Annotated in this window: 52 protein-coding genes and 2 riboswitches (2 of these 54 cut by a window edge); of the genes, 37 read left to right on the top strand and 15 right to left on the bottom strand. The window is 69.4% G+C overall.

What is annotated here, in order from left to right; translation table 11 throughout:
- Positions 1-423: the 3' portion of a response regulator transcription factor gene (locus Pka01_RS33660; protein WP_203886998.1), read on the top strand. It extends 252 nt beyond the left edge of the window; only the last 423 of its 675 coding nucleotides appear in the window; its start codon lies beyond the left edge, outside the window; its stop codon occupies positions 421-423.
- A gap of 78 nt (positions 424-501) precedes the next feature.
- Positions 502-1,266 (top strand): cupredoxin domain-containing protein, encoded by a 765-nt coding sequence (locus tag Pka01_RS33655; RefSeq protein WP_203886997.1) that lies wholly within the window; start codon positions 502-504, stop codon positions 1,264-1,266.
- Positions 1,267-1,331: 65 nt separating this feature from the next.
- Here the strand turns inward: Pka01_RS33655 and Pka01_RS33650 are convergent, their stop codons facing one another.
- From Pka01_RS33650 to Pka01_RS33640, 3 genes are all read right to left on the bottom strand, one after another.
- Complete coding sequence (locus Pka01_RS33650) at positions 1,332-1,997, bottom strand: hypothetical protein (protein ID WP_203886996.1); 666 nt, start codon at positions 1,995-1,997, stop codon at positions 1,332-1,334.
- Between the two features lie 98 nt (positions 1,998-2,095).
- Entirely contained in the window at positions 2,096-2,917 is an 822-nt protein-coding gene (locus Pka01_RS33645; protein WP_203886995.1) for an N-formylglutamate amidohydrolase, read from the bottom strand.
- 112 nt (positions 2,918-3,029) lie between these two features.
- Complete coding sequence (locus tag Pka01_RS33640) at positions 3,030-3,953, bottom strand: LysR family transcriptional regulator (protein ID WP_203886994.1); 924 nt, start codon at positions 3,951-3,953, stop codon at positions 3,030-3,032.
- Positions 3,954-4,024: 71 nt separating this feature from the next.
- On the opposite strand from Pka01_RS33640, the gene Pka01_RS33635 reads away from it, so the two are divergent.
- On the top strand, positions 4,025-4,912 hold the full coding sequence (locus tag Pka01_RS33635; RefSeq protein ID WP_203886993.1) for an SDR family NAD(P)-dependent oxidoreductase: 888 nt from the start codon (positions 4,025-4,027) through the stop codon (positions 4,910-4,912).
- A gap of 48 nt (positions 4,913-4,960) precedes the next feature.
- On the opposite strand, the gene Pka01_RS33630 is transcribed toward Pka01_RS33635, so the two are convergent.
- A complete protein-coding gene (locus Pka01_RS33630; protein WP_203886992.1) occupies positions 4,961-5,965 on the bottom strand; it encodes a DUF2278 family protein in 1,005 nt (334 codons plus the stop codon).
- A gap of 229 nt (positions 5,966-6,194) precedes the next feature.
- On the opposite strand from Pka01_RS33630, the gene Pka01_RS33625 reads away from it, so the two are divergent.
- From Pka01_RS33625 to Pka01_RS33615, 3 genes are all read left to right on the top strand, one after another.
- Entirely contained in the window at positions 6,195-6,485 is a 291-nt protein-coding gene (locus tag Pka01_RS33625; RefSeq protein ID WP_203886991.1) for a YiaA/YiaB family inner membrane protein, read from the top strand.
- Between the two features lie 196 nt (positions 6,486-6,681).
- Complete coding sequence (locus Pka01_RS33620) at positions 6,682-7,644, top strand: hypothetical protein (RefSeq protein WP_203886990.1); 963 nt, start codon at positions 6,682-6,684, stop codon at positions 7,642-7,644.
- 139 nt (positions 7,645-7,783) lie between these two features.
- Positions 7,784-8,332 carry a DinB family protein gene (locus Pka01_RS33615; RefSeq protein ID WP_203886989.1) on the top strand — a complete coding sequence of 183 codons (549 nt, stop codon included), beginning with the start codon at positions 7,784-7,786 and terminating at the stop codon, positions 8,330-8,332.
- A 60-nt stretch (positions 8,333-8,392) separates the two neighbouring features.
- Here the strand turns inward: Pka01_RS33615 and Pka01_RS33610 are convergent, their stop codons facing one another.
- A complete protein-coding gene (locus Pka01_RS33610) occupies positions 8,393-9,226 on the bottom strand; it encodes a helix-turn-helix domain-containing protein (RefSeq protein ID WP_203886988.1) in 834 nt (277 codons plus the stop codon).
- Positions 9,227-9,371: 145 nt separating this feature from the next.
- Between Pka01_RS33610 and Pka01_RS33605 the strand changes: the two genes are divergently transcribed.
- The gene (locus Pka01_RS33605; protein ID WP_203886987.1) at positions 9,372-10,094 is read left to right on the top strand and encodes a GNAT family N-acetyltransferase; all 723 of its coding nucleotides are present in this window, start codon (positions 9,372-9,374) and stop codon (positions 10,092-10,094) included.
- Between the two features lie 18 nt (positions 10,095-10,112).
- On the opposite strand, the gene Pka01_RS33600 is transcribed toward Pka01_RS33605, so the two are convergent.
- The gene (locus Pka01_RS33600) at positions 10,113-11,228 is read right to left on the bottom strand and encodes an alpha/beta hydrolase family protein (RefSeq protein ID WP_203886986.1); all 1,116 of its coding nucleotides are present in this window, start codon (positions 11,226-11,228) and stop codon (positions 10,113-10,115) included.
- Between the two features lie 211 nt (positions 11,229-11,439).
- Between Pka01_RS33600 and Pka01_RS33595 the strand changes: the two genes are divergently transcribed.
- The 5 genes from Pka01_RS33595 (at position 11,440) to Pka01_RS33575 (ending at position 18,642) form a co-directional block, all read left to right on the top strand.
- Positions 11,440-13,077, top strand: coding sequence for an ABC-F family ATP-binding cassette domain-containing protein (locus Pka01_RS33595; RefSeq protein WP_239115784.1), 1,638 nt, complete (start codon positions 11,440-11,442; stop codon positions 13,075-13,077).
- Between the two features lie 211 nt (positions 13,078-13,288).
- Positions 13,289-14,080 (top strand): hypothetical protein, encoded by a 792-nt coding sequence (locus Pka01_RS33590; protein WP_203886984.1) that lies wholly within the window; start codon positions 13,289-13,291, stop codon positions 14,078-14,080.
- Positions 14,081-14,165: 85 nt separating this feature from the next.
- A complete protein-coding gene (locus Pka01_RS33585; protein WP_203886983.1) occupies positions 14,166-15,269 on the top strand; it encodes a saccharopine dehydrogenase NADP-binding domain-containing protein in 1,104 nt (367 codons plus the stop codon).
- Positions 15,270-15,468: 199 nt separating this feature from the next.
- Complete coding sequence (locus Pka01_RS33580) at positions 15,469-17,274, top strand: RNA polymerase sigma factor (RefSeq protein ID WP_203886982.1); 1,806 nt, start codon at positions 15,469-15,471, stop codon at positions 17,272-17,274.
- A 213-nt stretch (positions 17,275-17,487) separates the two neighbouring features.
- The gene (locus Pka01_RS33575; RefSeq protein WP_203886981.1) at positions 17,488-18,642 is read left to right on the top strand and encodes a C40 family peptidase; all 1,155 of its coding nucleotides are present in this window, start codon (positions 17,488-17,490) and stop codon (positions 18,640-18,642) included.
- 60 nt (positions 18,643-18,702) lie between these two features.
- On the opposite strand, the gene Pka01_RS33570 is transcribed toward Pka01_RS33575, so the two are convergent.
- On the bottom strand, positions 18,703-19,227 hold the full coding sequence (locus tag Pka01_RS33570) for an inorganic diphosphatase (protein WP_203886980.1): 525 nt from the start codon (positions 19,225-19,227) through the stop codon (positions 18,703-18,705).
- A gap of 89 nt (positions 19,228-19,316) precedes the next feature.
- Here Pka01_RS33570 and dacB point away from each other — a divergent pair, with 89 nt between their 5' ends.
- The 11 genes from dacB to Pka01_RS33515 all read left to right on the top strand — a co-directional run bounded on the left by dacB (position 19,317) and on the right by Pka01_RS33515 (position 29,272).
- Positions 19,317-20,708, top strand: a complete 1,392-nt coding sequence (gene dacB, locus Pka01_RS33565) for a D-alanyl-D-alanine carboxypeptidase/D-alanyl-D-alanine endopeptidase (RefSeq protein ID WP_203886979.1) — start codon at positions 19,317-19,319, stop codon at positions 20,706-20,708.
- Between the two features lie 76 nt (positions 20,709-20,784).
- Positions 20,785-21,855: an Rv3626c family coenzyme F420 biosynthesis-associated protein gene (locus tag Pka01_RS33560; protein WP_203886978.1), complete on the top strand. Its 1,071-nt coding sequence runs from the start codon at positions 20,785-20,787 to the stop codon at positions 21,853-21,855.
- Positions 21,856-22,068: 213 nt separating this feature from the next.
- Positions 22,069-23,049, top strand: a complete 981-nt coding sequence (gene tilS / locus Pka01_RS33555) for a tRNA lysidine(34) synthetase TilS (RefSeq protein WP_203886977.1) — start codon at positions 22,069-22,071, stop codon at positions 23,047-23,049.
- Positions 23,050-23,061: 12 nt separating this feature from the next.
- Complete coding sequence (hpt, locus tag Pka01_RS33550; protein ID WP_239115775.1) at positions 23,062-23,619, top strand: hypoxanthine phosphoribosyltransferase; 558 nt, start codon at positions 23,062-23,064, stop codon at positions 23,617-23,619.
- Positions 23,620-23,886: 267 nt separating this feature from the next.
- A complete protein-coding gene (gene ftsH, locus Pka01_RS33545; RefSeq protein ID WP_203886976.1) occupies positions 23,887-25,890 on the top strand; it encodes an ATP-dependent zinc metalloprotease FtsH in 2,004 nt (667 codons plus the stop codon).
- A 5-nt stretch (positions 25,891-25,895) separates the two neighbouring features.
- Positions 25,896-26,477, top strand: coding sequence for a GTP cyclohydrolase I FolE (folE, locus tag Pka01_RS33540; RefSeq protein WP_239115773.1), 582 nt, complete (start codon positions 25,896-25,898; stop codon positions 26,475-26,477).
- A gap of 154 nt (positions 26,478-26,631) precedes the next feature.
- Entirely contained in the window at positions 26,632-27,507 is an 876-nt protein-coding gene (gene folP / locus Pka01_RS33535) for a dihydropteroate synthase (protein WP_203886975.1), read from the top strand.
- Entirely contained in the window at positions 27,504-27,926 is a 423-nt protein-coding gene (locus Pka01_RS33530; protein ID WP_203886974.1) for a nuclear transport factor 2 family protein, read from the top strand. Before folP ends, Pka01_RS33530 begins: the two co-directional genes overlap by 4 nt.
- Positions 27,927-27,952: 26 nt before the next feature.
- A complete protein-coding gene (folB, locus tag Pka01_RS33525) occupies positions 27,953-28,312 on the top strand; it encodes a dihydroneopterin aldolase (RefSeq protein WP_203887014.1) in 360 nt (119 codons plus the stop codon).
- Positions 28,309-28,809, top strand: a complete 501-nt coding sequence (gene folK, locus Pka01_RS33520; RefSeq protein WP_203886973.1) for a 2-amino-4-hydroxy-6-hydroxymethyldihydropteridine diphosphokinase — start codon at positions 28,309-28,311, stop codon at positions 28,807-28,809. The genes folB and folK overlap by 4 nt, the downstream gene beginning before the upstream one ends.
- Before the next feature lie 13 nt (positions 28,810-28,822).
- Entirely contained in the window at positions 28,823-29,272 is a 450-nt protein-coding gene (locus Pka01_RS33515; RefSeq protein WP_203886972.1) for a DUF3180 domain-containing protein, read from the top strand.
- A gap of 7 nt (positions 29,273-29,279) precedes the next feature.
- Here Pka01_RS33515 and Pka01_RS33510 read toward each other — a convergent pair whose 3' ends face one another.
- Together Pka01_RS33510 and Pka01_RS33505 are read right to left on the bottom strand one after the other, a co-directional pair.
- Complete coding sequence (locus Pka01_RS33510) at positions 29,280-30,464, bottom strand: NADH-quinone oxidoreductase subunit D (protein WP_203886971.1); 1,185 nt, start codon at positions 30,462-30,464, stop codon at positions 29,280-29,282.
- 75 nt (positions 30,465-30,539) lie between these two features.
- Complete coding sequence (locus Pka01_RS33505; protein WP_239115771.1) at positions 30,540-31,826, bottom strand: aminotransferase class V-fold PLP-dependent enzyme; 1,287 nt, start codon at positions 31,824-31,826, stop codon at positions 30,540-30,542.
- 50 nt (positions 31,827-31,876) lie between these two features.
- A riboswitch (SAM riboswitch) is annotated at positions 31,877-31,992 on the bottom strand.
- Positions 31,993-32,113: 121 nt separating this feature from the next.
- Here Pka01_RS33505 and Pka01_RS33500 point away from each other — a divergent pair.
- The gene (locus Pka01_RS33500) at positions 32,114-33,313 is read left to right on the top strand and encodes a cytochrome P450 (RefSeq protein ID WP_203886969.1); all 1,200 of its coding nucleotides are present in this window, start codon (positions 32,114-32,116) and stop codon (positions 33,311-33,313) included.
- 3 nt (positions 33,314-33,316) lie between these two features.
- Here Pka01_RS33500 and Pka01_RS33495 read toward each other — a convergent pair whose 3' ends face one another.
- Positions 33,317-34,282 carry an SAM-dependent methyltransferase gene (locus Pka01_RS33495; RefSeq protein ID WP_203886968.1) on the bottom strand — a complete coding sequence of 322 codons (966 nt, stop codon included), beginning with the start codon at positions 34,280-34,282 and terminating at the stop codon, positions 33,317-33,319.
- Positions 34,283-34,429: 147 nt separating this feature from the next.
- Between Pka01_RS33495 and Pka01_RS33490 the strand changes: the two genes are divergently transcribed.
- From Pka01_RS33490 to Pka01_RS33465, 6 genes are all read left to right on the top strand, one after another.
- Complete coding sequence (locus Pka01_RS33490; RefSeq protein WP_203886967.1) at positions 34,430-35,320, top strand: Rossmann-like and DUF2520 domain-containing protein; 891 nt, start codon at positions 34,430-34,432, stop codon at positions 35,318-35,320.
- Positions 35,311-36,153 carry a pantoate--beta-alanine ligase gene (gene panC, locus Pka01_RS33485; protein ID WP_203886966.1) on the top strand — a complete coding sequence of 281 codons (843 nt, stop codon included), beginning with the start codon at positions 35,311-35,313 and terminating at the stop codon, positions 36,151-36,153. The genes Pka01_RS33490 and panC overlap by 10 nt, the downstream gene beginning before the upstream one ends.
- 648 nt (positions 36,154-36,801) lie before the next feature.
- Entirely contained in the window at positions 36,802-39,300 is a 2,499-nt protein-coding gene (locus Pka01_RS33480) for an L-aspartate oxidase (RefSeq protein WP_203886965.1), read from the top strand.
- Between the two features lie 7 nt (positions 39,301-39,307).
- Complete coding sequence (locus Pka01_RS33475) at positions 39,308-40,090, top strand: type III pantothenate kinase (RefSeq protein ID WP_203886964.1); 783 nt, start codon at positions 39,308-39,310, stop codon at positions 40,088-40,090.
- Positions 40,091-40,149: 59 nt separating this feature from the next.
- Entirely contained in the window at positions 40,150-41,826 is a 1,677-nt protein-coding gene (gene lysS / locus Pka01_RS33470) for a lysine--tRNA ligase (protein ID WP_239115769.1), read from the top strand.
- Between the two features lie 341 nt (positions 41,827-42,167).
- The gene (locus tag Pka01_RS33465) at positions 42,168-42,428 is read left to right on the top strand and encodes a helix-turn-helix domain-containing protein (protein WP_239115766.1); all 261 of its coding nucleotides are present in this window, start codon (positions 42,168-42,170) and stop codon (positions 42,426-42,428) included.
- A gap of 119 nt (positions 42,429-42,547) precedes the next feature.
- On the opposite strand, the gene Pka01_RS33460 is transcribed toward Pka01_RS33465, so the two are convergent.
- Positions 42,548-43,480 (bottom strand): C40 family peptidase, encoded by a 933-nt coding sequence (locus tag Pka01_RS33460; RefSeq protein ID WP_239115764.1) that lies wholly within the window; start codon positions 43,478-43,480, stop codon positions 42,548-42,550.
- 189 nt (positions 43,481-43,669) lie between these two features.
- Positions 43,670-43,833: riboswitch (cyclic di-AMP (ydaO/yuaA leader) on the bottom strand.
- Between the two features lie 381 nt (positions 43,834-44,214).
- Here Pka01_RS33460 and Pka01_RS33455 point away from each other — a divergent pair.
- Entirely contained in the window at positions 44,215-44,763 is a 549-nt protein-coding gene (locus Pka01_RS33455; RefSeq protein ID WP_203886962.1) for an amino-acid N-acetyltransferase, read from the top strand.
- A 67-nt stretch (positions 44,764-44,830) separates the two neighbouring features.
- Here Pka01_RS33455 and Pka01_RS33450 read toward each other — a convergent pair whose 3' ends face one another.
- Positions 44,831-45,538 carry a hypothetical protein gene (locus tag Pka01_RS33450; RefSeq protein ID WP_203886961.1) on the bottom strand — a complete coding sequence of 236 codons (708 nt, stop codon included), beginning with the start codon at positions 45,536-45,538 and terminating at the stop codon, positions 44,831-44,833.
- A gap of 33 nt (positions 45,539-45,571) precedes the next feature.
- Between Pka01_RS33450 and Pka01_RS33445 the strand changes: the two genes are divergently transcribed.
- The 5 genes from Pka01_RS33445 (at position 45,572) to Pka01_RS33425 (ending at position 51,904) form a co-directional block, all read left to right on the top strand.
- Positions 45,572-46,096 carry an RDD family protein gene (locus Pka01_RS33445; RefSeq protein ID WP_203886960.1) on the top strand — a complete coding sequence of 175 codons (525 nt, stop codon included), beginning with the start codon at positions 45,572-45,574 and terminating at the stop codon, positions 46,094-46,096.
- 163 nt (positions 46,097-46,259) lie between these two features.
- Positions 46,260-46,880: an RDD family protein gene (locus Pka01_RS33440; RefSeq protein ID WP_275414522.1), complete on the top strand. Its 621-nt coding sequence runs from the start codon at positions 46,260-46,262 to the stop codon at positions 46,878-46,880.
- Between the two features lie 554 nt (positions 46,881-47,434).
- On the top strand, positions 47,435-47,779 hold the full coding sequence (locus Pka01_RS33435) for a histone-like nucleoid-structuring protein Lsr2 (RefSeq protein ID WP_203886958.1): 345 nt from the start codon (positions 47,435-47,437) through the stop codon (positions 47,777-47,779).
- A 268-nt stretch (positions 47,780-48,047) separates the two neighbouring features.
- On the top strand, positions 48,048-50,549 hold the full coding sequence (locus tag Pka01_RS33430; protein ID WP_203886957.1) for an ATP-dependent Clp protease ATP-binding subunit: 2,502 nt from the start codon (positions 48,048-48,050) through the stop codon (positions 50,547-50,549).
- 419 nt (positions 50,550-50,968) lie between these two features.
- On the top strand, positions 50,969-51,904 hold the full coding sequence (locus tag Pka01_RS33425) for a TIM barrel protein (RefSeq protein ID WP_203886956.1): 936 nt from the start codon (positions 50,969-50,971) through the stop codon (positions 51,902-51,904).
- Between the two features lie 175 nt (positions 51,905-52,079).
- Here the strand turns inward: Pka01_RS33425 and Pka01_RS33420 are convergent, their stop codons facing one another.
- A complete protein-coding gene (locus Pka01_RS33420; protein WP_275414521.1) occupies positions 52,080-52,946 on the bottom strand; it encodes an iron-sulfur binding domain-containing protein in 867 nt (288 codons plus the stop codon).
- Between the two features lie 126 nt (positions 52,947-53,072).
- Here Pka01_RS33420 and Pka01_RS33415 point away from each other — a divergent pair, with 126 nt between their 5' ends.
- Complete coding sequence (locus tag Pka01_RS33415) at positions 53,073-53,783, top strand: hypothetical protein (protein ID WP_203886955.1); 711 nt, start codon at positions 53,073-53,075, stop codon at positions 53,781-53,783.
- Between the two features lie 41 nt (positions 53,784-53,824).
- On the opposite strand, the gene disA is transcribed toward Pka01_RS33415, so the two are convergent.
- Complete coding sequence (gene disA / locus Pka01_RS33410; protein ID WP_203886954.1) at positions 53,825-54,964, bottom strand: DNA integrity scanning diadenylate cyclase DisA; 1,140 nt, start codon at positions 54,962-54,964, stop codon at positions 53,825-53,827.
- 33 nt (positions 54,965-54,997) lie between these two features.
- A protein-coding gene (gene radA, locus Pka01_RS33405) for a DNA repair protein RadA (protein WP_203886953.1) crosses the window boundary here: on the bottom strand, positions 54,998-56,375 show its 3' portion. The gene runs 50 nt beyond the window's last position; the window shows 1,378 of its 1,428 coding nt (coding positions 51-1,428); the start codon falls outside the window, past its right edge; its stop codon occupies positions 54,998-55,000.

The following is a 56,375-nucleotide window of genomic DNA, read 5'->3' as shown; positions in this document are numbered from 1 at the left end:
ATGAACGACACCGATCAGGCCCTGCATGCGGTGCTGCGTGCCGGGGCGCGCGGCTATGTGTTGAAGGACGCCTCCGCGGATGAGATCCGTTCCGCGGTGCTGGCGGTCGCTGAGGGGAGAGCGATCTTCGGGACGGGGGTGTCGGAGCGGCTGCTGCGTTCTTTCGCCGGGCAGGGTCCCGGCCAGGCGCTGCCTTACCCGGAATTGACACCTCGCGAGCGCGAGGTGCTGCATCTGGTCGCAGATGGGCTGGACAACACCGTCATCGCGACGCGGCTGCACCTGAGCGCCAAGACGGTGCGGAACTATGTCTCGGCACTGCTCGACAAGCTCGGCGCCGCCAGCAGGGCCGCGGTCGTCGCCAAGGCGCGCGAGGCGGGCTTCGGCGGTCCCGCCCGATCGGATCGGTACTTCCGCCCCTGACGGCTGGGACGCCCGTCACGCGATCGTGTGCGGGATCGGCGCCCGCCCCGGGCGCCCACGCCCCACGGAGGCGACGTCGTGACCTTCATCGAGCCGGGCCTGACAGCCGCGGAATCCACCCCCACGGCCCGCGGCGGCTGGCCCGGCCTGCTGCGCGCCTGCGTTCTGGTCCTGGTGGCCATGACCGTGCTGCAGATGCTGCTGGGCCGTTTCCTCGGCCCGTCACTGATCGTGCTCGACATCCTGGTGGTGACCGGGCTGGTGCTGCTGCGCCATCGGACCCGGACAGGGGTGGGCGTGATCGCCGGAGCCTGCCTGCTCAATCTGCTGGTCCACTCCGGGCTGCTGGTGTACATGCTCAGCTCGCCTGAATCCGGGCCGGTCTTCGCCGCAACCTCGCTGAACGCGCTGGCCTCGCTCACCGGCCTGATCGCCGCGGTTCCCGCCTGGCGCACGCGAAGGGTCGCACGCGCGGGTGGCCGGGCGCGGTCGGTGTTGCTGGCCGCCGGCGTGCTCGCCGGTGTGAGCGTGGTCGCCTCGACCGCGCTGTGGCTGACCCGCGATCAGGACACCGCACGAGCCGGGGACATCCTCCTGGTCACTGATGGCACCCGGGTGGATCGCGCTGCTCTGGAGGCGCCCGCGGGAGAGATCTCGGTCCTGCTGCGCAACGATGACCTGTTCTCGCCGCGGGCCTTCGACATCGACGCGCTCGACGTGCATCTGACCGTTCCGCCGTCGACCACCCGCCGAGTCACGTTCAGCGCGCAGCCCGGCCGGTACGCGTTCCACGACGAGATCACCTTCACTCCCGCCACCGGTGGCAGCCTCACCGTGCACTGAGACGTCCTCGCGTCGAGGGTTCGACAGCTCGGAGGCCCTCCCGGGGAGGGCCTCCCGTTCAGCGGTCAGGTGGTCGGCAGGCTCTGGAGTGCCAGAAGCCTGGACGCCTCTTCCACCCAGGTCCGCTCCAGCTCACTGCTGGTGATCTGCTTGAGGGCCGAGTAACCGGTCGTCGCCTTGGTGCCGGCGTCGTTGCTCTTGGAGAGCAGATCGGCGGCGAATGCGGCGAGGGCCTTGAACGCGAGATAAGGGGGAGCATCCGAGCCGTACCAGAGCATTGAGATCACTCGCTTGCCGCCAGGCTGGATGATCAGCGACCGGAGAGGCTCCTTCTCTCTTATGGACTCCCGGAGGCACTGGACGGCCTGCCGGAAGCAGCCGAGGAGAACGCAGTCCCCATCGGAGAGGTTTCGCTCCGAGGCCACTCGCACGAGCAGGGACTCCAATTTCCCCTCGATCTCCGCTGCGCGATCGAGCAGGCTGCGCCGGAAATCATCCTGGTTCCTCATGTCGGCGGGAGCGTTGCTCCAGAGCTTCCAGACGGCGAAGAACTGTCCGTAGATGTCATAGAAGACGCCGAGAGCCACGAGATCGAGCTCGCGGCGCTTCTTGCGTTCGTCCCAGCGGGCGGTGAGTCGATTGCCGACCAACCACCCCAGAGAGAGGGTCAGTACGGCGACCACGAGATTGGGAACCGATTTGATCGTCTCTTCCCACAGCGATGAACCCATGCCGTCTCCTCGCCTCGGCTGTCCCGAAGGATCGGCGACAGGGTAACGAGGGTGTCCGCCGGATACATCGGGATTCGACGACATCTGCGACGACGGTTTCAGCCGAGCGGATCGCTCGGATAGGCGGGCGCCGCCGCGTCGACGAGGTCGGCCAGCGCCCTGGCGAGGCGGTCGACGCCCTCGCCGGGTGGGCCACCGGGCTCGCTCATGTAGGTGTCACGGCGGATCTCGATCATGAGCGCGGTGACCGCCGTCTGCTGCCGGTAATGCTTGAGCGGCACGTAGCAACCGGAGAAGGGGGTGTTCAGTTCGATGTCCCCGAAGCCGGTGAACGCGGCTTCGGCGGCACGGATCAACTCGGGAGGGGTGTGGAAGGAGTCCGTTCCGAGGCAGATCGCGGGCCGCGGGCCGTCACCGTGCAACTCGTACGGCAGGGGCCGGCTGGGATAGGAGTGGACGTCGATGACGACGGCGTGGCCGGTCGCGGCCAGTCGCGCGTCGACCAGGTCGGCCATGGCGGCGGCGTACGGCCGGTAGTGCCGGGCCAGGAGAGCCTCGTCGCGGGCGTCGTCGTCGTGGCGAAGCCGCCCGCCGTGCGCCGTGCGGGTGTAGACGGCGCCCATGCCGACGGCCCGCATCTCCTCACGCTCGTCGGGAAAACGTTCGGGATCCACGACCAGCCGGGAGTAGCGGTTCTCCAGCAGCCACGGCGTCAGGGCGGCGGCGTCCGCGGCGCGGGCGGCGATGAGCCCGGTGTGGGCGTCGGTCATGTGGTCCAACTCCACGGCCAGGGCGTCGTCGTCGAGGGCGATGCTCTGACGGGCGGCGGGGGTGAGGGCGCGGGAACCGTGCGGCACGTGCAGGACCACGGCGGAAGCCGGCGCGCCCGCCTGCACGCGGTGGATCGGCTCCTCGGACATGTTTCCGCCCCCGGCTGTTCGTGTCTTGTGGTCATTCCGGATTATCCGGGAGGGCCGGCGACGGGCGATCACGGCGGCAGGGAAACGGGCTGCTGCCGAATTCGGGGTCGTGCTACCCGGCGGCGCCCGGCTCGGCCGCGGCCGCGAACAGGGCGTCGGCAAGCCGGGCGACCGGCTCCGCCGGCGGGTGGGGCAGTCGCGCCAGCACGATTCGGCGCAGCTCCTCCGGGCCGCCGTGCACCGCCACGATCCGCACCCCCGGGGGTGCCGCCGACGCGAGCGACGGCGGCACGGTGGTCAGTCCGCACCCGGCGGCGACGAGATGGAGCTTGGCCATCCAGTCGCGGGCGGTGTGCGCGATCTCGGGTCGTTCGTCCAGCCCGGGCCACACTCCCATCAACTGCTCATCGCCTGAGGAGGCGCTCGCGACCCAGCGCTGACCCCGCAGATCGGCGACGTCCACGGAATCACGCCGGGCGAACGGATGGGTGGCGGGCACCGCGAGGCGGAGGGTGCGCTCGGTGAGCGTCCGCAACTCCAGCGGAGGCGACTCGGCGTCGGGTGGACGGAACGGCGGTGCCGAGGCCAGCACCGCGAGGTCCACGCTGCCTGCCCGCAGTGCACGGACCAGTGCGGGCGTGCTGCCCTCTCTCGTGACGACCCTGATGGCGGGGTGAGTGCGGCGCAGCGCGGCGACCGCGCGGGGGACAAGGACGGCGCCGGCACTGGTGAACCAGCCGAGGCGCACGGTGCCGGCCTCGGTGGGCAGACCGGCGAGTTCACGAGCCGTGGCGTCGATCTGGTCGAGCACCGTCGTGGCCCGTCGCAGCACGATGTGCCCGGCGGCGGTGAGCCGCACTCCGTCGCGGCGGCGTTCCAACAGGGAGATCCCTGCGGCCCGTTCCAGCGCGGAGATCTGGCGGGACACGGCGGACTGGGTGTAGCCCAGCGCGGCGGCCGCGGCGGTGAGCGTGCCCCGCTCGGCCACCTCGCGGAAGACCCGGAGTTCGGTCAGCGAGGCGTTGGTGAAGTCCATGAACTTTACGCATACCAGGTGTGCGTAACTTTCGTTGGACGCATGCCTGAACCCTTCCTACCCTGGGGCGCATGGAGATCGCACGCGTCGCCCTGGTCACCGGGGCCAACCAGGGCATCGGCTTCGCGCTCGTCGAGGGGTTGGCCGCCCGGATGGGGCCTGACGACATGGTCCTGCTCACCGGCCGCGACGGCGGCCGGGTCGACGACGCCGCATCGCGCGTCGCCGAGGCCGCCGGGACGCGGAGCCGGGTGGAGGGCCGGGTGCTGGACGTGACCGACGCCGGCGCCGTGGCCGCGATGGCCGTCGAACTCGGCGAACGGTACGGCGGAGTGGACATCGTGGTGTCCAACGCGAGTGCCCTGCTCACTCCCGATCGCTCGCAGTCCGAGCAGGCCGACGAGTTCATCGCGGTCGCCAACGGCGGCACGCATGCCATGCTGCGCTCGTTCGGCCCGGTGCTTCGCCCCGGCGGACGGATGGTCGTCGTGGCGAGTTCCCTGGGCACGCTCGGCCATCTGGACTCTCGGCTCCATGCCTTGTTCGACGGCGCGTCGCTCGACGAGGTGGAGCAGGCCGTCGAGTCCTGGCGCACCGACATCCACGCCGGCACGGCCGAGGAACGGGGCTGGCCGCGCTGGCTCAACGTGCCGTCCAAGGTGGCGCAGGTCGCGGCGGTGCGCGCGGTCGCGGCGCGGAGGCGGGCACGGGACGTGCCCGAAGGCACACTGATCGCCGCCGTCTGTCCCGGACTCGTGGACACGAGGCTGTCGCGGCCGTGGTTCCCGGACTTCAGCCAGGCCCGGACCCCGCCGAGGGCCGCGAAGGCGGTGCTCGACCTGTTGCTCTCCGAACGGGTCGATCCAGAGTTCTACGGCGAACTCATTCGTTTCGGTCGCGTGCTGCCCTGGTACGGCGGCACGCCTCCCCTTGAACAGGACCGGCTCCTCACCGCGTGATCCACTTTCTCGGACCGGCTCGGCCTGGGGAGCCCTTCCACATGAGGTTCAGAAGATGATCGTCCACCCTTCCCTGGACGCCTGCTGTTTGGTGTAGGACACCCCGTCGGCCTTGAGACCGGCGGGGTCGAGCAGGGTGATCGCCCCGCCGCCGTTGGCCAACTGGAGTCCCGCGGTGACGGGAAGGCGGAGTGCCGCTCCCGGGCCGATGAGGCCGGTGAGAGGGAGCGTGCGGTTCCCCTGGTCGGTCAGGCGCCAGCCGTCGAGGTCGATCGGCTCGGGTGAGGTGTTCAGAAGGGTGACGGTCTCGGGTTCGGGGGCCGGGCCGACGGGATTGACGAGAGTGGCGAGGATGCGAAGCGCCCGTTCGCCGGGGACCGGCCGTGGCGGCGCCTCCTCGACGGCGTGTCCCGTGGTGTCGTCGGTGTGCCAGGCCTGGGACTGGAAGGCGAGGAAGATCGCGATCCACCGCTGCTCGCCGGGCAGGTGGATCAGCAGCCCTCCGTCCTGCCAGACGCCGTCGTCCCTGCGGAAGCTTCCGCTGTTGCCCTGGTTCATGTGCACGTCGTGGACGCCGTTGCCCGGCAGGAAGCCGAAGACCTTGTCGCGTGTGGAGGGCTCGGGACCCCATCGTTCGCCGAAGACGTAGACGCCGGCGGCCGGGTCGCCGATCGCCCGCTGGATGTAGCGGTCGAGCTTGTCGGCCAGGTCGTTGTCCTGGCCGGGAACCTCGGGCGGGAGCGGGCGCATGAGCGCGGGGTCGAACAGGTTGCCGCGGATGAAGTCCAGGCTCGCGCCGCCCGGTCGCGACGCGAGAGGCGTCCAGCCGCTGCCCGCCTCCGGCAGGAGTGCCGTCACGGGGTGGGCGAAGTCCTCGTCGGCGAGGTAGAGCAACTCGGAGGGTGCCTGCTGTGACTGGACGTTGATCGCGGCACGATACGCGGTGCCGCCGGCGTCGAGCAGATGGATCTGGAAGTGGGGGGTGTCGGTGGTTCCCTCACGGCGCCGGTCGACGGCGCGAGCCGCCAGTACGCCATAGGACCGTAGTGGCATCGGCGATGCTCCAATCACCTGGCGTCGGGTCACATCGGCTCGGGTGCGATCTCGACAGTAATCTCGGCGCCGGTTGAATGGCCAACATTGCGGCATTTGGAAAACAAGTCCGTTATTCGCGAGTCGCGTCACCTGGACAGGAGGCCGGACGTCGGAGGGTGCGCCTACTCACCTCATGCTGAGTAGCCGCACTCAGGACACGCCCACCGGCCGTGCCGACGATGGCCTTATGACACGAACAGTGCAAACGCGCCAGACCACGACGGCCGCGTTCTACGTGCAGGCTGTGATCTCGTTCGGGATCTCGGTGACCGCTCTCGCGGTGGGCGTCGCGTACATCCCGGTGAGCGGCTGGATCCGGTCGTTCCTGGCCCTGGGGCTGCTCTACGTGGTCACCTCGACGTTCACCCTCGCCAAGTGCGTGCGGGACCGGCAGGAGGAGAGCACCATCGTCGGCCGGGTCGACCAGGCGAGGCTCGACAAGCTGCTGGCCGAGCACGACCCCTTCAAGGTCGACTGACGGCGCGGCCCTTCCTGACGGGTTCACCCACCGGTCGAGTCATGTTCGCACGCAAGAACATCACGACCGGAAAGGTCATTTCGGTCTGAGTCGGGCGTCTCGTTCGTCCGGTCCGCACCGCTCCGCCGCCGGCGAGCGGTCGCGGCCGGGCGATCGATCCGCCCTCTCTCAACGCGAAGTGCCCTTGGAGGAAATGATGCCCACCCGAGCGAAGATCGCCACTGGACTGGCGGCCACGATCACCGTCGGAGCGCTCGCCCTGAGCGCCGGCCTGACGCCTGCCCAGGCCGCCGAGCCCACGCACGTCCTGACCGGCGCGTCGGCTGCCGCGGTCGTCGAGCCCCCGGTGTTCACCGCCACCCTCGCCAGGTCTTACGACACCTTCGACGCGAACCAGGCCGTCGCCGTCGACAAGAAGTACTTCTACGTGGTCGACAACCGAAAGATCACCAAGCACGACAAGGCGACCGGCAAGCCGTTGCTGCAGTTCGTGTCCGAATCCGGCGGTCCGATCATCCACATGGACAGCGCCGTGGTCGTCGGCGACAAGCTGTACACCGCGCACTCCAACTACGACGAGTCGCCGATGGAGAGCTCCATCGAGGTGTTCGACACCAAGACGATGCGGCACGTCGACACCTACAGCTTCGGCATCTACCGCGGTTCGCTGACCTGGCTGGACCGGCACGACGGCGCCTGGTGGGCGGGCTTCGCCAACTACGACGAGGTGCCGGACGGCGAGACCGAGCCGTACGGCGGGACCTACAACACGCAGATCGTCAAGATGGACGACCACTTCCAGGTCGTCGAGTCCTGGAACATCCCGAAGGCGATCCTCGACCGGTTCAAGCCGATGAGCAACTCCGGCGGATCGTGGGGGCCCGACGGCCGCCTCTGGCTGACCGGGCACGACCTCGGCGAGGCGTACGTCATGAACCTGCCGACCGCCGGCTCCGAGCTCGAGTGGGTCGCGACGGTCGGCCTGCCCGACGTCGAGGGCCAGGGCATCGCCTGGGACCGCTCAGGCGACAAGCCCACCCTGTGGGCGATCAAGCGCTCCACCTCGCAGGCGTTCAGCTTCACCGCGCCGTATCGCTCGATCAGCGACCCGCACGGCTCCTCCTGGCAGGTGCTCGGCCCGGGCCACTTCCAGCAGTGAGCTCCACGCGCTGATCAGCGGATGATCGATGGAGTCCCACTGCGAGGCGGCTCCATCACGAGGCCCTTCCGGTTCGCCGGGAGGGCCTCACGCCGCTCCGGCGGTTGACCCTTCGGACGGGCCTGAAGAAGACTGCACCATGGCCGACATCGGAAACTCGCTGACGAAGGCGTTCGACTTCGTCTGGGGCCGCTTCCTCGATCGCCTCGAAGGCCTGACCGACGACGAGTACTTCTGGGAACCGGTTCCCGGCTGCTGGTCGGTGCGCCAGGACGCCGTGGGGCGATGGCGGATCGAGGGTGACGGCGCAGGACCGACGGGCGAGCCCGCCCCCGACCCTCCGCCTTTCACCACGATCGCTTGGCGTATCGGGCACATCGGAGGAGCCTTCATCGGCTTCGGCGACCGGCTCTTCGCCGACGGCAAGATCACAGACGTGGACTACGCCTCCTCGGCGACGGACGCCCGCGCCTTCCTGGACGCCGCCTATCGGGACTGGCGCGAGGGCATCGGCGGGATCGGCGAACAGCGGTGGTGGAGCCCCATCGGCCCGGCCTTCGGCGTCTACGCCAAGGACTCGACGGTCGACCTGGCGCTGCACGTCTTCGACGAGATCGTGCACCATGGCGGGGAGGTCGGAGTTCTGCGTGATCTTTACCGCCGCAGGGGCGAGCTCGGCTGCTCCTGAGCCGCGACCCCGTCCCTGACGGCCGGAGCGGCGGCCGCTCCGAGCCGTACGCCGGGAGCCTCAGGCGGAGGCCCTCACGAGCGATCTGCTGAGGTGGGCGAGCGCACGCTCCGACGTGCTGTCCGGCTCGGCGCCCATGACGATGAGCTGCTGACTGGGGGCGCTGTTCACCGTGAACACGTCCCAGTGCAACGTCACCGGCCCGACGTCGCGGTGGTTGAACTGTTTGACCTGGTTGCGCCTGGTCCGCACGTCATGGCGCGCCCACAGGACGCGGAAGTCCTCACTGTGCTCGGACAGCTCCTCGACGAGTTCGACGAGGTCGGGGTTGCCGGGGTCTCTTCCCAGCGCCGCGCGGAGCTCGGCCACCTTGTACGCGGCGGCCTCCTCCCAGTCCAGATACAGGCCCCGCGCCTCCGGGCAGAAGAAGACCAGCTTCAGGCAGTTCTCCTTGTGATCCACCCCGTCGTAGAGCCGCATGGTCAGCGGTGTGGCGGCCAGGACGTTCAGGCCGCGCCCGATGACGAACGCCGGATTGTCGCGCCATCCGCCCATGAGCTGGAGAAGGGCCGGGCTGATCTGCTCCGGTCCGCGGGTCTCCGGCCGCGGCGGCCACGCGCGCGTGTGCACGAGCGCGTACATGTAGTCGGCGGCGTCGGCGTCGAGGCGCAGGGCCTCGGCGAGGGCGGTCAGCACCTGCTGGGAGGGATTGCGTTCGCGCCCCTGTTCCAGCCGGATGTAGTAGTCGGTGCTCACGCCGGACAGCATCGCGAGCTCTTCGCGGCGCAACCCGGGGGTGCGCCGCCGACCGCTGGGCGGCAGGCCGACGTCCTCGAGTGACGTCGCCTCGCGCCGGCTGCGGAGGAAGTCGCCGAGAAGCCTGTCGTTGTCCATGTCGACAGGCTAATTCGCCTGACCTGCGACGACAGTGGGTGTGCCGCACCCAGGCTGAGACCTGATCCGGCGTGAGACCGTCCACGCGGCGTCCCGTCGGGCGCAATCCGTTGCCCTGAGGATCAGATTGCGCGACCCTCCAGTCATGGACGACGAGCGGCGGATCCTGGCCGGCGACGACGGAAGCCCCGTGCTCAGCTATGTGAAGGGCAGCAGGGACGGCGAGCCGTGGGCCGGTTTCCTGGAGGTGCTCGGGCCCGGCGCGGCCGATCTCATCATGGCGCGGTGGCCCGGCTGGTTCGTCTCGGTGCCGGAGGACTTTTCCGGCGAGCTGATCGGCAGGGGCGCCCGGCTCGTACGGCACGTGCACGCGATGTCCTGCGACCTGCGCGGCAGGCCGCCGTCGAAGGTCCGGCCCCCGGGCGGGTTCCGGTTCGTGCCGTGCGACCGCCCGCCGGAGGACCTGCTGACCACGTGGACGGCGGCCTATCCGCCGGACCACCCCGACCACGAGCCGCGTGACGAGGCTCACACGTTGTCCGAGCATCTGGTGCCGCTGCTCCGCGGCGAAGTCGTGGGCGACCTGCTGCCGTGCAGCAGGCTCGCGGTGGACGCGGACGACACGGTGGTCGGAGGCGTGCTGGTCAACGACTGGCGCGGTACCCCCCTGGTCTCCGACATCGCCCGCCATCCGGCAGGCTCGCCCGCGGGCCTCGGCTCCGCGCTACTCGCGACCGTGATGGACGCCGCGGCGGCCGACGGGCACTCGGCCATGGACCTCGCGGTGACGCACGCGAACCCGGCCAGAAGGGTCTACGAACGGCTCGGCTTCACTGTGGTGCGCACCACGGTGACCGTCCGGATCTGACGAGACGCCTACGGAGGTTCACAGGCCGGAGACGAACGTCCGCACGGCTCCCTCGTACTGCTCCGGGTCGACGTTCCACGAGCCGGTGTGGCCGCCGTCCTTCGTCTGGACGAGCGTGACGAGGTCGGGCCGGACCCTGGCGAACTCCAGAGCCGGCTCGACGGGCACGGTGCCGTCGTCCGCGTCGACGAAGATCAGTGCCGGGATCGAGAAGTCGCCGGCGTGCCGTACATGGTCGAGGTCGTCGAAGGACAGGCCGGTACGCCGCTCGATGACCCAGTCGGCGACGGAGACGAGGAAGGCGGGCACACCCATCTGGCGGCCGCCGTACGCGATGGGCGAGCGCCAGTCGAGGACGGGACTGTCCAGGATCATGCCCGCGATCGGCTCGTCCGGGAGCCTCCGCACGGCCATGGGCACGATCGAGCCGCCCATCGACCATCCGTAGAGCACCACACTGGTCGCGCCCTGGTCCTTGGCGTAGGTGACGGCCGCGGCCAGGTCCTCCCACTCGGAGGCTCCGAGGTGGAGCTTCCCGTCGGGGCCGGCGGGCGCGCCCGCGTCGTTGCGGTAGGTGATGCCGAGAACGGGCATGCCGAGCCGGCGAAGGGTCGGCAACACCCGGAGGGCCTCGGCGGCGTCGCCGTTCCGGCCGTGAACGGCGATCACCCACGTCGACGACGTTCCCTCGGTCTGCCACGCGGGGAAGCCGCCGAGCGGCGAAGGAACCGTCACTTCCCGGTACGGCACGTCAACGGCCGAGGGGGCCACCCGACCCCACAACGACCGGTCGAGATGGGCCCGCACGCCGGGGCGGAGCGTGCCCCGCGACACGCTCTCCACTTTCCGCGTCACCGTGTCCACGCCGGTCGAGACCACCGCGCCGAGCAGAGCGTTGCCGTCCGCCCAGGTCAGGCCGTACGTTCCGGGAGCAGCCGTGTCCGTGCCGCCCTCCAGCGTGACCAGGTCGCCGTCCACCGCCGTCACCTCGAGCGGATATTCCGAGGTGTGGGCGGGGTCGATGACGAAGCGGGAGAAGTACCACCCGGCGCTTCCGAGCGCGATCACTGAGAGGAGGGGCATCCCCGCCGCGGCCCACATGAGGCGACGTCTCCATGGGGGATAGGCACGCATGGCCCAGAACCTAGCGTGAGACGGCGTGATGCCCACCCATATGAGGCCGAATCCTGATGTGGTGTGCACCACGGCCGACGACCGGCGTGACCGGCGCCAGAACGGACGGCTGTCCGGCAGGGCGGTTATCCGGTGGCCAGGTCCACGTTCGGCTGTTTACGCTTCGCGGGTGTCCTCTTCCTTCGACTGGCCTGCCACCAGGGCCCACAGTGTGCAAGTCAGTCACCTGACCCATGTCCTCCCTGACGGCAGGGCGTTGCTGAACGACGTGTCGTTCCGTATCGGTGAAGGAGCCAAGGCCGCCCTGGTCGGCCCCAACGGGGCGGGCAAGACCACCCTGATCCGGCTGATCGCCGGCGATGCCCAGCCGGTCGAGGGATCGGTGACCCACGCCGGCGGACTGGGTGTGATGCGGCAGTTCATCGGCAGCCTGCGTGGCGCGGGCGAGGGCTCGGCCGCGGGGGACGGCCGCGACAGCCGTACGGTCCAGGACCTGCTGCTCAGCGTCGCTCCGGTGCGCGTGAAGGAGGCCGCCGAGCGGCTGCACGGCGCCGAGCTCGCCATGATGGAGCGCGAGGACGAGAAGACGCAGATGCGTTACGCCCAGGCGATCACCGACTACACCGACGCCGGCGGTTACGACATCGAGGTGCTCTGGGACACCTGCACGATGGCGGCGCTCGGAGCGCCCTACGACAACGTGAAATATCGGGATCTCACCACGTTGTCCGGCGGCGAGCAGAAGCGGCTCGCGCTGGAGGCGCTGCTCCGCGGGCCCGACCAGACGCTGCTCCTCGACGAGCCCGACAACTACCTCGACGTGCCGGGCAAGATCTGGCTCGAACAGGCGCTCAGGGAGACGCCCAAGACCGTGCTGCTGGTCTCCCACGATCGCCAGCTGCTCGCCAACGCCGTCGACAGGATCGTCACCGTCGAGTCGGGGAACGTCTGGATCCACGGGGGCGGCTTCGCCACGTACGCCGAGGCCCGCAGGGAGCGCAACGAGCGGCTCGACGAGCTGCGCCGCCGCTGGGACGAGGAGCACGCCAAGCTCAAGCGCCTGGTCGTGATGCTGAGGCAGAAGGCGACCTACAACGACGGCATGGCGGCGCCCTACCACGCGGCCCAGACGCGGCTGCGCAAGTTCGAGGAGGCGGGGCCGCCCGAGCTCGCCCCGAAGGACCAGCTCATCAGCATGCGCCTGCGCGGCGGCCGCACCGCCAAGCGTGCGGTGATCTGCGAGAAGCTCGAGCTCACCGGCTTGATGAAGCCCTTCGACCTCGAGATCTGGTACGGCGAGCGCGTCGCCGTGCTCGGCTCCAACGGCTCGGGCAAGTCGCACTTCCTGCGTCTGATCGCGGGGGAGGACGTCCGGCACACCGGGGTGGCGCGCCTGGGCTCGCGCGTCGTCTCCGGGCACTTCGCGCAGACCCACGCCCGGCCCGATCTGCTGGGACGCACGCCCTGCGAGATCGTGATGACCGAGCACGCCCGGCTGAAGAACGAGGCCATGAAGGCGCTCGCGCGCTACGAACTGGCAGGAAACACGGCCGAGCAGCGGTTCGAGACGCTCTCCGGCGGTCAGCAGGCCCGGTTGCAGATCCTGCTGCTCGAACTGTCCGGAGCCACCCTGCTGCTGCTCGACGAGCCGACGGACAACCTTGATCTGGCCAGCGCCGAAGCGCTGCAGGCCGGGTTGGACGCCTTCGACGGCACGGTCCTCGCGGTCACGCACGACCGGTGGTTCGCCGCCGACTTCGACCGCTTCATGGTGTTCGGGGCCGACGGCAGGGTCTATGAGTCGCCGGAGCCGGTCTGGGACGAGGCTCGGGTGGCGCGTCCGCGATAAATCCGGTAAATCTCACTGAATCGCAACGAATGGCGATTCAGTGAGATGAATCGGATTTGCGGCGGCTGATTCGCCGGAGAAGCACCCGGCCCGTGTTCGGAATGGCCCGCTCGCCGCCGGTGGAGAAAACGAAGAGAACGGCCGTTAAAAATAGCGCAGGCGTTGCGCGTGTCAGCGATCAGGCCGTGCGGTTCCGGGTTATGACGGCTGAGTGACGCGACGTACCCGAATCACGATCGCCCTCGCCCTCACCGCACTGGTGGCCACGGCGTGCTCCGGCGACGACAAGTCGAACGGCCTTCGGCCGCTATCGCTGAAGGAGCAGGCCTCCTCCGTCGTCAAGTCGGGCAGCGGCTACGTGGTGAGCTGGGCGGGGGTGCTCAGCAACGCCAACCGATGGCACTTCGGCGAGAACGCGGTCGCCGTGATCACCGCTGTGGACGCAGCCGGCAAGGAGGTCGTCCACATGGAGCAGCCGCTCGACGCGGTCGCTCCGGGCGCGTCGCTGCCCTTCTCCGGGCAGGTGACCTCCAGCGCGAAGCCCGTCCGCGTGAAGATCGACTACAGGCCCGCCTCGTGGCGGGCCGCGAGCCGTATACCGTCGGCCTTCCTGGCCTTCCCCGCGTCCGAGGTCTCGACCGACCGGCTGCCGGAAGGCTCCTACCTCGTGACGGGCTACGTCTCCGACCCGTTCCTCAAAGCGGCGGACGGTCTCGCGGTCACCGCACTGCTGCGGGACGCGGCGGGCAGGCTGGCGGGCGGCGGCACCGCCTACGTCGACGACGTCCGCGCGGGTGACAAGCGCCGCTTCGTCATCACCGTCGACGGAGTGCGCGGAGCGGTCGCCAAGACCGACGTCCTGGTCACCACCTGGGGGGCGACGGCCAAGCCGTACGAGGACCTGGCCAACGCGGGCGCCGTGCCCGTCCACACGGTCGCCCCCACCACCGAGCCGTTCGTGAAGGACCGCGGCTACCAGACGATCAACGATCGACGGCAGTGAGACCGCGCCTCGCCGTGTCCCGGCGCACGGGATCCGGCGGCACCCGCTGTCGATCTTGAAATCGGAAGCAGGTTACCGTAACGGCATGACGAGCCCCAGGATCGTGGTCTTCGGAGCCACCGGCTTCACCGGCGGGCTCATTGTCGACGCTCTGCTCGCGATCGGGGTCCGGCCCCTGCTCGCGGGCAGGGACCGGACCAGGCTCGACGCGCTCGCGGCGGCCCTCCCGGCCGAGGTTCCCACCGCCGTCGCTGACGCCAGGCGGCCGGAATCGGTGCGGCGCATCGTCGGACCCGGTGACGTGCTCGTCTCCTCGGTCGGCCCGTTCGTCCGCATGGGCGACGCGGCGGTGACGGCCGCGACGGAGGCGGGCGCCACCTACCTGGACACCTGCGGCGAGCCGATGTTCATCAAGCGGGTCTTCCAGCGGTACGGCCCCGCCGCCGCCACCCGGGGGGTGGCTCTCCTCACCGCGTTCGGGTACGACTACGTGCCCGGCAACCTGGCCGCGAGCCTAGCGCTGCGGAAGGCGGGCGGAGAGGCGGTGCGCGTCGACGTCGGCTACTTCCTGAGCGGCAACATCGCGCGGCGTGCCAGCGCCGGAACCCGCGCCTCCGCACTCGGCGTCGCCCTCGACCCCATGTACGGCTTCCGCGAGGGCCGCATCGTCAGGGAACACGGCAGGACGCGGGTGTTCGACACAGGCGGCCGTCGTCGTCACGGCGTCTCGGTCGGCGCGTCCGAGCACTTCACCCTGCCGCCCGCCCACCGGGCGCTGCGCGAGGTGAACGTCTATCTCGGCTGGTTCGGCGGCCTCACCCGGGCCGCGGGACTGCTGGCCAGGGCGGCCCCGGTGATCGCGGCCCTGCCGGGCGCCAAACGGGCGACGGACACCATGGCCGCTCGGGCGCTCCGCTCCGCCGGCCGGGCGCGTCCGCCGGGCAGGCCGCTCACCTCGCAGGTCGTGGCAGAGGCCTACGACGCGAGGGGCAGACTGCTCGCCTCGGCCGAACTCGACGGGGGCGATCCCTACGACTTCACCGGGCGCGCCGTCGCCTGGGCCGCCGCGGCCGCGCTGGCCGGTGGCGTACGAGGAAAGGGCGCCCTCGGCCCGGTGGACGCCTTCGGTCTGGACCCTCTGGCTGAGGGATGCGCGGAGGCGGGGTTCGCCGCCGGGGAGGCCGGGTGAGCCGATTTCCCGGCTCTGCGCGGCCATTTCTCCGATGAATATGAATTGTCCGAATAAGATGCCATAAAGCGGTTCGCGGGCTGTGGCGAGACGGGTGGAATCGACACTGATCGTCGATAGTTAAATGCGATCCATGTAGTTACGTGACTTCGGGAGAATCGGTGGAGCTTTAAGTTACAGAGCCTTTACGCTCGGTTATATGGACGATGGCATTCTGGTCGAGGCGTTGCGGGCACGCGATCCCGGCGCGCTCGCGGCCCTCTATGACACGTATGCCGAAGGGGTCTACCGATACTGCCGCGCGATGCTGGGCAGCCCCGACGGCGCCCAGGTCGCGTTGCGCGACACCTTCGTCGCGGCCGAGGCCCTCGTGGGCTCGCTCGCCGATCCGGCCAAATTCCGGCCCTGGCTCTACGCCCTCGCGCGCGGAGAGTGCCTGCGCCGCCTGATTCCCGGCGAGCCCACGCCCGTCGACACCGGACCGCTTCCCGTCATGACGCCGCCGCAGGCCGATCACGGCGACGCCGACCTGCGGGGTGTGGCGTGGAGCGCCGTCATGGGTCTCGAGCCGCGCGACCGCGAGCTCCTGGAACTGGCGACCAGGCACGGGTTGTCCGCAGCCGAGGTCGCGGCCGTACTCGGCACGGGGGAGCGGTACGCCGAAGGGCTGCGAGAGGCCGCGGTGGCGCGGCTCCGCGACGCCGTCACCGCCGAGATCCTCGCCAGGCAGGAACCGCGCGGCTGCCACCGCCTGGCCGGCATCCTCGCCGGCTTCGGCGGCGACCTCCCGCGAGAGATGCGCGACCGGGTGACCCGGCATCGCGCGCGGTGCGAGATGTGCTCACGCCGGGGGATCAAGCAGATCTCGGCGGCGAAGGTCTTCGCCCTGCTACCCGAGATCACTCTGCCCGGCGCCCTGCGCGTTCGCGTGCTGAGCTGCTTCATCGACCCCGAACTCGTGCCGTACCGGCGGTTCGTCGCGCGCAGGATCGGCCCGCTGGACATCTCCGGGTTCCCCCGCTCCGGGATCAGAGGCGAGGGCAGGGTGGCCCAGGCGATCGCCGGCACGGTGGCCGCCGCCGCCGCGGTGGCCGCGATCGTGCTGGTGCTCGCGCAGGTGGTCGGGGCCCCGGAGGAGAGGATCACGACCATAACGGCGGGCCGGGGGCCCGTGCCCAGCGCGACCCCGGCGGTCGTGGCGCCCACGGCGACGGAGAGCCCGACGCCGGGCAGGACGCCCACGGTCATCATGCCGGTGGCGGAGGAGGAGCCCATCGACACTCTCGGGCCGCGCAAGCTGGTCGCGGCCGTCCCTGGGATGACGAGGCCGCAACCGACCCCCCGTCCCCTGCCCGCGCCGACATGGTCCAGGCCGCCGGGGCCGCCCTGGCCGCACCAGCCGCCCACCCGGCCCACCACCCCCGCGCCGCCGACATCGACGCCGACGCCCACTCCGACGCAGACTCCGACGGCCCCGCCTACTTCCGGGCCTACCTCCGGGCCCACTTCTGGGCCGACCGATCCACCCGTGTCGCCCTCGCCGCCGGCCGAGCCGCCGACCTCCCATCCCCGGCCGCCGCACGAGCACCAGCACGGGCCCGGTCATCCCCGGCCGCACCGTGAGCGGCCCTGTCCGCCCACCCCGACGCCACGGCCGAGCGCGGAACCCACCACCGGGACGCAGCCCGAAAGGGAGCACACCTCGGGTACGCGGCCCAGGCCCGAGCGCCGAGCGGAGCCGCGTCCCGAGCCTCGAAGGGAGCATGCCTCGGGTACGCGTCCCCGGCCGGAGCGCCGTGCGGAGCCGCGTCCCGAGCCCGCTCCTGAGAGGGAGCACACCGCCGCTCCGCGGCCCAGGCCGGAGCCTGGGCGTGAGCACACCGCGGGTGCTCGTCCCAGGCCCGAGCGTCGCGCCGAACCGCGTCCCGAGTCGCCGCACCCGGCCCCACCGGCGCCGGCCCCCTCGATCGAGCCCGCCGCACGACCGGAGTCGCCGTCGGAGTGACAGACACCATGGCCGGCCGTCGGGGGCTCCGAAGAGCCAGTTTGTCCACTTGACGGCCGGTTCGACCGGGCCCGCTTCCCCGGGGCGACGGCCGACCCCTTTACGCCACATGCCGGGCGATCTACCCCATATCCAAATTACTTTCCGTGTCTTAGATGTGTACGGAGAGTAACGGGTGGGAACTGAGGTGTGTGGAATTAGGGAAGGGGTAGCATGCCACTCCTCAGAGCGTCGGGCCTGGTCGCAGGCTTGGGTTCAGGACTCGTCCTGACCCTTGGCTGTCCGGCCGCGGCGGATCCGAGACCCTCGGCGCATGATGTCGCCGAGGCCCGGCAGCAGGCTCAGGACCGAGCACATCAGCTGGGTAAGGCCGAGGACGACCTGGCCGCGGCGCAGGCCCGGCAGGATGGTCTCGCGGCGGACGCGGAGCGTCTCGTCGAGGCGTACAACGGTGAACTCGTCCGGCTCGACCAGGCGCGGACCCGGTACGAGCAGGCGACCGGTCGGCTTCAGCAGGCCGCGGGCCAATATCAGCAAGCCCGCTCCGCCGCGGCGGCGGACGCCGCGCGCTCCTACAGAGACCTGGTCGCCTTTCAGCCAGCCACCGCGATGTTGTCCGCCTCCGGCGGTTTCAGCGCCTACTTGCAGCGGGCCAGTGTGCTCAGCCACCTCGGCAGCGAGCGCGCCGCGACGCTGCAGCAACTGCGCGACGCCCAGGAGGTCTTCGGGATCCTGCGCAGCCAGGCCGCCGAGGCATATGAGGCGCGGAAGAACACGGCCGAGGAGGTGCGGGTGGCGAAGGACGCCGCCCGCGTGTCCGTCGACCAGCAGGTCCAGGAGACCGAGAAGATCAGAGAGCAGAAGATCGCGATCGCGAGACGGCTCGACGCCGCCAGGTCGCGGGTCGAGCGTCTGCGCAGCGCACGTGCCCAGGCGCAGCGTTCGCAGATGGGGCTGCGCGCCGGCCTGACCATACCGGGCTGGGCGGGATCGCTGGCCTCGGGCAGAGGCGGTCGCGCGGCGCACTGGGCGCTCAAGCAACTCGGCAAGCCGTACGTCTGGGCGGCCGACGGGCCGTCGAGCTTCGACTGCTCCGGCCTGACCATGCGGGCCTGGCAGCGGGCGGGCATCTCGCTCGACCACTGGACGGGAACGCAGTGGAGTTCCGGACCGCATGTGCCGATCAGGAGTCTGCGCAGCGGCGACCTCGTGTTCTACGGCCGCCTGAGCAGCTATCCGGGCACGATTCACCACGTCGGGATCTACATCGGTCGCGGGCTGATGGTCCACGCCCCCCAGACGGGGGACGTGGTCCGCATCTCGAGCATCTGGCGTCGTGACCTTGTGGGGGCGACCCGGCCGAGATGACGCCGCGCGACCGAGATCACGACTTCGGGCGGCGTGGCGCTCCGGTGTCCGGTGAGCGGTTCAGTGCTCCGAACCCGGGTCCTGCTGCTCCTCGTGGTGGTGCTCTTCCGCGAGGGCCCGCTTGGCCGAGGCCACGATCTCGGCCTCCGCCTCGGTGCGGCCCACCCAGTTCGCGCCCTCGACCGACTTGCCGGGCTCCAGGTCCTTGTAGACCTCGAAGAAGTGCTGGATCTCCAGCCGGTCGAACTCCGCGACGTGGTGGATGTCGCGGATATGCTCCATGCGGGGGTCCGTGGCGGGGACGCAGAGAACCTTGTCGTCTCCGCCCTTCTCGTCCGTCATCCGGAACATGCCGACCGCGCGGCACTTGATCAGGCACCCGGGGAAGGTCGGCTCCTGGAGAAGCACCAGGGCGTCGAGCGGGTCACCATCCTCACCCAGCGTGTTCTCGATGAACCCGTAGTCGGCGGGGTACTGAGTCGACGTGAAGAGCATGCGGTCAAGGCGGATACGGCCGGTCTTGTGGTCGACCTCGTATTTGTTCCGTTGCCCCTTGGGAATCTCCACGACAACGTCGAACTCCACTGCGGTTCCTCCGCTCGCGCCCCCGGAATCCCGGGCTGGCGTTAATGTCTCGTATGCGTTTTATGGCTGGGGCGAATTGAGGTCTCGTGGTGCGACGTGAGCGATGGGTGGCGCTGGCCACACTCGCCCTGCTGCAGATCTTCGTCGTCGTCGCGGGCAGCTACCTGCTCACCCATGACACCGCCGAGGGTCCGGTATCCATCGCGTCCCCGAAACCGACCCCGACCCCTCTCGTCACCGCGGGTCCGGTGCTGGCCGCGGCGGGGGACGGGGCGCTCCCCGCCAAGGGTACTTTGAGCTCCACCCTCGCCGAAGCGCTGGGTGACCCGGGACTCGGGAAGAACGTCGGCGGCGTCGTGCTCGACGCGAAGACCGGCGCGATGCTCTTCGACGGCCGCGCGACGACCCCGGTCACACCCGCCTCGACGACCAAGGTGGTCACCGCCACCGCCGTGCTCGCCTCCGTCGGCGCCGACGCACGGCTGGCCACCACCGTGGTCATGGGCAAGTCCGCGAACTCGATCACGCTCGTCGGCGGAGGGGACCCCACCCTGGCCGGGCCCAGGACGGCGGCGGACATGAAGAAATCGAAGGGGGACCCCTACCCCAAGCCCGCCTCGCTCAACCAGCTCGCGTCCCGTACGGCCAAGGCGCTCAAGGCCGCGAAGATCACCTCGGTCGAGCTGTCGTACGACGCGTCGCTGTTCGCCGGGCCGATGACCGGTCCGGGGTGGAAGCCGAACTACGTGCCGGAGGGCACCGTGGCTCCGGTCGCGGCGCTGACCATCGACGAGGGGCGGTCGCTCGCCGGGCCGCGGGTCTCAGATCCGCCGCTCGCCGCCGCCCAGGCCTTCGCCGCCCAGCTCAGGAAGAACGGCATCGAGGTCGACGCACAGATCACCGCGGCCAAGGCGCCGGCCGGCGCCACGGAACTGGCCAGGGTCGAGTCCGCGCCCATCTACGCGCTGGTCGAGAAGATGCTGACCGAGAGCGACAACGACCTCGCGGAGGCCCTCTCCCGCCAGGTCGCCATCAAGGAGGGGCAGCCGCACACGTTCGTGGGAGAGGCCAAGGCGGTCCACCAGGTTCTGCGGCGCCTCAACGTGGACAAGGGGATCGAGGTGCACGACGGCAGCGGCCTGTCCACCAGGAACCGCATCACACCGGCCGCGCTCGCGAGCCTGATCGCCGCGGCGGCCTCCCCGTCGAACCCCGACTTGCACTCCCTGATCAGCGGACTGCCCGTCGCGGGCTTCACCGGCACCCTGGACAACCGGTACGGCAGGAGCGACTCCAGGCCCGGCGCCGGATTGGTCCGCGCGAAGACGGGCACGCTCACCGGCGTGAACACGCTCGCAGGCATCACCTACACCGCCGGTGGACGACTGGTGTCCTTCGCGTTCATGGCCGACAAGGTGACCGACCCCGGTGCGGCCGTCGCAGCCCTGGACAAAATGGCCACGATCGTCGCGCAGAGCTGATGGTGCCTGTTCATCCCACCCGCCGTCCGAGGTGCTCCTCGCGCGGCGGGAACGAGGAGAACGTACGGTGGTGGGTATGCAGGTGATCGACTGGGATCTGGCCGTAGCGACCGGTGTGCGCCTGGTGCGCCCCGGCCCGCAGGTGACCCGAGAGGAGGCCAGGCAGGCCGTCGCCGATCTGAGGACGCTCTCGCGCGAAGCCGAAGGGCACGTGCGTGAGTTCACCGGGATCGACTCCGCCCCGCCGGAGGAGGCCACCGTCGTCGACCGGCCGGGCTGGATCCGGGCCAACGTCGACGGGTTCCGCGTGGTCCTCGAGCCGCTGACCGACAAGATGTCGAGCATGCCGCCGATCGTCAGCGCGGTCGGCTCGCGGATCACCGGTGTCGAGGTGGGCGCGGTCCTGGCGTTCCTGGCGTCCCGCGTTCTCGGGCAGTACGAGCTGTTCCTGCCGCCGGACCCGTCGGGCAACGCGCCGACCGGCCGCCTGACCCTGGTCGCGCCCAACATCGTCCACGCCGAGCGCGAACTCGGGGTCTCCCCCCGGGACTTCCGCCTGTGGGTCTGCCTGCACGAGGAGACGCACCGCGTCCAGTTCACCGGCGTCCCCTGGTTGCGGGAGTACGTCCGGGGCCAGATGACCGAGTTCCTCCTCGCGTCCGACATGGACCTCATGACCCTGCTGGAGCGGCTGCGCGCGGCCTCCGACGCGGTGGCCGACGCGTTCAAGGGGGGCGAGGGCAACCTGATCGAGGCCATCCAGACCCCTGAGCAGAAGGCCGTGCTCGACCGGGTGACGGCCGTGATGACCCTGGTCGAGGGGCACGGGGACTACGTCATGGACGCCGTGGGGCCGTCCGTCGTGCCGTCGGTCGCCGACATCCGGGCCAAGTTCCAGCGCCGCAGGGAGGGCGGATCCCGGATCGACCAGCTCATCAGGCGCTTCCTGGGCATCGAGCTCAAGATGAAGCAGTACGCCGAGGGCTCCCGGTTCGTCCGCACCGTCGTCGACGAGGCGGGAATGGCCGGGTTCAACAAGGTCTGGACGTCCCCGGAGACCCTCCCGGACCGGGACGAGATCGCCGACCCCCGGGCGTGGATGAACCGGGTGCTCGGCACCCGCGCCGTAGAACCCGGCCCTGCCTGACCTCCCCTTTGGGCATGATCATGCACCTCGGGGTGTGATCATGCACCCTGGGGTGTGATCAGGCAGCCCTGTGGGTGTGATCATGCATAAGTTCGCGATCAGGCGAGGTGACCTGCGCCGACCCCGCTCGTGATCATGCGCAGATTCGTGATCAAGCGGGTCCACCTGCGTGGACGCGTTCCGTGATCATGCACGAGTGGACACAATGGGCCTATGGGCCCACATCCCGCCGTCGCCGACGTCCGCCGTGCCGTACGGCTGTCGCTCGGGGACCTTGCGCCCGGCGAACTGGTGCTGGTCGCCTGCAGCGGCGGCGCGGATTCGCTCGCCCTCGCGGCGGCGCTGGGGTTCACCGCGCCGCGGATGGGCCTCAAGGCCGGGCTCGTGACCGTCGACCACGGCCTCCAGGACGGTTCGGCCGCCCGCGCCCTCGATGTCGTACGGCTCGCGCCCTCGCTGGACCTCGAGCCCGCCGAGGCGCTGACGGTCACCGTGGGCAGGGCCGGGGGGCCCGAGGCGGCGGCCAGGGACGCCCGTTATGAGGCTCTCGCGGAGGCCGCGCACCGGCTCGGCGCCGCGACCGTGCTCCTGGGCCACACGATGAACGATCAGGCCGAGACCGTGCTTCTGCGGCTCGCGCGGGGCAGCGGCAGCCGATCCCTGTCCGGGATGCCCGAGGTCGCCGGCATCTATCGCCGGCCGCTGCTGGGCCTGAGCCGTACGAGGACTCGGGAGGCCTGTGCCGCCCTGGGTCTGCGGCCGTGGGACGACCCGCACAACGTCGACCCCGCCTACACCAGGGTCAGGGTGCGGCACGACGTGCTCCCGGTGCTCGAGACGGCGCTGGGTCCCGGAGTGGCCGAGGCCCTCGCCCGTACGGCACGGCTGTGCCGGGACGACGCGGACGCCCTCGACGCGTGGGCCGACGCGGTCTACGAGGCGTCGGCCGGTCCCGACGGGAGTCTGAAGGTGTCCGCGCTGGAGGAGGTGCCGGCGGCGGTGCGGCGGCGGGTGATCCGGCGGGCGGCGGTGTCGGCCGGCGCGTCCGCCTCAGGCCTGGGCGCGGTCCACATCGAGGAGGTGGAGCGCCTGGTCACCGAATGGCGAGGCCAGAAGGCCGTTCACCTACCCGGGGGGGTGGGCGCCGCCCGGCGCTATGGGACGCTGATATTCGCCATAGACAACCTCTCGTAAGGAAAACCCCTGGTGGACGCAGCCGACATGGGCCAGGACCTCTCGAGTGTCCTGATTCCAGAAGAAGATCTCCAAGCCAAGATCAAGGAGCTGGCGGGGAAGATCGACGCAGACTATGCCGGGAAGGACCTGCTGATAGTCGGCGTGCTCAAGGGCGCCGTCATGGTCATGGCCGACCTTGCCCGGGCCTTACACGTGCCGGTGCACATGGACTGGATGGCCGTTTCGTCCTATGGAGCGGGCACCAAGTCGTCCGGCGTGGTGCGGGTGCTCAAGGACCTCGACACCGACATCGCCGGGCGGCACGTGCTGGTCGTGGAGGACATCATCGACTCCGGGCTTACGTTGTCGTGGCTCATGAACAACTTGAAGTCGCGGAACCCGGCATCGGTTGAAATCTGCACTCTTCTCCGCAAACCGGACGCGGTAAAGGTGCCCATCGAGGTGCGATACGTCGGCTTTGACATCCCGAACGAGTTCGTGATCGGGTTCGGCCTCGATTATGACGAGCGATACCGTAACTTGCCCTTCATCGGGACGCTCGCTCCTCATGTCTACGGCGGGGAGTAAGCCCTAAGCGAAGTGCCCTTCCAGTCCGGCGTTATTCGCTCCCAGGTAGGGGAACACGGGAACGGCTGACGTACGTTGGAAGGGCAAGCCGGAATCGCACGGGCAGTTACCGCCTGAGGCGGCCCGGTGTACCTTCGGAGATCCATGGGGAGCCAGTAGGTTACCTGTGGGTAGTCAGAAGGAGCGGCAAGGGATGCCGCGACCCCGGGTCTTCCCGGGGCCAGGCCTTGGTCAGGAAGGGACGGGCCCGCCGGGGTTCCGCAACGGATGGATCTCAAGCGATTTACACGTGGGCCACTGCTGTGGATCCTGGGCATCGTCGTGCTGCTCCTGCTCGTCACCACGATGTTCAACGGTGGCGGCAACTACACGACTGCGGACACGTCCACCGTCGTCCAGCAGATCACGCAGGGCAATGTCAAGAACGCGACGGTCGTCGACAAGGACCAGCGCGTCGAGCTCACCCTGAACAAGCCGATCGAGGTCGCCGGCAAGTCGACCGACCGCATCCAGGCGCCGTGGGTCGAAGGTCAGGGCGTCAAGCTGACCGACGCACTGACGGCGGCCAACCCGCCCAAGGGGTGGACGGCCGAGGTGCCCAGGGAGAACTTCCTGGTCAGCCTGCTGGTGAGCTTCCTGCCGATCATCATCATCGTCCTGATCTTCCTGTTCATCATGAACCAGATGCAGGGCGGCGGCTCCCGGGTGATGAACTTCGGCAAGTCCCGCGCGAAGCTGATCACCAAGGACACGCCCAAGACGACGTTCGCCGATGTAGCGGGTGCTGACGAGGCCATCGAGGAGCTTCAGGAGATCAAGGAGTTCCTCCAGGCTCCGGCGAAGTTCCAGGCCATCGGCGCCAAGATCCCCAAGGGCGTCCTTCTTTACGGCCCACCCGGAACCGGTAAGACGCTGCTCGCCCGGGCGGTCGCCGGTGAGGCGGGTGTGCCCTTCTACTCGATCTCCGGCTCCGACTTCGTCGAGATGTTCGTGGGTGTCGGCGCCTCCCGCGTCCGCGACCTGTTCGAGCAGGCCAAGGCGAACGCTCCGGCGATCATCTTCATCGACGAGATCGACGCCGTCGGCCGCCACCGCGGCGCCGGCCTCGGCGGCGGTCACGACGAGCGTGAGCAGACGCTGAACCAGCTGCTCGTCGAGATGGACGGATTCGACGTGAAGGGCGGCGTGATCCTCATCGCCGCCACCAACCGTCCCGACATCCTCGACCCCGCCCTGCTGCGTCCCGGCCGCTTCGACCGTCAGGTCGTGATCGACCGGCCCGACCTCGAGGGCCGCAAGGGCATCCTGCGGGTCCACGGCCGCGGCAAGCCGTTCGCCACGGACGTCGACCTCGACGTGATCGCCCGCCGTACGCCTGGCTTCACCGGCGCCGACCTGGCCAACGTGATCAACGAGGCGGCGCTGCTGACCGCCCGTCAGGACCAGAAGCTCATCACGATGGGCACGCTCGAGGAGTCCATCGACCGAGTGATGGCCGGTCCCGAGCGCAAGTCGCGCGTCATGTCGGACCAGGAGAAGAAGATCATCGCCTACCACGAGGGCGGACACGCCCTGGTGGCCCACGCGCTGCCCAACTCCGACCCGGTCCACAAGATCACGATCCTGTCCCGCGGCCGCGCGCTCGGTTACACGATGACGCTGCCGATGGAGGACAAGTTCCTGGCGACCCGGTCCGAGATGATGGACCAGCTCGCGATGCTGCTCGGCGGTCGCACCGCGGAGGAGCTCGTCTTCCACGAGCCCACCACCGGCGCGTCCAACGACATCGAGAAGGCGACCTCGATCGCCCGCCGCATGACCACCGAGTACGGCATGAGCGAGAAGCTCGGCGCCCGTAAGTTCGGCAGCGGCAACGGCGAGGTCTTCCTCGGCCGCGAGATGGGCCACGAGCGCGACTACTCCGAGCAGATCGCCTCCACGATCGACGAGGAGGTCCGCCGCCTCATCGAGACGGCGCACGACCAGGCGTGGGAGATCCTCGTCCAGTACCGCGACGTGCTGGACAACCTGGTCCTCGAACTCATGGAGAAGGAGACGCTCTCCCGCGAGCAGGTCCTGCAGATCTTCTCGCCGGTCGTGACCAAGGAGAAGCGCCCCTCGTACGCCGGTTACGGCAAGCGACTCCCGTCCGACCGTCCTCCGGTGATCACGCCGAAGGAGCGGGCGAACGGCAACGGGGCCGCGCTGCCCGCCGGCAGCCCGGCCACCTACGCGCAGGACCAGGCGACGACCCAGCGGGACGAGGCCTGACAGTGGTGCCACCAGTTCCGCAGTTCGACCACGACCGGATCGAGAAGGCCGTTCGCGAGATCCTTTCTGCGATCGGCGAAGATCCTGACCGGGACGGACTGCGGGACACCCCCGCCCGCGTGGCCCGTGCCTACGCGGAACAGTTCGCCGGTCTCGGTCAGACGCCGGAGGACGCGCTGACCACGATGTTCGACGCCGACCACGACGAGATGGTGCTGGTGAAGGACATCGAGGTCATGTCCACCTGCGAGCACCACCTCCTTCCCTTCCACGGCGTCGCGCACATCGGCTACACGCCCAACGAGAAGGGGCAGATCACCGGCTTATCCAAGCTGGCCAGGCTGGTGGACGTGTACGCCCGCCGCCCCCAGGTCCAGGAGCGGATGACGTCGCAGATCGCCGACGCCCTGATGCGGGTGCTCGAGCCTCGCGGGGCGATCGTGGTCATCGAGGCCGAGCACATGTGCATGACGATGCGCGGCGTCCGCAAGCCGGGAGCCAAGACGATCACCTCGGCCGTCAGGGGTGACTTCCGCTCGAGTGAGGCGACGCGCGCCGAGGCGATGTCGCTGATCCTCCGCGGCTGACCGCGGCGGGGACCCGATTCGTTATGGCGGTGGGCGCACCCATGCGACTGATCGCGACCTGGCAGCACCTAGGCTTGGTTGCGAGCGAAGCGAGTGGGCCTTCCGACACCGAGGCCACGGTCATTCGCCGACGAGCCGCGGGCGAGGAGGGAGAATGACCACACGACACGTGCGCGGCCTGCCCGCGCCCGGGCGTTGCCTGGTCATGGGCGTGGTCAATGTGACACCTGACTCGTTCTCCGACGGCGGCCAGTGGTTCGACGTGGACACCGCGATCAGGCACGGCGTCGACCTCGTCAAGGAGGGCGCCGACATCGTCGACGTGGGCGGAGAGTCGACCCGCCCCGGCGCCGTCCGGGTCTCGCTCGAGGAGGAGCTCCGCAGGGTCGAGCCCGTGATCCGCACCCTCACTGAGGAGGGCGTGACGGTCAGCGTCGACACCATGCGCGCGGAGGTCGCCGAGGCGGCCGTCGAGGCCGGGGCGAAGCTGGTCAACGACGTCAGCGGTGGCCTGGCCGACCCGGTGATGCCGCGTGTGGTGGCCGCGACCGGTGTGCCGTATGTGGTGATGCACTGGCGCGGGCACAGCCGTGACATGGACAGCCGGGCCATCTACGCCGACGTGGTGACCGAGGTGGGCGAGGAGCTGCGCAAGCGGGTCGACTCGGTGCTCGCCGAGGGGGTCCGCGAGGAGCAGATCGTCCTTGATCCTGGTCTGGGTTTCTCCAAGCAGGCCGAGCACAACTGGGCTCTTCTCGCCGGCATCGGCACACTGGACGAGCTGGGTTACCCTCTGATCATCGGCGCGTCCAGGAAACGATTCCTCGGCCGCCTGTTGCCGGACGCCGACGGCACGCCCAGGCCGTTCAGCCGTAGTGACGACGCGACCCTCGCCGTCACCGCGCTGGCCGCCCAGGCCGGTGCCTGGTGCGTCCGGGTGCATCACGTCGCGGCCAACGCCGACGCCGTGCGCGTGGCCGCCGCCTGGACGGCGGCCGGCGATGGACATGCCGACAAAGGACGCGGATGAAGGACATCGAGGAGCTCAACGAGGCGTTCTACAACGCGATCGAGAGCGCCGACCTCGACAAGATGTCGGAAATATGGGTGGAGGACGTCGCCGACCGGGTCGCGATGTGCGTCCACCCCGGCTGGCCGATGCTCAGCGGCCGCTCCGAGGTGCTCAGGTCGTGGGCGCTGATCATGGCGAACACGCCGTACATCCAGTTCGTGCTCACCGACGTCCAGACCACGGTCGTGGGCGACGTCGCCATCGTCACGTGCGCGGAGAACATCCTCACGGCGGCCGACACCGAGGAGCCGGGTTTCGCCGCGGGCCGGGTGGTGGCCACCAACACGTTCCTGCGGACACCGGCGGGCTGGCGGCTCTGGCTGCACCACGGATCGCCCGTGCTCCAGGGTGACGACGACGAGGAAGACGAATCGTGAGCGTGCCGACCGGCCGTGGGGCCCAGATGGACAGCGTGCGCCTCAGCGGGCTCAGGGCGCGTGGACGGCACGGCTGCCTTCCGGCGGAGCGGGAGCTCGGCCAGGAGTTCGTCGTGGACGTGACCCTGTTCCTCGACACGGCTCCCGCCGCCGCCGGCGACGACCTGACCAAGACCGTGGACTACGGCACGCTGGCCCTCCAGCTCGTCCGCACGGTTGAGGGCGAGCCGGTCAACCTGATCGAGACTCTCGCCGACCGGCTGGCCTCGGTCTGTCTCGCCTATGACCTGGTCGACGAGGTGGAGGTCAGCGTGCACAAGCCGGCGGCGCCCATCCCGCTGCCGTTCGGCGACGTGGTGGTGACCATCAGAAGGGCTCGCGGATGAGGGTCGTCCTGTCGCTCGGCAGCAACATCGGCCGCCGGGCCGACTACCTCCAGGGCGCGCTGGACGCTCTCTTCGACGCCCCCGGGCTTACGTTCGTGGCGGTTTCGCCTGTCTACGAGACGGATCCGGTGGGCGGTCCCGATCAAGACGCCTACCTGAACGCCGTCGTGATCGCGGAAAGCACGCTGGCTCCGCACGCGCTTCTCGACCGGGCCAACAGCATCGAGAACGCCTTCGGCCGTGAACGGCTGGAACGCTGGGGACCGAGGACGCTCGACGTCGACCTGATCATGGTTGGCGGCGTGGTGTCCGACGATCCGGCGCTCACCCTCCCGCATCCCCGGGCACACGAGAGGGCATTCGTGCTGATCCCCTGGGCACAGGCCGACCCCGCGGCGGATCTGCCGGGGCACGGGCCCGTCTCCGAGTTGCTCGCCGGCCTCGACCACACCGGTGTGCGGCTTCGCACCGACCTCCCCCTCGAACCCCCTGCCTGACGAGGAGCCCTGCGTGAAGCCCAGCAATCCCGGCGTACTCGTGGGCCTGATCGTCGTGTTCGCCCTGGCCACCTGGGGAGTACTGCAGGAGCTCTATTCGGAGATTCCGACGGTTCCGTGGACGGCCATCCCCACTTTGCTGCTCCTCGCGATCGGCGAGGCGTACACGGGCTGGCTGACGCGTGCCAGGATCCTCCGCAAGCCGGACACCAAGCCGGTCGAACCGCTGGCGGTCGCCCGGCTGGCGGCGCTGGCGAAGGCGACGGCCTACGCGGGGGCGATCTTCGGCGGGATCTTCGCCGGGTTCGTCCTGCGCGTGCTCGACCTGCTCGACCTGCCGAAGCCGCGTCAGGACGTGTTCGTCGCCGGCGGCTCCTTCGTCGCCTGCGTGGCCCTGATCTGCGCCGCGCTCTTCCTCGAGTACTGCTGCCGGGTGCCCGGCAAGCCCGAGGACGAGGAGTGACGTCGGCCTACTTGTCGATGTCGCCGACGACGAAGAACATCGAGCCCAGGATCGCCACCATGTCGGCGACCAGGTTGCCGGGCAGCAGTTCGCGCAGGACCTGAATGTTGTTGAAGGACGCGCTGCGCAGTTTGAGCCGCCAGGGCGTCTTCTCTCCCCGCGACACGAGGTAGTAGCCGTTGAGGCCGAGAGGGCTCTCCGTCCAGGCGTAGGTGTGGCCCTCGGGAGCCTTCAGGATCTTGGGCAGCCGCTGGTTGATCGGCCCCGGGGGCAGGTGCCGCAACCGTTCGACGCACGCGTCGGCGAGGTCGAGCGAGACCTTGAGCTGCTCGAGGAGCACCTGGAAGCGGGCGTTGCAGTCGCCGGCAGAGCGGGTCACGACCTTGACCGGCAGCTCGCCGTACGCCAGATAGGGTTCGTCGCGCCGCAGGTCGAAGTCGACTCCCGAGGCCCGGGCGATCGGGCCGCTCACGCCGTACTGCATGATCGTTTCCCGGTCGAGCACGCCGACGCCCCTGGTCCTGGCCAGGAAGATCTCGTTTCCCGCGATCAGCCCCTCGATGTCGGGCAGGCGGCGGCGTACGTCGGCGACGGCCACGGACACCCGGTCGAGCCAGCCGTGCGGAAGCTCCTCCTTGAGGCCCCCCACGCGGTTGAACATGTAGTGCATGCGGCCGCCGGAGATCTCCTCCATGACGTGCTGCAGGGTCTCCCGCTCACGGAAGGCGTAGAAGAGTGGGGTGATCGCGCCCAGTTCCAGGGGGTAGGAGCCGAGGAACATCAGGTGGTTGAGCACCCGGTTGAGCTCCGCGAGCAGGGTGCGCGCCCAGACCGCACGCTGCGGCACCTCCATCCCGAGCATGCGCTCCACCGCGATCACGACGCCGAGCTCGTTCGCGAACGCCGACAGCCAGTCGTGCCGGTTGGCCAGCACGATGATCTGCCGGTAGTCGCGCACCTCGAAGAGCTTCTCCGCGCCCCTGTGCATGTAGCCGATGATCGGCTCGGCCGTCACGATCCGCTCGCCGTCCAGCGTGAGCCGCAGCCGTAGCACGCCGTGGGTGGACGGGTGCTGCGGGCCGATGTTGAGGACCATGTCCTCGGTGGCCAGCTCCCTCCCCTGGACGGCGCCCGCGCCCGCGCCGACGCCGACGACGCGTTCCCGGAGGGTGCTCTCGGGCTCTTCCGTCATACGGCCCATGCTCCCACGCCGGTACGGCCTCGCGAAGGGCGTGAACCCCCGCGAAGCCGTACGAACATGAACACGTCAGGCCTTGGCCAGGCTCCGGAGCGCCTCGAGCAGGCGATCGACGTGCTCCTCGGTCGAGCCGATGCCGATCGAGGCGCGCACCGCGCTCGCCGTGTCGTCGTCGCAGCCGCCGTCCGCGGTGCCGAGAAGGTGGCGGACGAACGGGTGGGCGCAGAACTTGCCGTCCCTGACGCCGATGCCGTGCTCCGACGACAGGAACTCGGCCACGTCCCGCGCGGAGCGGCCGTCGACCACGAAGGACAGGATGCCCACCCGAGGATGGTCGGGACCCCACAGGGAGAGCTCCCGCACGCCCGGGATCCCGGCGATCCCCTCGCGCAGGCGGGCCACGAGCCGCTCCTCCTCGCGCACGAGATCCGTCCATCCGGTGGCGCTCAGGGCGTCGCAGGCGGCGGCGAGGGCGATCGCGCCCAGCACGTTCGGGGTGCCGGCCTCGTGCCTGGCCTCGGGATCGTCGCTCCACTCCACGACGTCCGCGACGGACTTCACCGCGCCGCCGCCCTGCAGGTACGGCAGGGCCTGCGTGAGCCAGTCCGCCCGGCCGACGAGGGCGCCCGCGCCGAAGGGGGCGTAGAGCTTGTGCCCGGAGAAGGCGACGTAGTCGAGGTCGAGCGCCGTCAGGTTGAGCCGCCGGTGGGGGACGAGTTGCGCGGCGTCCACCGCGATCCTTGCGCCGTGGCGGTGGGCGATGTGGGCAAGACCCGCGATCGGCCACAGTTCGCCGGTCACGTTCGACGCCGCCGTGACGACGAGCAGTGCGGGGCCGTCGATCTGCGACAGTGCCTCGTCGGCGGCCCGGATCGCCTCGCCGGGGAAGGCCGGAGGCGCCAGCCGTACGACCTGGGACCAGGGGAGAAGCGAGGCGTGGTGCTCGGAGTCGAAGACCACGACGGTGGCGTCCTCGGGCAGGACGCGGGCGAGCAGGTTCATCGCGTCCGTCGTGTTGCGGGTGAAGACCAGCGCGTCGTCGGGACGGGCGCCCACGAAGGCCTTGACCGTGTGCCTGGCCTGCTCGTACCGGGCGGTGGTGAGCTGGGAGGCGTAGCCGGCGCCCCGGTGGACGCTGGAGTAGGCCGGGAGCGCGGCGGCGACCGCGGCGTTCACGGCCTCCAGACAGGGCGCGCTCGCCGCGTAGTCGAGATTCGCGTACGGCACGAGCCGGCCGCCCTTGACGGGCACCTCGAGGTCGGAGCCGAGCACGGCGGGGCTGGAGACGTCCCGGGCCGGGGTGGTGACGCTGGGCTCAGAGGAAGCAGAACGGCTCAGAACGGACAAAGTAGACAACGCCGGACTCCTTGAGGTCATGGGACCCCGACGACGGCGTCGAACGGCGGAGCCCGCGCTTGTCCGGCACACCTCGTGACGGACCTGGTCTTCACCCGGGGCACCCCGCCGCGGACGCGAGGGTTGCCGGCCAGCGAGCCGGGGCTTGGCGCTGGCACTCATGACCTGACGTGGACTATAACCGACCGCCCCCGGCTGTCCGCAAATCCCCAGGTGAAGCAAGGCCTTGGGGATAAATCGGGCGGCGACCCGGTGCGCCGCACGACGGGGATCCGTATGGTGGCTTTGTGAAGTTCGATCCTTGGAATCCCCAGTTCGTGGCTCATCCGTACGACGCCTACCGCGATCTGCGGGACAACGAGCCGGTCAGCTTCTTCGAGCCGACAGGGCAGTGGCTGGTCGCCCGGCACGCCGACGTCAACGCGCTGCTGCGCGACCGGCGGCTCGGCCGGTCCTACCTGCACGTCGCCTCGCACGAGGCCTTCGGCCGCGAGCCCGAGCCCGCCTTCCAGGAGCCGTTCTGGCGGGTGACCCGCACCGGGATGCTCGACGTGGAGCCCCCCGTCCACACCCGGCTGCGCCGCCTGGTGTCCAAGGCGTTCACGCCGCGGATGGTGGAGGCCCTGCGCCCCCGCGTCCGCCGGATCGCGACCGACCTGGTCCAGGCGTTCGTCGAACGCGGTGGCGGAGACCTCATCGCGGAGGTGGCCGAACCGCTGCCGGTCACCGTGATCGCCGAGATGCTCGGCGTGCCGGAGTCCGACCGGCACCTGCTGCGGCCCTGGTCGGCCGACATCTGCAAGATGTACGAGCTGAATCCGCCGATGGAGTCCCAGCTGGCGGCGGTGCAGGCCTCGGTGGAGTTCGGCGACTACCTGCGCGAGCTGGCCGGGAAACGACGACAGGAGCCCGGTGACGACCTCATCTCGGCGCTCGCCCAGGTCGTCGACGAAGGGGACAGGCTCACGGAGGACGAGCTGGTCGGGACCTGCGTGCTCCTGCTCAACGCCGGCCACGAGGCGACGGTCAACGTCACCGGCAACGGATGGTGGTCGCTGTTCCGCAACCCGGCCGAGCTGGACCGCCTGCGGGCCGACCCCGGCCTGCTGCCGACCGCGGTCGAGGAGCTCATGCGCTACGACACCCCGCTGCAGCTGTTCGAGCGGTGGGTGCTCGAGGACATCGAGGTCGGCGGCGTGCAGATCCCGAAGGGGGTCGAGGTCGCGCTGCTGTTCGGCTCGTCCAACCGGGATCCGGCCGTGTTCGACGACCCGGACCGGCTGGACGTCGGACGGGCGGAGAACCCGCACATCTCCTTCGGCGCGGGCATCCACTTCTGCCTGGGCGCGCCGCTGGCCCGGGTGGAGCTCATCGAGTCGTTCGGCGCGTTCCTGCGTGCCGCCCCCGGCCTGGAACTCGTGGAGGAGCCGGTCTGGAAGCCCGGTTACGTGATCCGTGGTCTCGAGGCGCTGAAGGTCACCGTCTAGCGTCTAATTCGTGGACTGGCTGAGCCAGCCGAACCCGCCGAGTCCGGAGGGATCGATGAGCTCGGCCTCCTCGGACGCCCTGCTCAACGCCCTGAGGTAGCCGGTCGGGTCGTGCCCCGCCAGCTCCAGTGACGGCCGTTCACCGCGTATCCCCAGCTCACGCAGGGCGTCCCGCTGCGTGGTCAGCGTCGTGGAGGCGGCCCCCGCCGCCTCGCCCGCGGCGGCGCACGCGTCCAGAGCCACGTGCGCCGTGATGTCACAGGTCCCGTCCGGTACGGCAGGCACGAGCGAACCGCCCCGATAGCCCGCCAGCGTCCCGAGGGGCGGTCGCCGGTCCCTGTTGTGCGCGTAGTCGACGGCGACCGCCGTGCCGCGCGAGAGCCGTACGAGCACCGAGGCCCAGGCCTCGTCGCGCGGACGGCCGATCTCGGCGCGGCAGCCCGTCGAGCACATGGGCCACCAGCGCTCCAGCCATTCGAGGTCGGCGGCGTCGGGCACGGGCCCGAGGCGTTCGTCGCCCGTCGCGGGATCCACCAGCACCAGCCGCGGACCTGACTGGGTCTGCTCGGCGACGTCGAGGGCGATGTTGTCCAGCCATTCGTTGGCGACGACCAGGCCCTCCACCGTGGCGGGCACGGAGGAGGCCCAGGCGATCCTCTCGTCGAGGTCCTCGGGGCGGCCGGACAGGTCGACGGCCGTCACGCGCAGCCGTACGGCCAGGTCGGGCGGGGCGGCGGCGAGGATCCGGGCGGCCAGCAGGCCGTCGCCGCTGCCGACGTCGACGAAGTCGATCATCGGGGGCCGGCCGAGCGCCGCGTCGACCCGGCAGGTCAGTTCCAGCAGGGCCCGGGCGAAGGACGGCGACGCGTGCACCGATGTCCGGAAGTGCTGGTCAGGCCGTTCGCGCCGGTAGAAGCCGTCGTCGCCGTAGAGCGCCTCCTGAATGGCGTCGCGCCACGTGACCCACACGACACCCCACGTTATCGGTCTCCGGCGTATGACGAAATGCGTACTCGCCGCCCGACATAGTCACATCACAAAAGGGACAAAATTCGACCGTTGGGTCCAGGCCAGGCAGGCGGGCGGTCGCCGCTACCCTGGGCGAGGGGAGGCGTCATGGACACTAGTGACCGCCCGGGGCGGCTCGCCGTGGGAGTGCTCGGCGCGGGACGCGTCGGCTCGGTTCTGGGAGCCGCGCTCGCGCTCGCGGGCCACCGCGTGGTGGCCGCCAGCGGGGTATCCGACGCGTCGCACCGGCGCGCCGTCGAGCGGCTGTCCGTGGAGCTGACCAGGCCGGACGACGTGATCACCCGGTCCGATCTGGTGCTGCTCACCGTTCCTGACGACGTCCTTCCCGGACTGGTCGCCGGTCTGGCGGCCACCGGCGCCGACCTGCGGGGCAAGCTCCTCGTGCACGCCAGCGGGGCCTACGGCCTGGACGTCCTCGGCCCGGCGACGGATCTCGGCGCGCTTCCCCTGGCCCTGCATCCGGTGATGACGTTCACGGGCAGGGACGACGATCTCGTCAGGCTCAACGGGTGTTCGTTCGGCGTCACCGCGCCCGCCACGTTGCGGCCGGTGGCCGAAGCCCTGGTGATCGAGATGGGCGGCGAGCCGGTGTGGATCGCCGACCAGGACCGCGCCCTCTATCACGCGGCGATCGCCGGAGCGGCCAACCACATGGTCACGCTGATCGCGGAGTCGCAGGAACTGCTCGGCCGGATCGGGGTCGAGCATCCCGGCCGGCTCCTCGGCCCGCTGCTCGGAGCCGCGCTCGACAACGTGCTGCGCCTCGGCATCGCCGGACTGACCGGCCCCGTGGTGCGCGGCGACGCGGGCACCGTGCGCAAGCATGTGGACGCGCTCATCCTGGCCGCACCCGAGGCGGCCGACGCGTACGTGGCTCTCGCCAGGCTCACCGCGGACCGGGCGCTGGCCGCCGGGCTGCTGAAGCCCGAGGCCGCCGAACGCCTGTTGGACGCACTGGGAGGGAACATATGGACGTGATCGTCGCAGGCGATCGCGCGGATCTGGTCAAGGCCAAGTACACGCTCGGTGCGGGCAGGCTGGCGCTGGTGCCGACGATGGGCGCGCTCCATGAGGGGCACCGGTCGCTGATCCGGCTCGCTCGGGAGCATGCCGAGCACGTCGCGGTCAGCATCTTCGTCAATCCCCTCCAGTTCGGGCCGAGCGATGATTTTTCCCGTTATCCACGGACTTTTGATGCCGATCTGGAGGTGTGCGCGGAGGAGGGCGTCGGTGTGGTCTTCGCGCCCTCGGCCGAGGAGATGTACCTCCCGGACCGGCAGGTCGCCATCTCCTCCGGTGTGATGGGCACGGTCGTCGAGGGCGCCTTCCGGCCGGGCCATTTCGACGGCGTCCTGACCGTGGTCCTGAAGTTGCTGAACCTGGTCCAGCCCGACGTCGCGGTCTTCGGGCAGAAGGATGCCCAGCAACTGGCGATCATCCGTCGCATGGTGGCCGACCTGGACGTCCCCGTCTCGATCATCGGCGCGCCAACCGTGCGGGAGCCCGACGGCCTGGCCCTGTCGAGCCGCAACCGCTACCTGTCGGCGCGGGAGCGGACGACCGCGCTGTCCCTCTCGCAGGCGCTCGCGGCCGGGGCGGCCGAGGCCGTGCCGTCCCGGGTTCTGGCGGCCGCGAAAGCCGTCCTGGAGGGCGCCACGCGCCTGGATCCGCCCCTGCTGCTGGATTATGTGGAACTGGTCGATCCCCAGACCTTCCAGCCGGTGGACGACACCCACCGGGGTGAGGCGCTCTTGGTCGTCGCCGCCAAGGTAGGCACCACCCGCCTGATCGACAACACCCGAATCCCGTGACGGCCTTTCTTGGCGTGATCATGCACAGATTCGGTGATGGCTGCCCCGGCCTGCCCTTTCCCTCGTCGTGATCATGTACAGGTTCGGCCACATGTGGGCTGACCTCGACGTACTCCGTTCGTGATCATGCACGAAATCGTCACGGCATGGGCTGAGCTGGGCGTACCGGCTCGGTGATCATGCACTCCGGCGCCTTCTGCCCGCATGGCGATGCGCCCTGCCGTACAGGGGGCGGCGTGGGACCAACCCTGCTGCCGCCGGTCACCCGTTCTGGTCGGGCCAAGGCGTTCATGCGTACATGCCGTCGCCTGGTGGGGTAACGCGGGGCGGGGCGGCTGGGGAGTCGGTTCCCTGCATGATCGCGGATGGTAAAGACGCAGGTCGGCGCATGCGTCGCCGAATCTGTGCATGATCGCGAAAGGGAATAGGCCAGGTCGCGGGGTCCGCTCCCGAACCTGTGCATGATCACGGCGAGGGAAAGGGCGGGCCGGGGCGGCCATCTCCGAACCTGTGCATGATCACCCATTCGGTTAAGCGCGACCACCCTCAATCGGGCGGTGCATGATCACCTCAAGTAAGGGGGTGGGGTGGGGAGGAAACGGGGAAAGGGGGGCGTTATCGTCATAGTGACGAAAGGGGAACCCCCTCATGGTGGCGATACCGAGGAAGCTGACGGCACCCGCTCCCGGATGGAGCGTCGACGCCGACGTCGTCGTGGTCGGGTCGGGCATCGCCGGCCTGACGGCGGCCCTGACCTACACCGAGCTCGCCCCCGAGGCGCGGGTCCTCGTCGTCACCAAGGACGTGCTGTCCGCCGGGTCCACGCGCTGGGCACAGGGCGGGATCGCGGCGGTGCTCGACCCCGAGGACACCCCCGACGAGCACCTCAACGACACGCTCATCGCCGGTGTCGGCCTGTGCGACGAGGAGGCCGTGCGGATCCTGGTCACCGAGGGCCCGGACGCGCTGAAGCGGCTCATCGGTCACGGGGCCCGCTTCGACCGGGACGTCGACGGCGAGCTCCAGCTCACCCGTGAGGGCGGCCATCGCCGCAATCGAATCGTCCATGCGGGCGGTGACGCCACGGGAGCGGAGGTGCAGCGCGCCCTCATCCAGGCCGTCCTCGCCGAGCCGCGGATCGAGGTCATCGAGCACGCCCTCGTCCTCGACCTCATCCAGGACGGAAGCGGCCGCGCGCGCGGGGTGACCCTGCACGTCATGGGCGAAGGCGCCCGGGACGGCGTGGGGGCCGCGAACGCCCGGGCCGTCGTGCTGGCCAGTGGCGGCATGGGGCAGATCTACGCCGCCACGACCAACCCCGTCGTGTCCACCGGAGACGGCGTGGCGCTCGCCCTGCGCGCGGGCGCGGTCGTCCGCGATATCGAATTCGTCCAGTTCCACCCCACGGTCCTCTGGCTCGGCGAAGGCTCGACGGGCCAGCAGCCCCTGGTGTCCGAGGCGGTGCGCGGAGAGGGCGCGGTCCTCGTTGACGCGAACGGCGACCGGTTCATGCAGGACGTCCACGAGCTGGCCGACCTCGCGCCCCGCGACGTCGTGGCCAAGGCGATCACCCGGAAGATGCACGAAACCGGCGCCGACCACGTCTACCTGGACGCCCGGGACTTCGGTGAAGACAAGTGGCGCACGAGGTTCCCGACGATCCTCGCGGTCTGCCGCGAGCACGGCATCGACCCGGTCACGCAGCCGATCCCGGTCGCCCCGGCGGCTCACTACGCCAGCGGCGGCGTCCGCACCGACCTGTACGGAAGGACCAGCGTCCCCGGCTTCTACGCGTGTGGCGAGGTGGCCTGCACGGGCGTGCACGGCGCCAACCGGCTCGCCTCCAACTCCCTGCTCGAAGGTCTCGTCTTCGCTGAGCGCATCGCCTCCGACCTGGTCTCCCAGACGGAGAGCCTCGAGACGCCGGGCGTACAGGACAGGCCGGAGGGCCTGGTCGACCCTCGGGTCAGGACCAGGATCCAGAACCACATGAGCCGGGGGGCCGGGGTGCTCCGCAGCGACGAGAGCCTCACCGAGGTCGCCCGTGCGCTCGAGAACGCCCGCTGGACCCCGGTCGCCGTCGAGCCCTGCACCGAGTCGTGGGAGGCCACGAACCTGCTCACGGTGGCGTCCGCCCTCGTGGCGGCGGCCAGGGAGCGCCAGGAGACCCGCGGCGCCCACTGGCGTGAGGACCACCCGGACCGCGACGACGACCGCTGGCGGCTGCACATCGACATCTCCCTTGGAACGGAAGGACTGCTCATGCGACACCAGGCCCACGACATCGACGCCGAGCTGACCGGCCTCGGCATCGAGCCCGCCCGGCTCTCCCACCTGGTGTCGACGGCGCTCGACGAGGACCTCGCCGGCGGCCTGGACGTGACGTCGGCCGCCACCATCCCCGCGGACCAGACCGCGGTGGCCGACCTGGTCGCCCGTAAGGAGGGCGTGGTCGCCGGTCTCGCGGTCGCCGAGGCGGTCTTCCGCCAGGCGGACACGGAGATCGTCGTCGAGCGCCGGGTCAAGGACGGCGACCGGATCGGCGCCGGAGACGTCCTGATGACCGTCCACGGCCGCACGAGAGATCTGCTCACCATGGAGCGGACCGCGCTGAACTTCCTCACCCATCTGTCGGGCGTCGCCACCGCCACCAGCCGGTGGGTCGACGCGGTCTCGGGGACGAAGGCCCGCATACGGGACACCCGCAAGACGCTGCCGGGCCTGCGGGCGCTGGAGAAGTACGCGGTGCACTGCGGCGGGGGCGTCAACCACCGGATGGGTCTCCACGACGCCGCCCTCATCAAGGACAACCACGTGGTCGCCGCGGGCGGCGTCGCCGAGGCGTTCCGTGCCGTACGGCAGGCCTTCCCCGGCATCCCGATCGAGGTCGAGGTGGACCGGATCGACCAGATCGAGCCAGTCCTGGCCGAGGGCGCCGAGGAGATCCTGCTCGACAACTTCACGGTGGAGCAGCTCGCCGAGGCCGTACGGCTGGTCGGAGGGCGGGCGCGCCTGGAGTCGAGCGGCGGCCTGACCCTCGACAACGCCCGGGCCGTGGCCGAGACCGGAGTGGACTATCTGGCGGTCGGAGCACTCACTCACTCGGTGTCGGCGCTGGACATCGGTCTGGATCTTCGTGGTGCATAATCGGGGAATGCTGCTCACCATCGACGTCAGCAACACCCACACGGTGCTTGGCCTGTTCGAGGGTGAAGAGGTCATCGAGCACTGGCGGATAGCCACCGACTCCCGCCGCACCGCCGACGAGATCGCCGTGGTGCTGCAGGGGTTGCTGAGCCAGTCGCCGATCCTCAAGGACGCGGACATCAGCGGCATCGCCATCTGCTCGACCGTCCCCTCGGTCCTGAACGAGATGCGTGAGATGTCCCGCCGCTACTACGGCGACGTGACGGCGGTCGTAGTCGAGCCGGGCGTCCGCACGGGCGTGCCCGTCCGGATGGACAACCCCAAGGAGGTCGGCAGCGACCGCATCGTCAACGCCCTCGCCGCCGCCACCCTGTACGGCGGGCCGTGCGTGATCGTCGACTTCGGCACGGCGACGTCGTTCGACGCCGTCTCCGCCCGCGGGGAGTACATCGGGGCGGTCACGGCCCCCGGTCTGGAGATCTCGGTTGACGCCCTGGCCACGGCGGGGGCGCAGTTGCACAAGGTCGAGCTGATCCGCCCGCGCTCGGTGATCGCGAAGAACACCGTGGAGGCCCTTCAGTCGGGCATCGTGTACGGCTTCGCGGGGCTGGTCGACGGGATCGTCGAGCGCATGACGGCGGAGTTGTCCGACGATCCCGACGACGTCACCGTGGTGGCCACCGGCTCGGGTGCCCCCCTCGTCGTCAGCGAGGCCCGCACCATCGACGTGCACGAGCCCTGGCTCACCTTGATCGGCCTGCGCCTGGTCTACACGCGGAACACTGCCTGAAGCACTGTCCGGCGTGCGGGACCATAGAAGGCAGGAACCCCTGAGAGAGGACTGCCGTGATGGACGCCGACTGGGTGGCGCGTTTCGCCGATGAGGTCATCGCCGAGGCCGAACGGCGCGCGCCGGGCAAAGCCATCGTCTGCGCGTCCGGCCTCAGCCCTTCCGGGCCGATCCACCTGGGCAACCTGCGCGAGGTCATGACCCCGCACCTGGTCGCCGACGAGATCAGGCGGCGCGGGCACGAGTGCGTCCACATCGTGTCGTGGGACGACTTCGACCGGTTCCGCAAGGTCCCGGCGGACGTCGACCCCTCGTGGAGCGAGCACATCGGCAAGCCGCTGACCTCGGTGCCGGCCCCTCCCGGCAGCGCGTACGCGAACTGGGCCGAGCACTTCAAGGCCCCGATGGCCGCCGCCCTCGCCGAGATGGGCGTGGAGTTCCGCGGCATCAGCCAGACCGAGATGTACACCTCCGGTGCCTACCGCGAGCAGATCCTGCTCGCCATGCGCGAGCGGAGGAAGATCGACGCCATCCTCGGCCAGTACCGCACCAAGGCGAAGGCCAAGGCCAAGGACGACGACGAGGCGGCCGCGCTCGAGGGTTCGGGAGCGGCGGGGGAGGACGACGGCTCCGGAGCCGGCGGTTACTACCCGTACAAGCCGTACTGCTCGGTCTGCGACCGCGATCTGACCACGGTCACGTCCTACGACGACGAGACGACCGCTCTGTCGTACACCTGTGCGTGCGGCCACGCCGAGACCGTGATCCTCGCCGAGCACACCCGGGGCAAGCTGGTGTGGAAGGTCGACTGGCCGATGCGCTGGGCCTATGAGGGCGTGGTGTTCGAGCCGTCCGGGGTCGACCACACCTCGCCCGGGTCCTCCTTCGTCGTCGGCGGCCAGATCATCAGGGAGATCTTCGGCGGCGACCAGCCGATCGGCCCGATGTACGCGTTCGTCGGCATCAGCGGCATGGCCAAGATGAGCAGTTCCAAGGGCGGCGTGCCGACCCCGGCCGAGGCGCTTTCGATCATGGAACCCGCTCTGCTGCGCTGGCTGTACGCGCGGCGCAGGCCCAACCAGTCGTTCAAGGTCTCCTTCGACCAGGAGATCCAGCGGATGTACGACGAGTGGGACACCTTGTCGAGGAAGGTCGCCGACGGCACGGCCCTCCCGGCCGACCAGGCGTCCCACCGCCGTGCGGCGACCACGGCCGCGGTGACCCTTCCGGTGACTCCGCGGCCCCTGCCGTACCGGACGCTCGCCTCGGTGGCGGACATCACCGGGGGCGAGGAGGAGCAGACGCTGCGGATCCTCCGCGAGTTCGACCCCGAGATCGCCGGGCTGGACGAGTTGCGGCCGAGGCTCGACCGGGCCCAGCACTGGGTGACGACCTACGTCCCCGCGCAGGAGCGCACGCAGGTCCGCCGGGAGCCCGACACCGCGCTCCTCGCGACCCTGGGCGCGACAGAGCGCGAGTCGCTCAAACTGCTGTCCGACGGTCTCGACGAGCACTGGTCGCTCGACGGCCTGACCACGCTCGTGTACGGCGTGCCGAAGATCCAGTCCGGGCTCGACATGGGCGCCAAGGCGGCGACGCCCGAGCTGAAGGTCGCGCAGCGGGCGTTCTTCTCCCTGCTCTACCGGCTGCTGGTGGGGCGTGAGACCGGGCCGCGGCTGCCCACGCTGCTGCTCTCCGTGGGCCGGGATCGTGTACGCGCGCTGATCGATTCGTAGAGAACCGAACGGCCGAGCGGTCGCCGGAATTCGATCGGCCGAGCGGCCCGACGAATACCGGGAAACCGGGTGATGAAATTTCGGAAAACCGGGCGATGGGGACGGACCCGATCGCCCGGACCCGAATTGCGGGCCGACGAAATCACTGCACCATGTGAAGTGTCCGTAAAGCCGGAAAACATCCGGAATTTCATACTCATGGGGACACTGATACTGCCGTGACGACGCGTGCGCCCGAGCGCGGTTCTGCACAATGCCGTGCCTTGACGACCTTGTCTGGCGGCGTTTACCTTCCCTGAGGGTGGGCCGACCCAATCATCGTCGTGGGGGAGGGCGAGACGATGGGGCTTCCTGACGTCGTCACGAGAGGCGAGGGCCTCGCAGTGGATCTCGCTACGGATGTCGAGCGCGCCGGTCTCACCGATGAGGACCTGGTGCTCCTCGCGGAACTGGCCAAGGGGGTCACCGCGGATCGCGTGGGCCGCAGCCTGGATGTGAGCGGGCGTACGGTGCGGCGGCGGCTGCGCCACATCTGCGATCAGATCGGAGTGGCGACCGCGATCGAGGCGGTGGCCTGGGCCGCGCGCCGCAGGCTCATCTGACTCCGGATCGACCCGGCACGGCTCGCCTTTCGAGGACCAGCCTGGCTTCAGCAAGACAAGACGCCGCAGGCCCCGGGCTGGGGGCCTGCGGCGTCATGAAGAGGTACGCCTCGCCGGGCTCAGTCCGCGATCCGTACGACTCCCGCGATGGGCCGGCCCGCGATGGGCGCGACGCGCACCACGTCACCCGTGTGGGGCGCGTGGATCATGAAGCCGCCGCCGAGGTACATGCCGACGTGGTGCAGGTCCGAGTAGAAGAAGATGAGGTCACCGGCGCGCATGTCCTTGGTGGAGACATGCGTGCCCGAGGTCCACTGGCTGCCGGTGTAGTGGGGCAGGCTGATCCCGACCGTGTGGTAGGCCGCCATCATCAGGCCGGAGCAGTCGAAGGAGCTCGGTCCCGCCGCTCCCCATACGTACGGCTTCATCTGCTGGGTCAGCGCCCAGCGCGCCGCCGCGGCGGCCTTGCCGTCTCCGATGACGGGGAACGACACGCGCCTCGCGGCACCGCCGCTGACGCTCGAGGCCACCGAGCTGTAGAGCTTGCTCTCGGACTTCTTGACCATCTTGGTGATCTTCTTGCGCTGCGACTCGAGGCTGGAGAGCAGCTTCTTCACCTCGGTCTCGCGCGCTGCGGCGCCTTCCTTCGCCCGCTGGGCCGCCTCCATCGCGTTGGCGACCTCGGTGACCTCCTGGCCCTGCTGCAGCTCCAGGGCGTACGTGGTGGAGGCCTGGTCGAGGTAGGTCTCGGGATCGACGCCGCCCATCAGAGCGAAGGGCGCGGATCCGAAGCCACCGTTCATGTACGAGTTCTGCGCGAGGTACGCGGCCTTCTGGCGGCGCTCGGCGAGTTCGTCCTCGCTCTTGGCGAGGGTCTTCTTGGCGACGTCTGCCGACCGCTGTGCCGCGGAGAGGCGGACGCGCTCGCCGTTGTACTGCTCGGTGAGGGTCTCGATGTCGCCGTAGAGCTTCTCGACCTCGGCGGCGAGTTGCTTGGTGGTGGGCTTGGGTTCAGCGGTGGCGGCCATCATGGGGGCACCGACCGTGATCATGGTTATTGCTACGCCAACTAAGGCGAATCTCCGGATGGAGCCGGACAGAGCTCCGCCGGCCACAGGCTGCCGGTGCTGGGCGTGTCTACCGGCTGCCCGTCCTCGACGCACGCGCAACAAGACTCCTCTCCAATGTCGTGCCGTACGGACGGGGTCGCCGTGTGGTGCGCAGATGGCCACACGGTTCCGTTCGGCACTCCTTGCCGCCTACCGGGTTAGCTGACGGGTTCGGGCCGGAGCAGCCCTACCTTTCGGATTCACCCCTTGTTGATCTAGAACATCCAGATCCGCACAGTTGGGTCCCCGGCTCCACGTCGCACGTGAGTGCTCGGAAGACTCGGCGGCCCGGTCGCCCGTGTGGGGCCACGGTGACCGGTTATTGTCGCTGGACACTAGTGCATCCGTGGTTCTAGCTCAACCAGAACTAGAGATTCCGTTGAGGTTTCACAACCAAACGATCACGGCAAGGTCACGGCTGTTCGAGGTCCACACCGCCATCTAGCTGCGGTTTAGCACTTTTGGAGCGTTTTGTCAGTGGCTCGGGGCAGGTCCAACCCTGGACATAACCTGAAAGCATGGGGACAGAGTGACCAGTGGTACCGATCGAGTGGCTCGATGCGCTTCCCCTGGCACGAATCCGGTGCCCCCTTTTGGGGCTGACCGTTAATGACGCGACGGCGCTCGGTGGTGCCGTGAAACAGGTTCGCAGGTGGCGCCGACTACGCTGACGGACCATGGAGCAGGTCGCGGAGCACACGTCTGTCGAGTCCGGGCGCCCGGGGATCGTCGTGCGCAGGGCCACGACGGCGGATGTGCGCGTCATCCGCCGCCTCGTCGACGAATACTCCGGCGTGGGCCCGCGACTCCTGGAGAAGAGCACGGTCACCCTCTACGAGGATGTGCAGGAGTTCTGGATCGGCGAACTGGAGGGAACGGTCGTCGGGTGCGGTGCCCTCCATGTTCTGTGGGAGGACCTGGCGGAGATCCGTACCGTCGCCGTGGATCCGGCGGCGCGGGGCAAGGGCGTCGGCCACCGGATCGTCGCGGCTCTCATCGAGACCGCGCGCGACCTCGGTGTGGGCAGGGTCTTCTGCCTGACCTTCGAAGTCGACTTCTTCGGCCGCCACGGTTTCGTTCCCATCCAGGGCACACCGGTCGCACCCGAGGTATATGCGGAACTGCTGGCGTCATACGACGAGGGTGTCGCCGAATTCCTGGATCTCGAGCATGTGAAGCCCAACACACTGGGCAATACCCGGATGTTGCTCCATCTGGACCGGTGATCTTCACTGCGCGACTGACGTTGCGTGAAGGTGACTGTTGATATGCCTCTCGATACGTTAGGCGATATCAGCATGCGAGCCTGACGATGTGCCGCACGCGCACTCGAAACGAGGTGACACGGTGAGCACTGGACAGCCGCCGTACCCGCAGGGAAATCCGGAAGGTTCCCCTCCGGGTAGCGGACGCGACCGCCAGGACACCGAGCAGTCCCAGCAGGGATACGACCCGGACGTCACGATCGTCGCCCCCCCGGGTCAGCCGCAGAGTTACGGATACGGCCAGCAGGGCCAGGGACAACCGCAGTACGGCCAGCAAGGTCAAGGACAACCGCAGTACGGCCAGGGCCAGGGACAGCCGCAGTACGGCCAGCAGGGCCAGGGTCAGCAGGGGTACGGCCAGCAGGCGCAGCAGGGCGGCTATCCCCAGCAGCCCGGGCACCCGTACGGCCAGCCGCCGGCGCAGTCCCCCGATCAGGGGGGCTACGGGCAGCAGCCCGCCAACCCCTACGGTCAGCAGCCGGCCCAGCCGTTCGGCCAGGGTCAGCAGGGGTACGGCCAGCAGGGCTACGGGCAGCAGGGTTACGGGCAGCAGGGCCAGCCCCAACAGGGTTACGGCCAGCCCGACTACGGCCAGACCCAGCAGTACGGCCAGGGCCAGCCCGGCTACGGTCAGCAGCCCTATGGCCAGGGCTACGGACAGCCGGGATACGGCCAGCAGCCGTACGGACAGCCCGGCTACGGCCAGCCGGCGTATGGGCAGCCGGGCTACGGGCAACCGGGCTACGGCCAGCCGTACGGCGCGCAGGGCGTGATTCCGCCGGGAGCGCCGGCGCCGCTCGCCGAGTGGTGGCAGCGACTGGTCGCGAGGATCATCGACGGCGTCATCATCGGCATCCCGTTCGCCATCATCTCGACGATCATCACCGCCATCGTGGTCACGCGAGCCGACTTCGACCCCGTCTCCGGGGAGGTGACCCTGGAAAGCGGTCTCTTCCTCGCCGGCCTGCTCACCGCTTTGCTCGGCGGCGCAGTGATGATCGCGTATGAATTCCTCATGCTGCGTCAGCGGGGGCAGACCATCGGAAAGATGGCAATGGGGATCAAGGTCGTCCCGGTCGGCGGAACGCTCGGCCCGGAAGGCCTTCAGCAGGACGTGGCGGCCAAGCGAGCCGGTGTGACCTTCGGGCCGCAACTGATCCGATGGATTCCCGTGGTGGGATGGCTCGCGTCCCTGTTCGCCTTGGTGAATGTTCTCTGGCTGCTTTGGGACAAGCCGCTTAGTCAAGCGTTGCACGACAAGGTCGCCAAGACGATCGTGGTCAAGGTCAAGTAGTGCTACATAACGGGGTCGATGGAACGGACCATCGGCCCCGTTTTCGTATGTTCGATACAAGTGGCGCGCAGTGTGAAGGTACGGCCTAAAAGCCGTAACGGGTGGGGTATCCCGTGCGATGCTTGACCGACGCATGTCCTCACGCCGTCACGAGAGGTGACCAATGACTGCGGAACCACCCCCCGGCCAGAATCCATATGAGTCCGCCCCGCCGCCGCCCCCCGGTGGATATCCACCGCCTCCCGGCTACGGCCCATATGGAGCACCCCAAGGCGCGCCCCTTCCTCCGGGCGCCCCGGCCCCGCTCGCCGAATGGTGGGAGCGATTGGTCGCGAGATTCATCGACGGGCTCATCTTCGGCGTCGTCTACTGGATTATCTTCAGGATCCTCACGTCGATCTTCCAGCCGAGCATCGCCGACCTGCTGACCAACCCCACGGCCGGCAACGTGTTTTTGCCGGGATTCCTCGCCGCGGTGATCGCTTGGGGCGCATATGCGGCCTACGACTACGTGCTGCACTCCAAGGACGGCCAGACCATCGGCAAGAAGGCCATGAAGATCCAGCTCGTCGGAGTGGGAGGAGCGAAGCCGGATTCCTCCGCCCTGATGAAGCGCTCAGGCATCTTCCCCGGTGTCCTGGTGCTCTACGGGATTCCCTTCCTCGGGACTCTCGCCGCGCTCTTCGTCATCGTGCTCGGCATCATGCTCCTCGTCGACAAGCCCCTTCAGCAGGGACTTCACGACAAGGTCGCCGGCACCCTCGTGGTGAAGGCACCGCGCTGACACAGCGGTGAAATCAACGTGACATCGCCCCGGCACGGCGCGATCTATGCCAGTGAACTCGGGACGAAAGGTGGGGCGGCCGCTTCGGCGGACCGTCCCACTTGGCATTACTGGGTATGATTTCTCCGCATCCGGTAAGGCGGCTGGAGAGACAGGGATTACCTTCAGCTCCGCAGGCGCCCCCCGGGAGGAGGAGCAGGTCCCGGCGGCGCTATCGTCGAGACGACGCCCTCCAGAGGCGAACGCCATGGTGGTCGGCGTCATCCCGGAATTCACGCGGGTGCCGCGAAAGACACCCCCGGCGCAAGCGAGTCAGAATGACAGATGTATTGTCCGCCTTGATACCTTCCGTGGTCGCCGCGGGAGCGGTCGTGTACGGCATCGTAAAGTTGGTACGTTCCGATGCCGCCGGCTTGCGCTCGACACCGGAGTCGCGGGAGAACTCAGCAAGCTCACAGGTTCCTGAGAATCCACAAACTTGAATTGTCAGCCGCGGGAAACCGGGTATATGTTTGGCTGGCGAATCAAACTATGCTCCGCGAAAGGATTGCCGGATGGCCAAGCACACACAGGTGATTCTCATCGACGATCTCGATGGCGGCGAGGCCAATGAGACGGTGGCGTTCGCGATTGACGGCACCTCTTATGAGATTGACCTGAGCGATGGCAACGCCAAGCGGCTTCGCGATGCTCTGTCACCTTTCGTCGGCGGCGCCCGGCGGGCCGAATCCGGTTCGACCCGAGGCCGTCGTCGTGGTGTGAGTGGTAGTGCACAGCGGGCGATGAGCCGGGAGAAGAGCGCGGAGATCCGCGCTTGGGCCAAGTCGCACGGCCACCCCGTGAGTGAGCGGGGCCGTATTGCCGCGTCGATCGTCGAAGCCTACGACGCAGCCCACTAACTGCGCCCTTGATCGCGCGGTTATGCCAGTCGTCGGATGTTCTGACGATCGGGATAACCGCGCGATTCTGTTTGTAGTCTGCTAAAACCTCGTTCGCTTGCGGCGTATCCGGAACATCTGGTGCCCATCAGGGGGTTGGATAGAGGGTGAACGCCTCGCTCTCGGGGAACCCTTCTGCTATGGGAGCGGTCGCTGGGTCGGGGCTACCATGCGGAACGACGGGCCGGATCTCCCTGGTCCGCCTGACCGCTCTGTGAGGAGCGACGAGATGTTCGAGAGGTTCACCGACCGTGCGCGGCGGGTTGTCGTCCTGGCTCAGGAAGAAGCCCGGATGCTCAACCACAACTACATCGGTACTGAGCACATTCTTCTTGGCTTGATCCATGAGGGTGAGGGCGTTGCCGCCAAGGCTCTGGAGAGCCTGGGCATCAGCCTTGAGGGTGTGCGCCAGCAGGTCGAGGAGATCATCGGCCAGGGCCAGTCTGCGCCGTCGGGGCACATTCCCTTCACCCCGCGCGCGAAGAAGGTCCTTGAGCTGTCGCTCCGCGAGGCCTTGCAGCTCGGCCACAACTACATCGGCACCGAGCACATCCTGCTCGGTCTCATCCGTGAGGGTGAGGGTGTGGCGGCCCAGGTGCTGGTGAAGCTGGGGGCTGATCTCAACCGAGTGCGGCAGCAGGTCATCCAGTTGCTCCATGGCTACCAGAAGGAGCCCGCGGCGGCCGGTGGGCCGCAGGAGGCCACTCCTTCGACCTCGCTTGTGCTGGACCAGTTTGGCCGCAACCTGACGCAGGCCGCCCGCGAGGGCAAGCTCGACCCGGTCATCGGCCGGGAGAAGGAGATCGAGCGGGTCATGCAGGTCCTCTCCCGGAGGACCAAGAACAACCCGGTCCTGGTGGGAGAACCCGGCGTCGGCAAGACCGCCGTCGTGGAGGGCCTGTCGCAGAAGATCGTCAAGGGCGAGGTGCCCGAGACGCTCAAGGACAAGCAGCTCTACACCCTCGACCTGGGTGCCCTGGTGGCCGGCTCCCGCTACCGCGGTGACTTCGAGGAGCGCCTCAAGAAGGTGCTGAAGGAGATCCGCACCCGCGGCGACATCATCCTGTTCATCGACGAGCTGCACACGCTGGTCGGAGCGGGCGCCGCCGAAGGCGCGATCGACGCCGCGAGCATCCTCAAGCCGATGCTGGCCCGCGGCGAGCTCCAGACCATCGGTGCGACGACGCTGGACGAGTACCGCAAGCACCTGGAGAAGGACGCTGCGCTCGAGCGGCGCTTCCAGCCGATCCAGGTCGCCGAGCCGAGCCTCAGCCACACGATCGAGATCCTCAAGGGTCTGCGCGACCGTTACGAGGCGCACCACCGGGTCTCCATCACCGACGGCGCCCTCGTGGCCGCCGCCCAGCTGGCCGACCGGTACATCAGCGACCGGTTCCTGCCGGACAAGGCGATCGACCTCATCGACGAGGCCGGGTCCCGGATGCGCATCCGCCGGATGACCGCTCCGCCCGACCTGCGCGAGTACGACGAGAAGATCGCCAACGTGCGGCGCGAGAAGGAGTCCGCGATAGACGCGCAGGACTTCGAGAAGGCCGCAGCCCTGCGTGACCAGGAGAAGCAGCTCCAGCTCAAGCGTGAGCGCCGCGAGAAGGAGTGGAAGGCCGGCGACATGGACGTCGTCGCCGAGGTCACCGAGGAGCTCATCGCCGAGGTGCTCGCGACGGCCACCGGCATCCCGGTCTTCAAGCTGACCGAGGAGGAGTCGCAGCGGCTGCTCCGCATGGAGGACGAGCTCCACAAGCGGATCATCGGCCAGGACGACGCGATCAAGGGTCTTTCCCGGTCCATCCGCCGGACGCGTGCCGGCCTGAAGGACCCGAGAAGGCCTGGCGGGTCGTTCATCTTCGCCGGCCCCTCCGGCGTCGGCAAGACCGAGCTGTCCAAGGCGCTCGCCGAGTTCCTCTTCGGGGACGAGGACGCGCTGATCATGCTCGACATGTCGGAGTTCATGGAGAAGCACACGGTCTCGCGGCTGTTCGGCTCCCCGCCCGGCTACGTCGGGTACGAGGAGGGCGGCCAGCTGACCGAGAAGGTGCGGCGCAAGCCGTTCTCGGTGGTCCTCTTCGACGAGATCGAGAAGGCCCACCCGGACATCTTCAACTCGCTGCTCCAGATCCTCGAGGACGGTCGCCTGACCGACGCTCAGGGTCGCGTGGTGGACTTCAAGAACACGGTCATCATCATGACGACCAACCTCGGCACCCGGGACATCTCCAAGGGCATCGGGGTGGGCTTCGCGAAGTCCAACGACACCGAGAGCAACTACGACCGGATGAAGTCGAAGGTCCAGGAGGAGCTCAAGCAGCACTTCCGGCCCGAGTTCCTCAACCGCGTCGACGACATCGTGGTCTTCCACCAGCTCACGCCGAAGGAGATCATCCAGATCGTGGACCTGATGCTCGCCCAGGTGGACGAGCGTCTGAAGGACCGCGACATGGCGCTGGCGCTGACCCCGGCCGCGAAGCAGCTGCTCGCCGACCGCGGATACGACCCGGTCATGGGTGCCCGTCCGCTCCGCCGGACGATCCAGCGCGAGCTGGAGGACATGCTGTCGGAGAAGATCCTGTACGGCGACCTGCGTCCGGGTCAGATCGTCAAGATCGACATCGAAGGAGAGGGCGAGGCGGCGAAGTTCACCTTCATCGGCGAGTCCAAGACTCCCGCGGTCCCGGACTCGGCGGCCTCGATCGTCGAGCCGATCCAGAACTGATCTAGACCGCACGACGGAAGGGGCGTCCCCAGTGGGGGCGCCCTTTTTCGCATGTGCCGGAGAGGTCCAACTCGCACCTTTGCGTCGGCGTCTGGCGAACGGACGCGCGGACCTCACTTCGGGTCTGGGTTTTGCGTGAGATCGGGGTATCCCGCCACCGAACGTAGTACTACACTCTGTAGAGTCCGGCCCGGTTCGATGCGGATCATGACGTTGGCGAACATGGCGAGACCGCTCTCGAGGTCATCCCGACGGAGTAGTCGTATCCGCCGAGGGATGGACGCGGGAAACCGGGCATCCGCGGGAGGCTCGGTCCAGGCCGGGAAGATCCCGGTGCCAGTAGGACCTCGGCCCCATGCGATCGGGACAGATCGTGTGGATCATGGTCGGAGAGTGCACAACGTTCTGGGAGGCATCTGATGCGCCTGTTGCACGACGACGGGACGCTCGTTCACCTGGCCTACAACGCTGGGGTACATCCGGCTGAGGACCTGGAGAACCTGATCGCCCACCTCACCCGCTACGCGGTGCCGGTGCGGCGGAAGCTGGGCGTCGACCGGCTCGGGATCGGCCTGTGGCTGGCGCCGGCCGTCGCCGACCATCTCATCGCTGACCGCATCGAGCTCGTACGGCTGCGCCGTTCGCTGGAGGAGCGCGGCCTCGAGGTGGTCAGCCTCAACGGAGCCGGCGGTCACAATCAGGACGTTCCTGGGCCGGACTGGGCCAAGCCCGAGCGGTACCGCTACACGATGGCGCTGGCGAAGATCCTCGCCTTCCTGCTGCCCGACGACGTGCGGTTCGGCAGCATCTCGACGATCCCGATCGGCTGGCGTCGCGACTGGCCCGCGGACCTCCACTCGATCGCCTCACGCCGCCTCGAACGGCTCTCGCGGGAGTTGCGCGGTCTCTACAGCGTGACCGGCAAGACCATCCGCGTCGGGTTCGAGCCCTGGCCGGGCTGCGTTCTCGAAACGACCGAGCAGGCGCTGGCGCGTGTCGGCGGCATCGACTCCGAGCACCTCGGCGTCTGCCTGGACGCCTGCCATCTGTCCTGCGGCACTGAGGAGCGGGGCGCCGCCCTCCGGGGGCTCGCTCTCGCGGGCGCTCCCGTGGTGAAGCTGGGGCACGTCCACAACCACAGCCAGGAGATTCCGAGCACGCAGCCGGTGCTGCAGGACACGCTCAACGCGATTTTGTCCGGCGCGGTCAACGGCACGGCCCATGTCGAGGTCGAGGCGCACGAGTGGACGGCTCCCAAGTCGAAGGGCCCGGCGGCCCTGGTTGCCAGGCTCGCCGCCGAGCTCGACTGGACCCGCCGCAACCTGACCGACCTCGGGCTCAAGCTCGCCGCCTGACCCGTCCCTGCATGATCACGTGCCTGGTTTCCGCACGTCGGGTGAGGGTGTCGCCGAACCCGCGCATGATCACGGTCAGAGTTTGCGCGGGTGAGGCGGGGTGTCGCCGAACCTGTGCATGATCACGGTCGGAGTTTGGGCAGGTGGGGTGGGGTGTCGCCGAACCTGTGCATGATCACGCCGGGAGGCGGTAGGTGCCGTCGTCGAGGACTTCGGCCAGGCCGTCGTCCAGCAGGCCGTCGAGGGCCCTCTCGCGCTGGGCGTGGTCGTCCCACACCACGTCGAGTGCCTCCTTCGGCACCGGGCCGTACGCCTCGCGCAGTACGGCCAGCAGCCGTCCTCTGCACTGGCGGTCGGTGCCCGCGTAGGTCTGGCCCACCCGGGCCGGCCCCGTGTGGGCCGGCCGTCCCGCCAGCCGCCAGGCGCACCGGGCGGCCACCGGGCAGTCGTCGCACCGCGGAGAGCGAGCCGTACAGACCAGGGCGCCCAGCTCCATCACGGCGACCGCCCAGCGCGGGGCGCCCACCGGAGGGATCAGCGACTCGGCCAGCTTCCGCTCGGCCGCCGTGGTGGCCTTGGGCGGATACTCCTCACCTCGTACGGTTCTCGCGAGGACCCGGCGGACGTTGGTGTCCAGGACGGCGTGGCTGCCCCCGTAGGCGAAGCTGGCGACGGCGGCCGCCGTGTAGTCGCCGATGCCGGGCAGGGCGCGCAGCTCGTCGTAGGTGGACGGCACCCGCCCTCCGTGCTCCACGGTGATGGCCTTGGCGCACGCGTGCAGGTTGAGCGCCCGGCGGGGGTAGCCGAGGCGCCCCCAATGGCGTACGGCCTCGCCTGACGGCTCCTGGGCGAGGGACTCGGGCGTCGGCCAGCGCGTCATCCAGTCGGCCCAGATCGGCAGCACACGTACGACGGGCGTCTGCTGGAGCATGATCTCGCTGACGAGGATCCCCCAGGGGGTCGCGTCAGGTCGCCGCCACGGCAGGTCGCGGTTGTGCTCGGCATACCAGTCGAGGATCGGTTCACGCAGTGAGGCGGCCACCGTCCGACCTTATCGCCGGTCATTCCGGAGCAGGACCGGACGGAAGCCACTCCCTCGGCGCCTCCGTCCGGGGCCGGCGCGGCGAGCCGTTTCCCCTGGCGGCCCATGACTCACCATACTGTGCGTATGGATCCGGACACGTTCCGTGGTGATGTCGGCGTAGAGGGCGGGGACGTCTACTGGCGCCGCCGGGTGGCGGTGCTCACCGGCATGCTCGTCGTCGTGGCAGTCGTGGCCTGGGCGTGTTCGAGCGCGTCCGGCAAGCCGGAGAGTCCGACCGGCGTCAAGGCCACGCCGGGTGCCGGCGAATCGATGGTCGTCTCGCTGCCCTCGCCGCTCGGTTCGAAGTCTCCCGGCCCATCGAGCACGGCCCTGGTGCCGGGCGGCCGGCTGCCCTCCGCGTCGGCCACGCCGTCCGCGCGCGCGGCGGCGGGTTCGCGGCGGTCGGGTGGCCCGTGTGACGCCAAGGACCTCGTGGTCGCCCTGCAGGCCGGTCAGGACTACTACAACAAAGGCGTGACGCCGAGCTTCATGCTGACGATCGTGAACACGGCCCGGGTCGCGTGCACGGTCGACGTCGGGCCGCGGATGCTGGAGATGCGCGTCACCTCGGGATCGGATCGGATCTGGTCGACGGCCGACTGCGTCAGCGGCCCGGGCGTCGACACCCAGACGTTGCAGCGAGGCGTCCCCTACGTCCGCACGATCCTGTGGGATCGCCGCCTGTCGGGGAGCGACTGCGCGAGCAGGCGGTCGTCGGCCGTGCCGGGCACGTACGTGGCGTCGGCCTTCGCGGGTCCCCTCAGGAGCCCGAAGGTCGTCTTCCATCTCCGCTGAGCCCCGGCGGGGCTTGTCGTGCCGGTCACGTGGAAGGCCGGTTAGAGGTAACGCTCCAGGATGGACGACTCGGCGAGGCGGGAGAGCCCTTCGCGGACGCTGCGGGCCCGGGTCTCGCCGACCCCGCCGACCGCCTGAAGGTCGGTCGTGCTCGCCGCCAGAAGCTTCTGCAGGCCGCCGAAGTGGCTGACGAGCCGGTCCACGATCGTGTCGGAGAGCCGGGGCACCTTTGCCAGCAGCCGGAAGCCGTGCGGGCTGACCGCGGTCTCCAAGCCGTCGGTGCCGGAGTGACCCAGCACGTGGGCCACTCTGGACAGATCGAGCAGGTCGGTTGAGGACAGGTCGTCGAGCTCCCGCATCGCCTCGGTGAAGGACCGCGGCCCGCCGTCGAGTGTGGACGGCAGGTAGTCCCGCACGATCAGTTCACGGTCGGTGTCGACGCCGGCGACCAGCTCGTCGAGTTGAAGGGTGAGCAGTCGGCCGTCGGTGCCGAGCTCGACCACGTAGCCCTCGATCTCCCTGGCGATCCTGCGCACCATCTCGAGGCGCTGTAAGACCACCGTCACGTCGCGCACGGTGACCAGGTCCTCGATCTCCAGCGCGGAGAGGGTGCCGGCCACCTCGTCGAGCCGCAGCTTGTAGCGCTCGAGCGTGGCGAGCGCCTGGTTGGCCTTGGACAGGATGGCCGCGGACTCCTCCAGGACATACCGCGTGCCGTCGAGGTAGAGCGCGATGATCCGCATCGACTTGCTGATGGCGATCACGGGCAGCGAGGTCTGCCTGGCCACGCGCTGCGCCGTCCGGTGCCGGGTGCCCGACTCCTCCGTGGGGATGGAGGGATCGGGCACGAGGTGGACGGCGGCGCGGACGATGCGCAGGCCGTCGCTGTCGAGCACGATCGCGCCGTCCATCTTCGCCAGCTCGCGCAGACGGGTGGCGGCGAACTCGACGTCGAGTTCGAATCCGCCGGTGCAGATCTCCTTGACGGTGTCGCTGTAGCCGAGGACGATCAGGCCGCCGGTGTGGCCGCGGAGGATGCGCTCCAGCCCGTCACGCAGGGCGGTGCCCGGAGCGACCGCGGCGAGCACGGTTCTCCTCCGGTCGTCCAGTCCCTTGTCGTGTTGCACGTGACCCCCGTGCTCGGCGGCTCCCTGGCCCCTGTGACGCCCCTGCGGGCTCATGACACCGCCCAGTTTACCGGCGTAACGGCTTCTTCACCGGACGTGTGCGAGTGCATCCCAAACGTTCTCGACTTCGGTGACGTCGAAGCCGGGTGCGAAATTCGACGTGCGGGACGCCGGGGCGCGCACCGCGACCAGGCCGCCGCGGGACTTCGGCGCCTCCAGCCGGGGGGCGTCGTTCTCGAGCGAACCGGCGGGGACCAGGGCCTGGGTGAACCCCAGCCGGGACGCCTCGGCCAGCCGCCGCCGCACGTCCCTGACCGCGCGCAGCTCGCCGGCCAGGCCGACCTCGCCGAGCACGACCAGGCCGGGGGGCAGGGCCTTGTCCCCGGCCGCGCTGACCACGGACAACATCAGTGCCAGGTCGACGGCGGGGTCGGTCAGCCGGATCCCGCCGACCGTGGCGGTGAAGACGTCGCACTTGCCGATCTTGGCGTTGAGCCGTCGTTCCATGACGGCGAGCACCATCGCGACCCGGTAGGCGTCGAGCCCGGAGGAGGTGCGCCGGGGCTGCGGCGCCTCCGTCGGCCCGACCAGGGCCTGCAACTCGGCGGGGATCGGCCGGGTGCCCTCGATGGTGACCGTGACGCAGGTGCCGGGCACCGGCTCGGAGTGCCGCGAGACGAACAGCCCGCTCGGGTCGGAGATCCCGGTGATCCCGCGCTCGTGCAGGTCGAAGCAGCCGACCTCCTCGATCGGGCCGAACCGGTTCTTGGCCGCGCGGACCATGCGCAGCCGCGAGTTGCGGTCGCCCTCGAACTGCAGGACCACGTCGACCAGGTGCTCCAGCACGCGGGGGCCCGCGATCGTGCCGTCCTTGGTCACATGGCCGACGAGCACGGTCGACATGCCGCGCTCCTTGGCCAGCCGGACGAGGTTCCCGGCGACCTCGCGGACCTGGGTGACCCCGCCGGGCACGCCTGTGGCGTCGGCCGAGCCGATCGTCTGGACCGAGTCGACGATCAGCAGCCGGGGCTGGACCTTCTCGACATGGGCCACCAGGGCGGCCAGGTCGGTCTCCGCCGCGAGGTAGAGCCCTTCCTCGATCGCGCCGATCCGGTCGGCCCGCATCCGCACCTGGGAGGCCGACTCCTCACCCGTCACGTAGAGCACGGTCTCGTGCCGTGCCGTACGGGCGGCGGCCTCGAGCAGCAGGGTCGACTTGCCGATGCCGGGCTCGCCGGCCAGCAGGACGACCGCGCCCGGCACCAGCCCGCCGCCGAGGACGCGGTCGAGCTCGGCGACCCCCGTCGGCCTCGCGTGCGCCGTCTCGGCCTTGACCTGGCCGATGGGGACCGCGGGGGCCGTCACCGCTCCCGGCTTGACCACGTGGACGCCCTGGCGGGCGCCGGCCTCCTCGACCGTGCCCCACGCCTGGCACTCTCCGCACCGGCCGACCCACTTGGCGGTG

This window comes from Planotetraspora kaengkrachanensis (assembly GCF_016862895.1).
Classification (GTDB): domain Bacteria; phylum Actinomycetota; class Actinomycetes; order Streptosporangiales; family Streptosporangiaceae; genus Planotetraspora; species Planotetraspora kaengkrachanensis.
Note: the sequence above shows the minus strand (reverse complement) of the source record. Positions and strands in the feature narration are given on the sequence as shown.

Coding starts and splice junctions, on each gene's coding strand:
- Pka01_RS33650 (WP_203886996.1), bottom strand. CDS start 1,997: ATGGGTTCATCGCTGTGGGAAGAGACGATCAAATCGGTTCCCAATCTC.
- Pka01_RS33645 (WP_203886995.1), bottom strand. CDS start 2,917: ATGTCCGAGGAGCCGATCCACCGCGTGCAGGCGGGCGCGCCGGCTTCC.
- Pka01_RS33640 (WP_203886994.1), bottom strand. CDS start 3,953: ATGGACTTCACCAACGCCTCGCTGACCGAACTCCGGGTCTTCCGCGAG.
- Pka01_RS33635 (WP_203886993.1), top strand. CDS start 4,025: ATGGAGATCGCACGCGTCGCCCTGGTCACCGGGGCCAACCAGGGCATC.
- Pka01_RS33630 (WP_203886992.1), bottom strand. CDS start 5,965: ATGCCACTACGGTCCTATGGCGTACTGGCGGCTCGCGCCGTCGACCGG.
- Pka01_RS33625 (WP_203886991.1), top strand. CDS start 6,195: ATGACACGAACAGTGCAAACGCGCCAGACCACGACGGCCGCGTTCTAC.
- Pka01_RS33620 (WP_203886990.1), top strand. CDS start 6,682: ATGCCCACCCGAGCGAAGATCGCCACTGGACTGGCGGCCACGATCACC.
- Pka01_RS33615 (WP_203886989.1), top strand. CDS start 7,784: ATGGCCGACATCGGAAACTCGCTGACGAAGGCGTTCGACTTCGTCTGG.
- Pka01_RS33610 (WP_203886988.1), bottom strand. CDS start 9,226: ATGGACAACGACAGGCTTCTCGGCGACTTCCTCCGCAGCCGGCGCGAG.
- Pka01_RS33605 (WP_203886987.1), top strand. CDS start 9,372: ATGGACGACGAGCGGCGGATCCTGGCCGGCGACGACGGAAGCCCCGTG.
- Pka01_RS33600 (WP_203886986.1), bottom strand. CDS start 11,228: ATGCGTGCCTATCCCCCATGGAGACGTCGCCTCATGTGGGCCGCGGCG.
- Pka01_RS33585 (WP_203886983.1), top strand. CDS start 14,166: ATGACGAGCCCCAGGATCGTGGTCTTCGGAGCCACCGGCTTCACCGGC.
- Pka01_RS33580 (WP_203886982.1), top strand. CDS start 15,469: ATGGACGATGGCATTCTGGTCGAGGCGTTGCGGGCACGCGATCCCGGC.
- Pka01_RS33575 (WP_203886981.1), top strand. CDS start 17,488: ATGCCACTCCTCAGAGCGTCGGGCCTGGTCGCAGGCTTGGGTTCAGGA.
- Pka01_RS33560 (WP_203886978.1), top strand. CDS start 20,785: ATGCAGGTGATCGACTGGGATCTGGCCGTAGCGACCGGTGTGCGCCTG.
- tilS (WP_203886977.1), top strand. CDS start 22,069: ATGGGCCCACATCCCGCCGTCGCCGACGTCCGCCGTGCCGTACGGCTG.
- ftsH (WP_203886976.1), top strand. CDS start 23,887: ATGGATCTCAAGCGATTTACACGTGGGCCACTGCTGTGGATCCTGGGC.
- folP (WP_203886975.1), top strand. CDS start 26,632: ATGACCACACGACACGTGCGCGGCCTGCCCGCGCCCGGGCGTTGCCTG.
- Pka01_RS33530 (WP_203886974.1), top strand. CDS start 27,504: ATGAAGGACATCGAGGAGCTCAACGAGGCGTTCTACAACGCGATCGAG.
- folB (WP_203887014.1), top strand. CDS start 27,953: ATGGACAGCGTGCGCCTCAGCGGGCTCAGGGCGCGTGGACGGCACGGC.
- folK (WP_203886973.1), top strand. CDS start 28,309: ATGAGGGTCGTCCTGTCGCTCGGCAGCAACATCGGCCGCCGGGCCGAC.
- Pka01_RS33510 (WP_203886971.1), bottom strand. CDS start 30,464: ATGACGGAAGAGCCCGAGAGCACCCTCCGGGAACGCGTCGTCGGCGTC.
- Pka01_RS33490 (WP_203886967.1), top strand. CDS start 34,430: ATGGACACTAGTGACCGCCCGGGGCGGCTCGCCGTGGGAGTGCTCGGC.
- panC (WP_203886966.1), top strand. CDS start 35,311: ATGGACGTGATCGTCGCAGGCGATCGCGCGGATCTGGTCAAGGCCAAG.
- Pka01_RS33480 (WP_203886965.1), top strand. CDS start 36,802: ATGGTGGCGATACCGAGGAAGCTGACGGCACCCGCTCCCGGATGGAGC.
- Pka01_RS33475 (WP_203886964.1), top strand. CDS start 39,308: ATGCTGCTCACCATCGACGTCAGCAACACCCACACGGTGCTTGGCCTG.
- lysS (WP_239115769.1), top strand. CDS start 40,150: ATGGACGCCGACTGGGTGGCGCGTTTCGCCGATGAGGTCATCGCCGAG.
- Pka01_RS33465 (WP_239115766.1), top strand. CDS start 42,168: ATGGGGCTTCCTGACGTCGTCACGAGAGGCGAGGGCCTCGCAGTGGAT.
- Pka01_RS33460 (WP_239115764.1), bottom strand. CDS start 43,480: ATGATCACGGTCGGTGCCCCCATGATGGCCGCCACCGCTGAACCCAAG.
- Pka01_RS33455 (WP_203886962.1), top strand. CDS start 44,215: ATGGAGCAGGTCGCGGAGCACACGTCTGTCGAGTCCGGGCGCCCGGGG.
- Pka01_RS33440 (WP_275414522.1), top strand. CDS start 46,260: ATGACTGCGGAACCACCCCCCGGCCAGAATCCATATGAGTCCGCCCCG.
- Pka01_RS33435 (WP_203886958.1), top strand. CDS start 47,435: ATGGCCAAGCACACACAGGTGATTCTCATCGACGATCTCGATGGCGGC.
- Pka01_RS33430 (WP_203886957.1), top strand. CDS start 48,048: ATGTTCGAGAGGTTCACCGACCGTGCGCGGCGGGTTGTCGTCCTGGCT.
- Pka01_RS33425 (WP_203886956.1), top strand. CDS start 50,969: ATGCGCCTGTTGCACGACGACGGGACGCTCGTTCACCTGGCCTACAAC.
- Pka01_RS33415 (WP_203886955.1), top strand. CDS start 53,073: ATGGATCCGGACACGTTCCGTGGTGATGTCGGCGTAGAGGGCGGGGAC.
- disA (WP_203886954.1), bottom strand. CDS start 54,964: ATGAGCCCGCAGGGGCGTCACAGGGGCCAGGGAGCCGCCGAGCACGGG.